This is a genomic window from Nostoc sp. T09 (assembly GCF_002154695.1).
In the GTDB taxonomy this organism is placed as follows: domain Bacteria; phylum Cyanobacteriota; class Cyanobacteriia; order Cyanobacteriales; family Nostocaceae; genus Aulosira.
The window spans coordinates 1-57,671 of the sequence record NZ_MTAV01000012.1; the positions used below are offsets into that span (position 1 = coordinate 1).

At 40.7% G+C, this 57,671-nt stretch carries 46 protein-coding genes, 2 tRNA genes and 2 pseudogenes (1 of these 50 running past the window's edge); 23 read left to right on the forward strand and 27 right to left on the reverse strand.

Annotated elements, in window-relative coordinates; translation table 11 throughout:
- Positions 1-151 precede the first annotated feature (151 nt).
- Entirely contained in the window at positions 152-4,756 is a 4,605-nt protein-coding gene (locus BV372_RS03935) for a PAS domain-containing protein (protein WP_086683584.1), read from the reverse strand.
- 825 nt (positions 4,757-5,581) lie between these two features.
- Here BV372_RS03935 and BV372_RS03940 point away from each other — a divergent pair.
- Both BV372_RS03940 and BV372_RS03945 read left to right on the forward strand, forming a co-directional pair.
- On the forward strand, positions 5,582-6,943 hold the full coding sequence (locus BV372_RS03940) for a glycosyltransferase family 1 protein (RefSeq protein WP_086683587.1): 1,362 nt from the start codon (positions 5,582-5,584) through the stop codon (positions 6,941-6,943).
- Between the two features lie 252 nt (positions 6,944-7,195).
- On the forward strand, positions 7,196-8,923 hold the full coding sequence (locus BV372_RS03945; RefSeq protein ID WP_086683589.1) for an NFACT family protein: 1,728 nt from the start codon (positions 7,196-7,198) through the stop codon (positions 8,921-8,923).
- Between the two features lie 937 nt (positions 8,924-9,860).
- Here BV372_RS03945 and BV372_RS03950 read toward each other — a convergent pair.
- Positions 9,861-11,495: an iron uptake porin gene (locus tag BV372_RS03950; protein WP_086683592.1), complete on the reverse strand. Its 1,635-nt coding sequence runs from the start codon at positions 11,493-11,495 to the stop codon at positions 9,861-9,863.
- Positions 11,496-11,778: 283 nt separating this feature from the next.
- Between BV372_RS03950 and BV372_RS03955 the strand changes: the two genes are divergently transcribed.
- The 4 genes from BV372_RS03955 to BV372_RS03970 all read left to right on the forward strand — a co-directional run bounded on the left by BV372_RS03955 (position 11,779) and on the right by BV372_RS03970 (position 14,819).
- Positions 11,779-12,762: a metal ABC transporter substrate-binding protein gene (locus BV372_RS03955; protein WP_256973080.1), complete on the forward strand. Its 984-nt coding sequence runs from the start codon at positions 11,779-11,781 to the stop codon at positions 12,760-12,762.
- Positions 12,763-12,856: 94 nt separating this feature from the next.
- Positions 12,857-13,636 (forward strand): metal ABC transporter ATP-binding protein, encoded by a 780-nt coding sequence (locus BV372_RS03960; protein WP_086683712.1) that lies wholly within the window; start codon positions 12,857-12,859, stop codon positions 13,634-13,636.
- 167 nt (positions 13,637-13,803) lie between these two features.
- Complete coding sequence (locus tag BV372_RS03965) at positions 13,804-14,670, forward strand: metal ABC transporter permease (RefSeq protein ID WP_086683598.1); 867 nt, start codon at positions 13,804-13,806, stop codon at positions 14,668-14,670.
- A gap of 76 nt (positions 14,671-14,746) precedes the next feature.
- Positions 14,747-14,819, forward strand: a tRNA-Phe gene (locus tag BV372_RS03970).
- 1,177 nt (positions 14,820-15,996) lie between these two features.
- Here the strand turns inward: BV372_RS03970 and arsS are convergent.
- From arsS to BV372_RS03990, 4 genes are all read right to left on the reverse strand, one after another.
- Entirely contained in the window at positions 15,997-17,004 is a 1,008-nt protein-coding gene (gene arsS / locus BV372_RS03975) for an arsenosugar biosynthesis radical SAM (seleno)protein ArsS (protein WP_086683601.1), read from the reverse strand.
- A gap of 155 nt (positions 17,005-17,159) precedes the next feature.
- Positions 17,160-18,128, reverse strand: coding sequence for an arsenosugar biosynthesis arsenite methyltransferase ArsM (gene arsM, locus BV372_RS03980; RefSeq protein WP_086683604.1), 969 nt, complete (start codon positions 18,126-18,128; stop codon positions 17,160-17,162).
- Between the two features lie 212 nt (positions 18,129-18,340).
- Complete coding sequence (locus BV372_RS03985) at positions 18,341-19,015, reverse strand: response regulator transcription factor (protein ID WP_086683606.1); 675 nt, start codon at positions 19,013-19,015, stop codon at positions 18,341-18,343.
- Positions 19,016-19,204: 189 nt separating this feature from the next.
- Entirely contained in the window at positions 19,205-19,492 is a 288-nt protein-coding gene (locus tag BV372_RS03990; RefSeq protein ID WP_086683609.1) for a Mo-dependent nitrogenase C-terminal domain-containing protein, read from the reverse strand.
- Positions 19,493-20,036: 544 nt separating this feature from the next.
- Between BV372_RS03990 and BV372_RS03995 the strand changes: the two genes are divergently transcribed.
- Positions 20,037-20,657, forward strand: coding sequence for a class I SAM-dependent methyltransferase (locus BV372_RS03995; RefSeq protein WP_086683612.1), 621 nt, complete (start codon positions 20,037-20,039; stop codon positions 20,655-20,657).
- Positions 20,658-20,669: 12 nt separating this feature from the next.
- Here the strand turns inward: BV372_RS03995 and BV372_RS04000 are convergent, their stop codons facing one another.
- A complete protein-coding gene (locus tag BV372_RS04000; RefSeq protein ID WP_086683616.1) occupies positions 20,670-21,176 on the reverse strand; it encodes a GNAT family N-acetyltransferase in 507 nt (168 codons plus the stop codon).
- A gap of 306 nt (positions 21,177-21,482) precedes the next feature.
- On the opposite strand from BV372_RS04000, the gene BV372_RS04005 reads away from it, so the two are divergent.
- The 5 genes from BV372_RS04005 (at position 21,483) to BV372_RS04025 (ending at position 26,567) form a co-directional block, all read left to right on the forward strand.
- On the forward strand, positions 21,483-21,683 hold the full coding sequence (locus BV372_RS04005; protein WP_086683618.1) for a hypothetical protein: 201 nt from the start codon (positions 21,483-21,485) through the stop codon (positions 21,681-21,683).
- Between the two features lie 368 nt (positions 21,684-22,051).
- Positions 22,052-24,217, forward strand: a complete 2,166-nt coding sequence (locus BV372_RS04010; protein WP_086683621.1) for a CHASE3 domain-containing protein — start codon at positions 22,052-22,054, stop codon at positions 24,215-24,217.
- A 45-nt stretch (positions 24,218-24,262) separates the two neighbouring features.
- A complete protein-coding gene (locus BV372_RS04015) occupies positions 24,263-24,709 on the forward strand; it encodes a response regulator (protein WP_086683624.1) in 447 nt (148 codons plus the stop codon).
- Positions 24,710-24,926: 217 nt separating this feature from the next.
- Complete coding sequence (locus tag BV372_RS04020; RefSeq protein ID WP_086683627.1) at positions 24,927-26,120, forward strand: hybrid sensor histidine kinase/response regulator; 1,194 nt, start codon at positions 24,927-24,929, stop codon at positions 26,118-26,120.
- Positions 26,121-26,150: 30 nt separating this feature from the next.
- The gene (locus tag BV372_RS04025) at positions 26,151-26,567 is read left to right on the forward strand and encodes a hypothetical protein (RefSeq protein ID WP_086683630.1); all 417 of its coding nucleotides are present in this window, start codon (positions 26,151-26,153) and stop codon (positions 26,565-26,567) included.
- Between the two features lie 122 nt (positions 26,568-26,689).
- On the opposite strand, the gene BV372_RS04030 is transcribed toward BV372_RS04025, so the two are convergent.
- From BV372_RS04030 to BV372_RS04040, 4 genes and pseudogenes are all read right to left on the reverse strand, one after another.
- The gene (locus BV372_RS04030) at positions 26,690-28,399 is read right to left on the reverse strand and encodes a bifunctional diguanylate cyclase/phosphodiesterase (RefSeq protein ID WP_086683633.1); all 1,710 of its coding nucleotides are present in this window, start codon (positions 28,397-28,399) and stop codon (positions 26,690-26,692) included.
- 487 nt (positions 28,400-28,886) lie between these two features.
- A pseudogene (locus tag BV372_RS38300) lies at positions 28,887-29,087 on the reverse strand (ATP-binding protein); the annotation flags it as partial.
- A gap of 102 nt (positions 29,088-29,189) precedes the next feature.
- A complete protein-coding gene (locus BV372_RS38305) occupies positions 29,190-29,345 on the reverse strand; it encodes a hypothetical protein (RefSeq protein ID WP_373270741.1) in 156 nt (51 codons plus the stop codon).
- An 88-nt stretch (positions 29,346-29,433) separates the two neighbouring features.
- Positions 29,434-29,892, reverse strand: a complete 459-nt coding sequence (locus BV372_RS04040) for a DM13 domain-containing protein (protein ID WP_086683635.1) — start codon at positions 29,890-29,892, stop codon at positions 29,434-29,436.
- 206 nt (positions 29,893-30,098) lie between these two features.
- Between BV372_RS04040 and BV372_RS37385 the strand changes: the two are divergent.
- Positions 30,099-30,227 (forward strand): annotated as a pseudogene (locus BV372_RS37385) (Rid family hydrolase); the annotation flags it as partial.
- A gap of 126 nt (positions 30,228-30,353) precedes the next feature.
- Here the strand turns inward: BV372_RS37385 and BV372_RS04050 are convergent.
- The 12 genes from BV372_RS04050 to BV372_RS04105 form a co-directional block, all read right to left on the reverse strand.
- A complete protein-coding gene (locus BV372_RS04050) occupies positions 30,354-31,157 on the reverse strand; it encodes a GNAT family N-acetyltransferase (RefSeq protein ID WP_086683638.1) in 804 nt (267 codons plus the stop codon).
- 811 nt (positions 31,158-31,968) lie between these two features.
- Positions 31,969-32,889, reverse strand: coding sequence for an NAD(+) kinase (locus BV372_RS04055; RefSeq protein ID WP_086683641.1), 921 nt, complete (start codon positions 32,887-32,889; stop codon positions 31,969-31,971).
- A gap of 6 nt (positions 32,890-32,895) precedes the next feature.
- Positions 32,896-33,201 carry an NADH-quinone oxidoreductase subunit NuoK gene (gene nuoK / locus BV372_RS04060; protein ID WP_011319473.1) on the reverse strand — a complete coding sequence of 102 codons (306 nt, stop codon included), beginning with the start codon at positions 33,199-33,201 and terminating at the stop codon, positions 32,896-32,898.
- Between the two features lie 51 nt (positions 33,202-33,252).
- Positions 33,253-33,903 carry an NADH-quinone oxidoreductase subunit J gene (locus tag BV372_RS04065; RefSeq protein ID WP_086683644.1) on the reverse strand — a complete coding sequence of 217 codons (651 nt, stop codon included), beginning with the start codon at positions 33,901-33,903 and terminating at the stop codon, positions 33,253-33,255.
- A gap of 130 nt (positions 33,904-34,033) precedes the next feature.
- Positions 34,034-34,618 carry an NAD(P)H-quinone oxidoreductase subunit I gene (gene ndhI / locus BV372_RS04070; protein ID WP_086683647.1) on the reverse strand — a complete coding sequence of 195 codons (585 nt, stop codon included), beginning with the start codon at positions 34,616-34,618 and terminating at the stop codon, positions 34,034-34,036.
- Between the two features lie 39 nt (positions 34,619-34,657).
- Positions 34,658-34,834, reverse strand: a complete 177-nt coding sequence (locus BV372_RS35935) for a hypothetical protein (protein WP_179197972.1) — start codon at positions 34,832-34,834, stop codon at positions 34,658-34,660.
- Between the two features lie 215 nt (positions 34,835-35,049).
- On the reverse strand, positions 35,050-36,168 hold the full coding sequence (gene nuoH, locus BV372_RS04075; protein WP_086683650.1) for an NADH-quinone oxidoreductase subunit NuoH: 1,119 nt from the start codon (positions 36,166-36,168) through the stop codon (positions 35,050-35,052).
- A 459-nt stretch (positions 36,169-36,627) separates the two neighbouring features.
- A complete protein-coding gene (locus BV372_RS04080) occupies positions 36,628-37,764 on the reverse strand; it encodes a citrate synthase (RefSeq protein ID WP_086683653.1) in 1,137 nt (378 codons plus the stop codon).
- Positions 37,765-37,878: 114 nt separating this feature from the next.
- Entirely contained in the window at positions 37,879-38,373 is a 495-nt protein-coding gene (sixA, locus tag BV372_RS04085) for a phosphohistidine phosphatase SixA (protein ID WP_086683656.1), read from the reverse strand.
- 392 nt (positions 38,374-38,765) lie between these two features.
- A complete protein-coding gene (locus BV372_RS04095) occupies positions 38,766-39,077 on the reverse strand; it encodes a type II toxin-antitoxin system RelE/ParE family toxin (RefSeq protein WP_086683659.1) in 312 nt (103 codons plus the stop codon).
- 106 nt (positions 39,078-39,183) lie between these two features.
- Positions 39,184-40,470, reverse strand: a complete 1,287-nt coding sequence (locus BV372_RS04100) for a bifunctional oligoribonuclease/PAP phosphatase NrnA (RefSeq protein WP_086683662.1) — start codon at positions 40,468-40,470, stop codon at positions 39,184-39,186.
- Between the two features lie 826 nt (positions 40,471-41,296).
- Complete coding sequence (locus BV372_RS04105; RefSeq protein ID WP_086683665.1) at positions 41,297-41,794, reverse strand: HNH endonuclease; 498 nt, start codon at positions 41,792-41,794, stop codon at positions 41,297-41,299.
- Between the two features lie 453 nt (positions 41,795-42,247).
- On the opposite strand from BV372_RS04105, the gene alr reads away from it, so the two are divergent.
- The 9 genes from alr (at position 42,248) to BV372_RS04150 (ending at position 55,134) form a co-directional block, all read left to right on the forward strand.
- A complete protein-coding gene (alr, locus tag BV372_RS04110; protein WP_086683668.1) occupies positions 42,248-43,435 on the forward strand; it encodes an alanine racemase in 1,188 nt (395 codons plus the stop codon).
- 138 nt (positions 43,436-43,573) lie between these two features.
- A tRNA-Leu gene (locus tag BV372_RS04115) sits at positions 43,574-43,655 on the forward strand.
- A gap of 1,014 nt (positions 43,656-44,669) precedes the next feature.
- The gene (locus BV372_RS04120; RefSeq protein ID WP_086683671.1) at positions 44,670-45,743 is read left to right on the forward strand and encodes a response regulator; all 1,074 of its coding nucleotides are present in this window, start codon (positions 44,670-44,672) and stop codon (positions 45,741-45,743) included.
- 55 nt (positions 45,744-45,798) lie between these two features.
- On the forward strand, positions 45,799-46,176 hold the full coding sequence (locus BV372_RS04125) for a response regulator transcription factor (RefSeq protein WP_086683674.1): 378 nt from the start codon (positions 45,799-45,801) through the stop codon (positions 46,174-46,176).
- A 4-nt stretch (positions 46,177-46,180) separates the two neighbouring features.
- A complete protein-coding gene (locus BV372_RS04130; RefSeq protein ID WP_086683677.1) occupies positions 46,181-46,678 on the forward strand; it encodes a chemotaxis protein CheW in 498 nt (165 codons plus the stop codon).
- A 61-nt stretch (positions 46,679-46,739) separates the two neighbouring features.
- A complete protein-coding gene (locus tag BV372_RS04135; RefSeq protein WP_086683679.1) occupies positions 46,740-49,568 on the forward strand; it encodes a methyl-accepting chemotaxis protein in 2,829 nt (942 codons plus the stop codon).
- A gap of 97 nt (positions 49,569-49,665) precedes the next feature.
- Complete coding sequence (locus BV372_RS04140) at positions 49,666-52,701, forward strand: hybrid sensor histidine kinase/response regulator (protein WP_086683682.1); 3,036 nt, start codon at positions 49,666-49,668, stop codon at positions 52,699-52,701.
- A gap of 717 nt (positions 52,702-53,418) precedes the next feature.
- On the forward strand, positions 53,419-53,853 hold the full coding sequence (locus tag BV372_RS04145; RefSeq protein WP_086683685.1) for a molybdopterin-binding protein: 435 nt from the start codon (positions 53,419-53,421) through the stop codon (positions 53,851-53,853).
- 702 nt (positions 53,854-54,555) lie between these two features.
- A complete protein-coding gene (locus tag BV372_RS04150) occupies positions 54,556-55,134 on the forward strand; it encodes a Crp/Fnr family transcriptional regulator (RefSeq protein ID WP_086683688.1) in 579 nt (192 codons plus the stop codon).
- 236 nt (positions 55,135-55,370) lie between these two features.
- Here BV372_RS04150 and BV372_RS04155 read toward each other — a convergent pair whose 3' ends face one another.
- Entirely contained in the window at positions 55,371-55,655 is a 285-nt protein-coding gene (locus BV372_RS04155; RefSeq protein WP_086683690.1) for a DUF427 domain-containing protein, read from the reverse strand.
- Between the two features lie 425 nt (positions 55,656-56,080).
- The gene (locus BV372_RS04160) at positions 56,081-56,386 is read right to left on the reverse strand and encodes a DUF4090 family protein (RefSeq protein ID WP_086683693.1); all 306 of its coding nucleotides are present in this window, start codon (positions 56,384-56,386) and stop codon (positions 56,081-56,083) included.
- Positions 56,387-56,600: 214 nt separating this feature from the next.
- On the opposite strand from BV372_RS04160, the gene BV372_RS04165 reads away from it, so the two are divergent.
- Positions 56,601-56,990 (forward strand): hypothetical protein, encoded by a 390-nt coding sequence (locus BV372_RS04165; RefSeq protein ID WP_086683696.1) that lies wholly within the window; start codon positions 56,601-56,603, stop codon positions 56,988-56,990.
- Between the two features lie 56 nt (positions 56,991-57,046).
- Here the strand turns inward: BV372_RS04165 and BV372_RS04170 are convergent, their stop codons facing one another.
- Together BV372_RS04170 and ppc are read right to left on the reverse strand one after the other, a co-directional pair.
- The gene (locus BV372_RS04170) at positions 57,047-57,301 is read right to left on the reverse strand and encodes a hypothetical protein (RefSeq protein ID WP_086683699.1); all 255 of its coding nucleotides are present in this window, start codon (positions 57,299-57,301) and stop codon (positions 57,047-57,049) included.
- A 76-nt stretch (positions 57,302-57,377) separates the two neighbouring features.
- A protein-coding gene (gene ppc / locus BV372_RS04175) for a phosphoenolpyruvate carboxylase (RefSeq protein WP_086683702.1) crosses the window boundary here: on the reverse strand, positions 57,378-57,671 show its 3' end. 2,772 nt of this gene lie beyond the right edge of the window; only the last 294 of its 3,066 coding nucleotides appear in the window; its start codon lies off the right edge, out of view; it ends in the stop codon at positions 57,378-57,380.

Sequence of the window (57,671 nt, forward strand, 5' to 3'; positions counted from 1 at the left end):
AGGAGTTAGAATTCAGAATTCAGAAGTAAAACAGTCTTTATGCTTAGGTTTGAGGCTTAGAAGCTGTACTTCACTAACTTGAAATTTGCTGTAAATTTGGTTGGAAAAATTGCTGAAGAATTATTATGATAATTGGTAAATAACTTTACCATCAGTTTTCTACTATTGTAGGAATTGTAAAATAAAAAATACTACCTTCTCCTAAAACACTTTCTGCCCAAATTGCGCCACCATGCTGTTGAATAATGCCACGACAGATAGCTAGTCCTAAACCTGTTCCTCCTTTTTGCCGCGAATCGCTAGCATCAACCTGTTGAAACCGTCCAAAAATACTTTCTAACATTCCATTAGGTATCCCCCTCCCCTGGTCTTGCACTTTAAATAAAACGCGATCGCTCACATTTTCTACACTTACCGTCACTGTACTATTTGGTGTAGAAAACTTGATGGCATTACCGATTAAGTTGACTAGAGTTTGCATAATCCGATCGGAATCTACCCATATCTGCACAGAAGTGAGCAACATAACTAAAGAAATATTATTTTCTGTTGCTAGAACCTTCACTGCTTCTACAGATTGGCGTATGAGTGTAGCAGCATCACACCACTGCTTAACTAAAGTAAATTTGTTTGATTCTAAATGTTCTAAATCTAAAATATCATTGACCAAGCGCACTAAACGTTCCGTATCGCTGTAAGCAATATCTAACATCTGTTGAGCAGTTTCTGGCTGTGCTTGCAACACTCCAGCCGCCAGCAATCCTAAAGCACCACGAATAGAAGCTAAGGGAGTTCTTAATTCATGGCTGACAATCGAGATAAATTCATTCTTCATTTTCTCAATTGCCCGACTTTCAGTAATATCTTCGATTGTACCCACGTACCCCATTAGCTCATTTTTACCAGAGATAATCGGAACGATGATGATGCGACAAAAACGCAAGGTTGAATCAGGTGGAATGTAACGTACTTCAGAGGAGAATTCTTGGTTGGCTGTTGCTAGTGCCTGCCACTGTGGTAAAAATACTGCTAAATCATCTGGATGAATGAATTGCAGCCAACGATCGCCAAAAGACTCTTCAATGCTCAATCCGCAAATTGCTTGAAAGCGAGGATTAGTATAAATGTTTGTTCCTTGGGCATCACTTCTAAAAATGCCAATTGGCGCAGACTCGCTGAGAGTCCGAAACAAAGCTTCGCTTTCCCGCAGAGCTTCTTCAGCTCGTTTGCGATCGCTAATATCTAATGTCGTGCCTACAATCCGAATTAATTCTCTTTGGTTGCCCAAAATTGGCTCTCCACGAATTTCAACATAGCGAACTTCTCCATTAGGGCGTATGAGCCGTAGATCGGTTTCAAATGGTAAGCCTGCTTGTGCCGGCTCACTAATCCTCTGTTGATACAGTTCCCAATCATCGGAATGAACTCGTTGAGAAAATGTGTCTGGTTCTGGTGTGGGTTGGCTGGGGTCAATCCCGTGAATACGGAACAGTTCTTCGCTCCAAGTAAGTGTTTGGGTAGTAGCATCCCATTCCCAACTGCCAATATGACCAACTCGTTGAGCTTCCAGCAGGTTTCGTTCGCTACAACGTAATGCATCCTCCATCTGTTTGCGATCGCTAATATCGATGCTCACTCCTGTTACAATCCAGCAATCACTCGCTTTATCTCTATGGGAAGCGTAAGTCGCCGAAATCCAACGCAGAGAACCGTTTTTGTGATAAAACCGAAACTCAACAGTAGTAGTATGTTCAGCAAAAAATTCCTCAAACAGTGGATACATAACTGTATCTCGGTCTTCTGGAAATACCTGTGAAATCCACAGCATTTTGTCAGCAAGGATTTCCTCAGGAGAATAGCCGAAAATTACTTCGCTAGCAGTCGACTGATACTCATACTCCCAGTCGTAATTGGCAAAGACACGAAAACTCACAATAGAGGCGCTGGCTGTGGTAAGTATGCTGTTGAATCGAGTTTGTGAAGCTTGTAAAGCCAGTTCTAATTGTTTGCGATCGCTAATATCGAAAGCTAGTCCTTGAAGAATCTGAGTTTTGCCATCTGGCGCTAGCACAAGGCTGGATTGATCGCGAACCCAAATGATTCTACCGTCAGCAGTGAACATACGATATTCCGTAATTAAAGATTCTCCAGCCTGAATAGCTTTTTGAACACTTTCGGTAATGTAATCGCGATCGTCTGGATGTACATATTTAGCCCAAGTGTTTAAGTGACCAGCAGTCCATTCTTGGGCAGGAATGTTGAGAAACTGGTGAATTTGGGGACTAATGTAAGCGAATTCAGTATTAGCAGTAATGGGTGCGGTATAGAAAATTCCAGGGATTTGTTCAACCAAAGTTCTATATCGCAATTCCGCTTGTCTGAGCTTTTCTTCTGCTTGTTTGCGATCGCTAATTTCTATGCTGCTACCGACAAGCCGATAAATACGCGAATGTTCATTAAACAAAGGAGTCAAGTTGGTGATCCACCAAGTATCTTGTCCTTTAAATGGCAAACATTCTTCGTAGGTAATAGTTTCTCTTGCGGCTACACAAGCTTGATAATGGTGCCGAATTGACGATGCCATTTCTGGAGGAAACAGTTCTTCTAAAGTTTTGCCTTGGATATCCACAGAACGCATACCACAGAAGCGTTCAGCAACGGGATTCAGCCCTACAAGGTAAAATTCATCATCTTCGAGAATATCCACTACAAAAATACATTGTTCAACACCGTTATAAATACTGCGTAAAAACTTCTCTTTTTCTTGCAAAGCTTTCTGTGCTAAAAACCGTTCTGTAATATCCTGAGCAGTGCCATAGAGACGAATTACCTGCCCATCTGCATTAAATTCTGCATGTCCGATGGACTCAGTGTAGCGGGGAGAAGCATCTGGACTAGTATTTGGTCGAAGTATCAGCTTGTAGGATTCACCAGTGGTAATTGCGCGCTCAACTGCTTTGTACAATTTCTCTGCATCTTTAGGGTGATACATTTGTAGGTTTTCTTCATAAGTAGGTTCACTTAGTGCTGGATCTCGATTCAAAATGTGGAAAAGCTCTTCTGTCCAAGTGATTTTTTGGGTAGCTAAATCAAACTCCCAGTTGCCAATCTGAGCAATATGCTGTGCTTCTGTAAGTAAAGCTTTGCTCTTACGTAGAGTTGCTTCAGTATTTTTAAGGTCGGTAATGTCAAGCCGGATACCATCCCAACAAATTCTCCCATCATCCATGCGGCGGGGGGTTGAACAGAGGCGCACCCAACGGATCTCTCTCTCTGGGGAATACTCGCGTAGCTGAACATCAAATACTGACATCGTTTGTATAGACTCCTCCTGTTTCTGAAGGATATCAGGTATATCTTCTGCTACAACGTTGTTAAACAGCAGACTTGAATCAGCCAAGATTGCTTCAGCTTTTAATCCATTCGTTCGTTCAACGCCAGCACTGATGTAGTAAAAACGATTGCTACCATCTAATTCCCGAACCATCTGGTAGATATAGCCATTGGGAATGTGATCGCCAATTCCCCGCAGAAAAGCTTTTCGCTCTGTTAAAGCTTGTTCTGCTAATTTGCGCTCGTTGATATCTCGATGGATTCCGATCATCCGTAATGGCTGACCATTTTTATCCCTTGCTACAACTTTGCCGTGGTTAGCAATCCATATGCAATCACCCGATTTGGTTTGCATTCGGTATTTAAAAGTGTAGGGAACCGAACTATCCTTGAGATGAGACTGTAAAACATCCATTACCCACGGTTTATCCTCTGGATGAATCAATTGTGCCCAAGTACTCAACGCACTTGTCAGCTCACCAGCAGCATAGCCTAGCATTTCATACCAGCGAGGGCTAAGATAAACTTCTCCTGTAGGGATCTTCCAGTCCCACAGCCCATCTCCAGACGCTTCCAATGCTAACTGCAATCGTTCTTCACTTTCGCGTAAAGCTTCTTCTGTTTGTTTACGCTCTGTGATGTTGGTTTTTACACTCATTACCAGCCAAGATTGGGTCGTTTCCTCCCATCCTGCACTGAAGGTATCGCAAATCCAGCATATTGAGCCATTTTGATGCTGAAACCGATACTCAACGCTAACTGTTTGCTCAACAGCAATGGCAGCCTGAAGATGTTTAAAATACAAAGTCCTGTCTTCTGCTAAAAGCCGAGAACTCCAGAGGTTTTGATCTGCTATGAATTCATCTGGAGAGTAGCCTAAAATCTTTTGACAACTGGAAGAGATATATTCATACTCGAATTCTTGGTGTGATCGCAGTCTAATTCTGCTGACAATTGTGCTTGTATTGCGGAGAATTGTATCAACCTGAGCCTGAGACTTTTCTTGCGTTTGTGCAAGATGCTCGCAGCGATCCATTTCTTGTGACAATGCTTGCTGAATACTTTGAGGTGCGATCATACCTAATAGTTGTCCCTGCTCATCCAAAACTGGGAGATAGGAAATTTGACGCTGGCGTAGCAGGCGGGCAATACTAAACAAATCGCCTAACTCTGATTCTTTGATAGTAATGACGTTATCAGCCATTACATCTGATAGGGTAACAACACTCAAGTTTTTCCCTGAGGCGATCGCCTTTACTAAATCTCTTTCAGTAAAAATTCCCACTAACTTGTCTTGCTCTAAAACCAAGACATAGCCTGTTCCTAGCTGGCTCATCACTTGAACTGCAAACTCAACAGATATATCTGGCGATAGTGTTGTCTCGCACTTTTGCATGAGTTGAGTTTGGGATAATGGCAGCATAATACTTGAGGTATTTTGAGTACAGCTAAGTGTCGGTGCAAAACAGGATGAGGCTATTTGATCTCATCTCGACATTTAGGAAATTACAGAATAACTCAAGTAGAGAAGAACTAGGTCTCAAGGTAGTTAGTAATTCTCAGCTTTTTCTATATAGTTCTGGTAGCTAGTACAGTCAGGCAAAATCAAAAGAGTATTTTACATTTTGAATGCCACTCAGCACTTTTGGTATTTAATTCATTAGTAAATTCTATACATTGCATAAGACCTTTGTATTAACTTAACAATTAGCAAAGTAAACTATGTAACTTGATCGCTAAATATGAACTTTTATCAAGTTTGTATCTTAATATAACAAAAAACAATTTTAGATTTAAAGTATAAATAACTACAACGTATCGAATAGGGTTTGTAATAAAATTGACCGTTAATTTATTTAAATAAAGTTTTTTAGCCGCTAAATGCTCTCAGTGCTTAATAGCAGAGGTATTGCATATTACTTATATTTGGGATAAATACATAAGCATAGCAGGCGAATCTTTCTGAATATATATATCAATTAGCCTGCTGATTCTCAAACTATATATTCAATCAAAGTTTGTCTATCGGAAGCGTTAGATATAAATATATCAGCGTATATATAAAGTAATTAAATATAAATACGGAGTCAAAGAGTTTATTCCCCGCAGTAGATACATAAAAATATTTGACCTATTAAATTAAAGGAAAGTTTAATTAAAGCTCTTAAATGTTTCCGGTAAAAGTGCTAAGGCGCAAATTTGGATTTGCCGTGCCTGCGACTTTTTTTACAATCAGCAACAACAAACTATGAACGCTACCACTGAAAAACGCATCGCTTTGATTTCAGTTCACGGAGACCCGGCGATTGAAATTGGTAAAGAAGAAGCCGGAGGACAAAATGTTTACGTCCGACAAGTGGGTGAAGCACTAGGGCGATTGGGATGGCAAGTTGATATGTTTACCCGCAAAGTGAGTGCGGAGCAAGAAACGATTGTTCAGCATAGTGAGAATTGTCGAACCATCCGTTTCCAAGCAGGTTCTCTGGAGTTTGTACCGCGAGACAATCTTTTTGACTATTTACCAGAATTTATAGATAAGTTTTTAGAATTTCAACGAGAAAATGGCATTACCTATGAGTTGGTTCACACTAACTACTGGCTCTCTAGCTGGGTAGGAATGCAATTGAAGAAGATCCAAGGCATTAAACAGGTTCACACATACCACTCTCTAGGAGCAGTCAAGTACAACACGATAGAAACAATTCCTGTAATTGCCAGTAAGCGATTAGCAGTAGAAAAAGAAGTGTTGGAGACAGCAGAAACAATTGTGGCGACGAGTCCGCAAGAAAAGCAACATATGCGATCGCTCGTTTCTACTAAAGGTAATATTGATATCATTCCCTGCGGTACGGATATTCAGCAGTTTGGTTCTATTGATCGCCAAGCGGCACGGGCTAAGTTGGGTATCGATCCAGATGCTAAGGTGGTGTTGTACGTAGGACGTTTTGACCCACGCAAAGGTATAGAAACCGTGGTACGAGCCGTGGGAGCCTCAAAGTTGCGTGAGTCGCAAAAACTCCAGTTAATTATTGGTGGTGGTAGCACTCCAGGTAATAGCGACGGTATCGAGCGCGATCGCATCGAAGGCATTATTAATGAATTGGGCATGAACGAGATTACCACCTTAGCTGGTCGTCTCTGCCAGAAAATTCTGCCTACTTACTACGCCGCTGCTGATGTATGCGTTGTTCCTAGCCACTACGAACCCTTTGGACTAGTGGCAATTGAAGCAATGGCTAGTGGTACACCAGTAGTAGCAAGTGATGTTGGTGGACTTCAGTTTACTGTAGTTCCAGAAGAAACTGGTTTATTAGCACCACCACAAGATGTACCCGCTTTTACAGATGCCATTGACCGAATTTTGATGAATCAAGAATGGCGCGATAAATTGGGTAAAGCAGCTAGGGAGCGTGTGAGCGGCAAGTTTAGTTGGGATGGTGTGGCATCTCAGCTGAGTGAACTGTACACCCAACTATTAGAACAGCCTGTAGCAAAATCTTTAGTACAAACTTTGGAACAAACCCTAGAACAACCTGCGGTAAAACCTGTCGTAAAACCTGCGGTGAAACCTGCGGTAAAATCTGCCAAAGAGCCGGCTTTACTGAGCTAATTAACGAAACCCCTCTCCAAATCACTCCCGGTTTGCGCAAGAGGTTAGATAAACCTACGTTAATTAAGCTCTAACGATTTTCGAGCGTCAGTAGTCGTTAAAATCAAAAAGGAGAAGGTATTTCGCGCAAATCTGTGATTTTACCTTTTCCTTTTAATTTTTCATCCTTGGCCAACGAAGAGCATAAGATATTTGTCCATACATTTTGGCACTATACTTAGCATCGACGTTTGAAGCCAATGGCTAACTGTTGTGCAACCAGTTGACTTTACCACCCTAACAGCTGCTTGTAGCGAACTCCGCGCTCACTGGCTACCATCCCGGACAGAACAGGTTTTCCAGCGCGATCGCTATACTATTTCTGTAGCATTACGTACTTTAAAACAGCGGGGTTGGCTAGAGATTTCCTGGCATCCCCAAGCTGCACGCATTTGCATTGGCGATCCGCCACCGCGAACACCAGATACCTTTACTTTTAGCCAACAACTCATACACCAGTTAAATGGTTTGGCACTGATAGCAATTGAAGCGATCGCTCCTTGGGAGCGTGTTATTGATTTACAATTTGCTCGTCGTCCTGGAGAAAGCCCTCTTTACCATGTCTACGCGGAAATCATGGGCAAGTATAGCAATGTCATTCTCACCGATGCCAGCAATTTGATTATCACCGCAGCTCATCAAGTCAGCCAGCAACAATCTAGTGTCCGTCCGATTCAAACCGGACAACCCTATGAAACACCACCAAAACTGACTGGCCCGGTTCCTAGTTTGAGCGAATTTCAAGAGCGTTGGCAAGAACGAGTTAGTTTAGTACCAGGAGCGATTAAGCGTCAGTTGCTCAAAAGTTATAGCGGCTTAAGTGCTGCACTGGTAGAATTAATGGTGCGATCGGCAAACATTGCACCAGATACAACTACCGATAGTCTCACATCTGAGGATTGGCAACGATTATTTGAGCGATGGCAAGAATGGCTACAAGCTTTAAAAGATGAAAAATTTCACCCAGCTTGGAGTTCTGAAGGCTATACGGTAATGGGTTGGGGTGGAGTTAAACCAGCAAAAGATATTCAAGAGTTACTCAATCGTTACTATACCGATCAGCTAAATGAACAATTATTTTCCCAACTGCGCCATCAGCTGAGTCAAAAATTGAATAATATTTTGGCAAAATTACGGCTTAAGGCTAATACCTTTTCTGAACGCTTGCAGCAATCAGATCGAGCCGATGAATATCGCCAAAAAGCTGATTTGTTGATGGCTCACCTGCAAAACTGGGAAGCAGGGATGAAGGAAATTACCCTCCTGGATTTTGAGACTGGCTTACCAGTTGCGATCGCTCTGCAACCAGATAAAAACGCTGTACAAAATGCCCAAGGTCTTTATAAACAGCACCAAAAGCTCAAACGTGCTCGTGCTGCGGTAGAACCTTTACTGGCAGAAGTTAAGGCGGAAATTGAATATTTAGAACAAGTAGAAGCTGCGATCGCCCAAATAGACCAATACCAAATACCAGAGGATTTGCAAGCTCTCGAAGAAATCCGCGATGAACTAATTGGACAAGGCTATCTAGAAGATCCCGAATATCGCAACCGCAATAGCAATGAAGCTAGCTGCAACTTTCATCGTTACCGGACACCCAGTGGTTTTGAAGTATTAATCGGTCGCAATAATCGTCAGAATGACCAATTGACCTTTCGAGTCGCTGGAGATTATGACCTGTGGTTCCACGCGCAAGAAATTCCTGGTAGCCATGTGTTACTACGTTTGGAACCAGGCTCTGTCCCGGAAGAAACTGATTTACAATTTACTGCTAACCTGGCTTCTTACTACAGCCGTGCTCGGCAAAGTGAACAAGTGCCAGTAGTGTATACTCAGCCAAAGCACGTCTATAAACCCAAGGGAGCTAAACCGGGAATTGCTATTTATAAGCAAGAGCGTATTCTTTGGGGAAAACCACAATCAATGGTCAACAGTAAATAGTTATTCTCTGTCTGCTGTGTTCTTTATGTTGAGAGAAATATATTGAGTTCTTCTCAAAGATAGAGGTTATTAATCTCTGACACAATCTTTTTTTGGTAAATTTTTACGAAAAAACTGTGTTGACTGCTACAATATTGTTAAGAAAAGTTGCCCGTTGCATTTTGGGAACGCGCAACTCGGTTTTAACTCTATTGAGAAGACAACGCGGAAAATATTTTTTAGACCAGCTGTGGGAGGCTGGTCATTTTTTTGAGATTTATACCAACTGACTTCTTAGTTGCAATTTTCTTACTCTTCTCAATTGGTAGAGAGGTGACTAGCTACTTAAGTAAAAGTGCAGTTGTGATTGGTTGCTTTCAGGTATTCTTCCTGATATCTCTACAAAAACTAGCTCTATAACTGTTACATCACAAGGCAAAACTAAAATTTTTAGCTAGCTAGGAATACTAATCCGATTCCAAATTCCAGTAATTTCCACATGTTTTTTATTGCGTCTAAGTTAAATTCGCTATGGATTTTATGCCTTATTCTGCTTACAGACTCTAGTAATAGTAGATTTACTTAATAATCAGCCATGAATTTTGATTAATGATACATTTAGGCTTTTGTTTCTGGAGATAAATACTTAAAAATTTCTCAAAAAAATAGTTTTATACCTATTTATAAATAAGTGCTTGATTGCATCTTTAGACTCAGGCAAGATAAATCTTTTTTTTGTAAAAAAAATTGCTTTAATCTATACAGTCAGATCTTTTGTATGCGAAGGTATGGATAGGCAACATGCTAAATCAATCAAATCCCTACATTCTTTAAATGCAACAAAATTGGGACAAACATTAGGTAAGATAATTGCCTGAGATCCAAAGAGAAACAACGGTTATTTGGTGTAAAAGATTTAACCCAGCAGAAATGCTGGGTTTTCACTTTAATTAGCTAGTTAGAAACTGAATGTAGTTCTTAAAGCACCAATCACAATATCATCATTTTGCTCATTGTGATCTGGTGCTGTCAGCCAGATCACCCCAGGAGTAATAGTGATATTGTCGCTCACCTTGTACTGATAGAAAGCTTCAATGTGATAAGAAGTATCTTGGTCTCTGTCCAGCCCATTAATGTTGGAACTTGTAACTTGTGGTTCCATACCGAAGATGAAACCAGCTAAGTTACCTTTTTGACCAAGATCGGGTAATCCTAAAGTTACAGCCCAGTTCCAAATATCAACGCTGCCTCGGTTAATTGTATCTCCGGCTGTGGATAAGTTACGAGTATTGGTATATCCGACCCAACCACCAAGCACAAATTTTTCACTAATGGCGAAAGATGCTTCTAAACCGTAGGAATTACTAGAAGTAGGTACGGGAAAAGCTTCTTCACTTCCTGTTAAATTTTGAACTACCCCACCGAGAAACGAGCCGACGTTTGCCCGATTGCTACCAGTCGCTAATTCCTGATTGTAGGCATTAATGTAGGTGAAGCCAACTTTCAAGCGATCGCTTGGTTTAAAAGTGATCTGTGCTAAAGCGCCGTACCCACCATTAAATAAACCATTTCCAGGAGTAGGGTCATTAGCCGCACCAGTCAAATACCCTAAACTAAGTGCTAATTGCTCGCTAAAATCATAGTTTACTCCTAACCCTGCACCATTCATCTGATAATAAATTGGGTTGCGTGTACCAAAGCTAGACAAAGCGCCCAACCCACCATCTCCATCAAAAAGATTTATGGTATCGGTAATATCATCTGCGGCGGCGGCATTAGCAAGCGCGATCACTTGTAGTTTTTCACCAATCGGAAATTGGTAATATAGCGCATCAATAAAAGCATCATTCGTACCATCCCCAGCAAAGAATAAGTTACCCTCTGGTGTACCGATATTGGGGCTAAGAATATTGTTCATTTGAATTCTGGTAAAGAGTGTATCTTTACCCGTGAAGCTGGTGACCAATTCAACTCGTGCCCGTGCCCCAAGACTTGTATTCTGATCTATAATTTCTCCACCGTTGACTTGGCTACCAGATAAAACATCACTAACTACAGCAACAACTTCTCCTTGTAGTTTGGTAGTAGTAGAAAATTGATTCGCTTCTAACTCCGCAGTTTTAGCTTCCAACGCATCCACACGACCCCGTAATGTTGCCAGTTCTGCGGAAAACTCTTCTTGCAACCGTTGCAAGGTTGCCAAATCTTGTTTTGTTACCAAATCAGCTGTAGCTGTAGCAATCAATTCGTTAACTCGGTCCAAACAAGCATTTAAACCAGCGGCAAATTCGTAACGGGTTAAAGCACGGTTACCGCGATAGGTTCCATTGGGATAACCTGCGATACAGCCATAGCGCTCAACCAATGACTGCAATGCTTGGAAAGCCCAGTCAGTTGGTTGAACATCAGAAAATTGGGAAACCGATGTTACTTGAGACATTACCTGTTCTTGCGGGGAATTCTCAGCCTCTTGTTCTAAATCAGCTGCAACAAGCGGCTCACTAATTTCCCCCGCAACTGCCGCTGCACTCAAAAATAGCATTGCGCCGCCAACTGCTGAACTAACCAGCAGAGACTTGCATACTTTCCGCATTTTTTTCCTCACACCTATTGATAGTAAATGGCTACACTACCCTGCTTTGAAGTCGGGGTTATTAAAAACTATTCTCAACATATTATCAGGAGCCGAGATTTTTTTTGAATAAGATTCAGTCAGGAAATCATCATCGATTAAATAACAAAAATTTTGGTGTGATGACTTACACCCCAATTGCATGAGAATGAGAATTATTATAATATGGGATTTAGAATCAATCTCATTGTCAATAGGCATTTTAACGAAGACAGCGCCAGCTAGTTTTCGGAGGGGAAAAACTTTGGTTCGCACTCTTATAGAACCCAAAAAAGGCAGAACAACAAGCGCTATTCTGCCCCTAATTGTTTTGCTGATATTATCAATTGCTGGTTGCAACCAATCGCCTACAGATCGGAAAGCAGTTTCCCAAGAGTTACCATCTACGGGAAAAACCAAAATAGTAACAACATTTTTACCTATATATTGGTTTACTAAAGCAGTAGCTGGGGACACAGCAGAGGTAGAAATTTTAGTACCACCAGGTACGGAAGTACATGAGTATCAAGCAAAACCAGAAAATGTCAGAGCGATCGCTACTGCTAATGTGTTAGTAAAAAACGGTTTGGGTTTGGAAGAATTTCTCGAAGGAACTGTCAAAAATGCTCAAAATCCCAAATTAATTGAAATCGACACCAGTAAAGGGATTAAATCAATAGGTGCGATTTCACCCATTGTGAGCACTACTAAAGAGGAAAAAGACCACGACCACGAACATACTGAGGGTAATCCTCACATTTGGCTAGATCCTGTTTTAGCAAAACAACAGATAACAAATATTCGGGATGGGTTGATTGCAGCCGATCCTCGGAATAAAAGGACTTATGAAGCTAACGCAGCAGCTTATATTCAAGAATTAGAAAGTTTAAATAGTGAATTTCAGCAGACCTTACAGAAACATCCTAACTGCACCTTTGTCACGTTTCATGATGCCTATTCATATTTAGCCCAACGCTATAACCTTAAGCAAGTTGCAGTGGCAGAAATTCCTGAAGATCAACTCTCACCAGCAGATGTACAAAATGCAATTAACGCTGTGAAGCAATATAAAGTTAGAGCTTTGTTTAGCGAACCAGGGATAGATAACAAATTGCTGAGAAGCCTCTCCCAAGACTTGAAGTTAAATTTGCAAACGCTAGATTCTTTAGAAAATGGCGAGACAGATCCGCAGCATTATTTCAGAGCAATGAAAGCTAATTTACAAACTTTGGAAACATCTTGTAAATAGGTTAATTTAGTGCTAAAAGCAATAATGCATTTTTTAGCCTTGATTCTTAGGCATTTACGAATTCTAATTACTCATGAACAATGACCAACGGCAAATGGCATTACCTATTTTAAAAGTAGAAGGATTAACTGTATATCAAGGCAATTATCTAGCTCTGCGGGATGTTTCTTTTGAATTATTGCCAGGGACAGATACAGCCATAGTTGGGCCTAATGGTGCAGGTAAAAGTACATTAGTCAAAGCACTTTTAGATTTAATTCCCCACAATGCCGCGAGGATTGAAATATTTGGTCGCCCAATTAAAAATTTAGGGCATTCACGCCATTTATTGGGGTATATGCCGCAAAATTTCATTTTTGACCGCAGCTTTCCCATTTCTGTCAGCGAGTTAGTAGGACTGGGATGGGCGAGAATTCCTAGACAAAACCAGCCCAGAAGTTCATTCTGGAAAAGCTTGTGGAGACAAGATCAGGAAAAATCAGCAGCAATAGCGCAAGCTTTACAGCGAACTGATGCTTACCATTTGCGACATCAAGCTATTGGTACTCTCAGCGGTGGTCAACTCAAGCGGGTATTATTGGCTTACTGTTTGGTGACGCCTCGGAAACTTTTGATATTAGATGAAGCATTTGCGGGAGTTGATGTACAAGGTACAGCAGATTTTTATCTGTTGCTCAACGAGTTAAAGCGTGAGGAAGGTTGGACAATATTACAAGTTTCCCATGATATTGATATGGTTAACCGTCATTGCGATCGCGTGCTTTGCCTTAACCAAACCGTTGTTTGTACTGGTAAACCAGAAATTGCCCTTTCACCACAAAACCTATTAGCAACTTATGGTCCTGGGTTTAGTCGCTACCAGCATCACCACTAAAGAATTCAAAATTTAAAATAAATTACTTCATCTTTTTCCTTTAGCTGTTTAGCTTTAGTCAATAAAAGTAGTTACAGAAGAACTCAGTAAACTTTAATTAGTAATTTATAGAAAATTAGCGATTAATCTGTGATAAATAAAAAGCTAATCAGTTAAAAAGCTTACAAATGAATTTATTCGCTGATTGCCAGATTTGGCTAGGTATCACCAATAGTCAGGATTTGGTGAGTTTATTGCAATTCCCTTTTATGCAGCGTGCGATCGCGGGTGCTATTTTGATGGGAATACTTGGCGGTTTGTTAGGTTGTTTTGTCACCTTACGCCAGTTATCTTTTTTTAGCCATGCTGTCGGTCATGCAGCATTAGTAGGTGTGGCCTTAGGTGTAATACTACAGTTAAATCCTACGGGGATGTTGCTGCCATTTACCTTAATTTTTGGTGTGATTGTCCTCTACTTTATCGATAAAACCGATTTAGCGAGCGATAGCGTACTCAGCATAGTTCTTTCAGGCGCATTGGCGATCGGCGTAATTCTTACTAGCCTGATCAAAGGATATCGCGGCAACTTAATGGGAGTGCTGTTTGGGGATATTCTCGCTATTGATGCCACAGATTTAATATTGACACTGCTTGTATTGCTAGGCAGCAGTATATTCTTGCTCTCAACCCTCAGACAGCAAATTTTGTTGACCCTCAACGCAGATGTAGCCCAGGTACAAGGTATTCCAATCCAGTTGTATCGCTATGGATTTGTGATCTTGCTGTCATTAGCTGTGGCTGTGGCTATTAAGGCTGTTGGTGTTTTATTGGTCAACGCCTTTTTGGTGATTCCTGCTTCTACTGCCAAATTAATGAGTCACCATTTTACCCGTTTCCTAATCCTATCAGTTATTATCGGTTCTAGCAGCAGTGTTGTAGGCATGATGGTTTCGGGTATTTTTAACTTAGCTTCTGGACCTAGTATCGTTCTGGTTCAATTCCTTGTATTCGTTGCTGTATTTGTTTGGATCAAGTTGACCATAAAAGCAGCCTAAAACTTTTTTTGCTCATCTACTTGCATAATCATTTTATCTTTGCTACATTAATTAATCGTGACACAAACAAGTCCCCGCCGGGATAGCTCAGTCGGTAGAGCAGAGGACTGAAAATCCTCGTGTCACCAGTTCAAGTCTGGTTCCTGGCATGTTCAAAAAACCCTTGAAATTGTTGAATTTCAAGGGTTTTCTAGTTTCTAAGTACTGGCTGACGAAGAATAAGGTTCTAAATTTGAAGTGAATTTTGGACTGGCAATGATAGATTTGTATTTGCCAATTTGGGTGAAAGCATTGATATCAATAGAATATTGGGAACGATTAAAAGTCTTGCTACCACCAAAAATAGTCTGAATGGATGAGGTTTAGCTGATAATTGTGGTTGGGATCGCCTTATAGTTCAAGAAGCGATCGCAAACTAAGATCATGGTAAAATTTTATTTCTAACGAAAAATAATTAGTAACCGTACCCAAATAAAGGAAAAGACCGTGGAACAAAGAGTTCCACGGCTTTTTGTGTAGTGTGAGGAGCTTAACTACATCTCATGATAAAGTAGCTGACCAGTCACAATACGCTCGTAACAATTTTGGTAACAGAATATTTACTGATAACACCACCGTTAACTCACCAGCCTAGTCATAAATTCCAACTTGAAAAGGTAAGAATCTAAACGCTGCAAGTATTATGGCTACTGAGTGCAGATCGTTAAGTCGAACGAGAACCCGAACCCCCACTTTACAGGAAGGATAGTCGGTGGCGGAGGATGCAATGCGGAAGTATTTTACGTTTGGAAAAATATATCTAGCCTTGGCGAGAATCCGCGGCTATAATAGCAAACTTTGCATCCAGCACTAGGAGAGATTTAGTCCCCTCCAGGCGATTAGTATTGGCGTTAGTGAGTGTTTTCCCAACGGAAATGCCAAAGGCTAACGAGCGTTAGTTGGAGTAATTTCTTGAGTATAGTCAGGATATCTCATTGCCAAGTATTGTTACTGCCTTTGTCGTAATCTGATGGGATGTCATAGAAGCAATTAAGTTTCGCTCTCAGCAATATGGATATTTATTTCAAGATTTTAAATTTAAAGTAGAAGTGAATTGTAACTATTCAAATGCTTAATCAATGTCTAATTTTATCTCTAATAAAAAATAAAAGCCGTGGAAAGTAACAGGATTCCGCGGCTTTTTGGTGTGAGGAGACTTAACTAAATGCCATCATAAACCCATCTGACTATAAGTGATGCAAGCTTAACAGGTTTGTAACAAAACTTTCCTTTGATAACATACAGGTATTGTCTTTCCTTCAATCCAAAATAAAATATTAATTAAGTTTAGACTAAAGCACCACTGCAACTAGAACCACATCCAGCCGTACAACCATAGCAATAGGCAGCAGTTTGGATCTCACTAATCAAATCTAAACTACCAGCTTCTAGTAATTTGGTAACGGTTAAAGTTTCACCATTGCGAGTTTTTGCAGGCAGATTCATCATCTGGTTAAAGTCGCAATCATAGACATTACCCAAATAATCAATTGATAGTTGATCGCGACACATTAAATGTTCAACGGTACTAGGATTAAAATGCAATTCTAAAAACTGTAAATAGCTACTATATAATTTTTTGCGTTCTAAATGCATTTTAGTTCTACCAACTGGTAGATTTGTAATCGTAAATAAGTTGTTGAACACAATTTCAAAGTGTTCTTGCAAGAAAACTTTGTAATCTTTTTCTAGGTTCGTCTGTTCGGGAGCTAAAGAAAATTTTTCTGAGGTTGGTAACAGTGGATTATATACTAAGTCTAAAATTAAATCTGGTTTTTTCCCATAGCCGAGACGGTTAAGCCATTGCAAAGCTTTGATGGAATTATCAAAAACACCAGTGCCGCGCATTTTATCTACATTATCTGCTAGGTAGCACGGCAGAGATGCAACTATTCTCAGTTTGTGTTTGGCAAAGTATTCAGGTAAATCAGCAAATCCATCTTCAAAATAAATTGTCAAATTAGAACGGACAATTACTTGCTTTCCCGTTTTCCTTGCTGCTTCTACTAATGGCTTAAATCCATAATTCATCTCTGGTGCACCACCAGTCAAATCAACAATTTTAATTTCGGGGAATTTGTAAATTAACTCAATCAGCTGTTCGCAAATTTCTGGAGAAAGTTCTTCTGTGCGTTTTGGGCCTGCTTCGACATGGCAGTGTGTACAGGCGAGGTTGCAACGTTTACCAAGATTAATTTGTAATATAGATATCCCTTGTTTTGTCAAGGTATCGCTGAGTTTCTGTTTGAATGGAGTTACTTTTATATTTAGTGAATTTCGTGATTGAGTCTGCATTAATTATCTTTCTCCTAGAAGATAGAAAAAATCTTTACCGCTAAGCCATATCCGGTCACCTTAGTTGTAAAAATTTAAGTTATAGAAAATAGACATTCTCTAAGAATGGCAGCGATCGCTGAGTAGGCGATCGCTTAGTTAACTGTGTTTAAAACTTAACAGCAACCACCACCGTTATAGTGCCATGTAGAATCGGTAATCATGATTTCTGTTGGTTTTAAAGCCGCGAGTTTAGCAGCAGTTTTATCACAGACTGCTGCGGGAATACCACGCTGTAATAGATGACCTGCTGAGTCATCAAACCAGGATTCTGCACCAGCATAAATTGCTGTTTTGCCAGTAAAAATACAAGCGCCATCTTCTGGTATGCCAACTTTGAAAGAGACAGAATCAAGACTTTCTAGCAGTAAATTCTCTTCCAAGTTATAAGTCAGTGTATCTAACAGGCGGTAAGGACGTCGGGCACGAATTTCGACTTGACCAAAGCCAGCATTAACGATTAATTGAGTATATTCTTGATATGTGAGTGCGCCTGATAAGCACATGGCACGTAGCCTTTCATCTTGTTGTAAATGCGCTGGAATGGAACGAGTCGCAATCGGATCGCTCATCTGTAAACGTCCGCCGGGTTTCAAGACGCGAAATGCTTCTTTTAAAGCACGAGTTAAATCTTCTGGTTCAAATATATTGAAGAGACAGTTTTGTGCAACCACATCTACAGAAGCATCAGCGACGGGTAAGTTGAAAGCGTCACCTTCGCAGATTTCCACAAAACTGGGATCAAACCAGGGATTTTCTTGAGCAGCAATTTCTAAATTGCGTGTGGCGGCTTCTCGCATCGCTGCAACTGGTTCAACAGCAATTACAGCACCCACATGGCGGGAAAAGTAAGCGAATTGTAAGGCTTCTAAGCCACCACCAACACCAACATACAAAACTTTAGGTTGGTTAACTAGTTCATTGGGGTGAACGGTAGTCCCACAACCATAATTCATTTCCTGCATTGCTAGAGGAACTTTCAGCCCAGGTAGTTGCAGGGGTGTACTTTGGACACAACAAAGTCCAACTTGCGGTGTTTCTGCAACTTCGCGGTAGAATTGCGCCGCTGTTTCTAAATAGGTCATTGCGATTTTGATATTGAGTATCGTTCTCTAGAGCCAACTTTGTGCATCCTAATATAATTAAATCTCAATTGCATGAGCTTTAGGTAAGAGCACAAGATCCGCAAAACACCTATAAAATAGAGGTGTTTAATTGTCTGAATTTTGCTTAAAAGTAGAAGATCCCCTAAACAGCCGTAAAACAGGGAAGTTTAGGGGATCTGTGCGAGTCAGAATTAAGCATTTAAAACGTAGCCGATACCATGCACGGTTTGAAGGAGAGGCTTTTCGTTATTGGCTTCGAGCTTTTGGCGTAAATAGCGAATATAAATTTCAATTATTTTAGAATCGCCTATAAAGTCATTACTCCAGACTTCTTCTAGAATCCGATCGCTTGTGATTACCTGTTGTGGATGAATAAGTAAATATTCCAGTAAATCAAATTCTTGGTCGGTTAAATCAATTAACCGTTGACCCCGGTAAACTTTCCTTGTACGACGATTCAATCTCAGATCTTCAAATTCTAAGATATCTGCAACGTCTGTTTGCTGGATTCTTCGCAAATGGGTACGGACTCTATCGACTAACTCTTCGGCACAAAAGGGTTTAGGTAGATAATCATCAGCACCAGCGTCTAGGGCTGCCATGCGATCGCTTGCTTCATCTTTGGCAGTTAATAAAATTATCGGGACTTGATCGCCAGTACTTCGCAGGCGGCGACAAGTTTCCAACCCCGATAAACCGGGTAACATCGATTCTAAAATTACTAAATCAGGATGCAACTTCTGCGCTGCGGCAATGGCAGTTAATCCATCATAAGCAACACTGACTTGATAACCCTCATAATTCAGTTCCAATTCTACAAATCGAGCTAGTTTGACTTCATCTTCAACCAGTAAGATGTGCGTCATAGATGATGTTGATATATTTCAGCAGGATATGGTTACAGAGATACAAAATTAGGCAAGTTTTAGAGAGGTACTAACTACTAAATAGTTAGACATCTAATTAGTACTCCGTCAGCTTAGTATAGTTCTGAGTACGTAACAACCGTAAATCTGCGGTTCCCTATGACTGCTACATCACAAAAGCATGGCTATTTAGCAGTAGACTGCGACATCTTCACCACACTCATCCGCAAGATAACAGAGAGCTTTAAAACGCAAAGTTACTACTTGTTCGTAAAGAGGATTTAACTTACACATCGGTGGAATGTGAACTAACTTCCGACCAAAGATTTTGATGTCTCGTTCAAACGGGCATTGGGCAGGAATGGCTTTACATAAGAAATGAGCTAGTTTAGGATTATGAATTTCTACTTTTTCTAACCATTCACGTACTGGATAAAGTAGGTCGTGATGTAACAGAATTTGTGTAAGGCATGTCATAATTTTTTTCCTAATAATTTATAATTGCAAAGTTCGCTTACTTGTTGGGATTTTCATCCCTATAAATTTATACGCTAGATAATTGAGTTTTATGCAAGTCATTATGACTTTTTACTTAGTTCTCTTGTGAGTGCATTTCTCTTTTTGGCACAATTCTGACTACACAATCAATTTTCTGCATTCCGGATGATTTGCTGCGCTGCCTGTGTTAGTTGTTTTTGGATCTAGCTCAGTGCTCTGTTCCCTTGTAGGTAGGTATTTTTAATTGTGCGATCGCTATCCTATCGTCTTAAGATAAATTTGCCACGCTAAATTAGCGGTTTTTAGGTAGGCTTATCCGAACTTGATTGGGCGTTTATGCCTAGATGCAGAAGTGCTAGCTTTAGGCTAGAGTACAGGATAAGGAAGACAAGGAAGGAATTACTAATTAAGCCTTGACTGTTGCTAGTTTTTCAGTGCTAACTCCTTGTCCTTTGTTCATTGTTGGAGGCGCAGCTTAAACTTTTCCACTGACGCTGTAAATATAAAAAAGCTGCGAAAACAGATGACTCGTGACTTTATCAGTAACAAAAAGCAAGTTTTTGACCTCTGGGCACCAAGCTACGACTGGCTTTTACCATCAGTGTTTTACCAAAGCATCCACAAACGGTTGCTGGAATACGTTGATTTACCACCTCAACCTCATGTACTAGATCTGGGTTGTGGTACTGGACGCTTGTTGGATCGCCTCGCTACTAAATTTCCTGATTTGCGCGGTACTGGATTGGATTTATCTCCGGAAATGGTGCGAGTAGCCAGACAAAGTAACCGCCATCGTCCGCGTTTGATTTATGTTGAAGGTAAGGCTGAGTCTCTTCCCTTTGCTGACGGTCAGTTTGACGCTGTTTTTAACACTATAAGTTTCTTACATTATTTAGAACCCAAACAGATTTTGCACGAAGTAGCGCGGGTGCTATCTCCTGGTGGACGCTTCTATTTAGTTGACACCACTTTTAAAAGTAAGGCAGAACTGCATCTGACGTTGGGTTCGCTTGGCAGAGTTAGCCTTTACAGCCCTCATCAACGGGAACTGATGGGTGCGTCTGCTGGATTAGCTTGTGTCGGTCACTACTATTTATTAGGACCTGTCTTGCTGACAATTTTCGCTAAACCAGTCTTGAATTAATAGCTGTTGAACTTAGATTTCTTCTGTTCGCGGGAGTTTGGTGAGATTCCCCGCTTCTGTTTGTTGATAGTGCATGAATACTACAGGAACTCGAATCAGCTTTTTAGCTAACTCCGACAATCGAAACTTAGGCTTGAGCGATCGCGGTAAATCTTCAAAAGCAACGGGTACAAAGCCAAAGCGACTGTAAAACTGTGCTAATCGCTGACCTAGACATTCCAAATATAATGGCTGAGTGGTTGTAGAGATCAAATGCTGTGTCAGAAAACTCCCCAAACCACGACCTCGCCAAGTCGGTGCAACAACCAAACTACCTAGTTCTTGAGTATCTAAAAAGTTACGTAACTGTCCGCAAGCTGCTAACTTGCGATCGCATTCAATTACCCAAAATTGCTGCCAACGTAATTGAGTCGGGTCGAGTTTAGCAGATAATACCAACAATCGAATCGGCCAATTATCCTCAGACGTTGCCTTGCGAAGGACACATTCAGAAGGTAACACTAAATTGCTCTGTTGCATTAATTCTACTTATATAATTTATCTTGCAGAAATTACACTTTAATACTTACCCAAAGGCACTCAGAATTTACTTATAAATAGTAGTTATATCTCAATCAATGCTCTCAGAATATCGAGTAAATGATTGCCTATAATCTGCTTTGCCGTTACTTCTTAGCTACTGAAAGCGGTTTCGATTTACCAAAAGATAGCACTAAACATTACTTCCGATAGAGGGATGAAGCAGACACAACTATATTCTAGATAGATAAATTTTCATTTCTGTTGTTCTTAAAATATTAACAACAAATCACAGGAGCTTTAAATATGTCTGAAGAACAAAAGCAAAAATCTAATAGTGAAAATACTACACCTTCAGCTTCTGGTGGCTATCAAACACCCCTTGAAGATAGTATTCGTAAAACTGGCGACGCTGAACAAAGTGATGCTAGACAAACTGCTACGCCAGAAGCACCTGGTGAAGATAATGTAGCAGGTAGCCCCAATCAAGGCACTGAATCTCGTTAATTAGCCTCAAACGGTAAAACTGACCTAGCCAAATAAGGCATTTTTCTGTTTATCCCAATTCAGCAAAACCCGAGTGGAAATTGTCGATGAGAGCGCAATTTTCCACTCATTTTCATTGCATAGAAAAGCTTGACTGAAATTTATTTTGTTTTGCTGGATGAGATGCGATCGCCCTTGCTACCCCATCATCAATTAATCTAGCTTACGTGCGATCGCCATCTCAAAATCCAGTACAGCCTCCATAATTGACATAATTCAATACATTCTTGGAACCTTCTCGTTGTACCATCGTATACAGGATGTTATTAACAGCTTGCCATTGAGACTAAATCTGATCAAGTGCTCGGCAACACTCCTGTGAATATGCGATGAACAAATTAACAGAAAAATTTATTGCAGGTGGTTTTAGTTTGGCACTACTACTGTTATGTAGTGTAGGTGCCGCTTCCTACTGGAGTGTGCAAAAGTTGAATGAAGATCAGCAATGGGTAATTCATACCAATCAAATCTTAAATATCCTTGATGATTTAAATCATGGATTTCTGAGTACCGAAAGTGGAAAACGGGGTTATATTCTGACTGGCAAGGCTGATTACCTAAAAAGTTATGGGATAAAAAAGCAAGAAGTTTATCAGGCATTTCAAGCGTTGCAACAGTTAACCAGGGATAACCCAAATCAACAACGCCGATTAGATGCGCTTAAACCACTGATTGAGAGAAGATTTAATTTACTTGAGGAGTCAATCAAGCTTGCAAAGCAAAATACCTCAGATCGGACCAATCAAATCATTATTACAGATGAAGTTAATGCAGTCAGCAAACAATTCCAGACAATTAGGCAAGCAATGGAAGATGAAGAGAATAATTTATTGCAAAGGCGGATAGCATTAACGAATTATAGAGTTAATCAAATTATTCTTATAATCAGTGTTGGATATGGATTGAGTTTGGTTCTACTTATAGTAGTTTACTTACTACTGCAAAAACAAATCCAGCTTAACAAAGCATTATTAGAAGAAGCTATTTATCTAGAAAAACAAGCTGCAAAAGCAAAATTAGCAAATATTTTAGAAACAGTTTCAGATGCTTTTATTGCCCTTGATCGCAATTGGTGTTACACCTACGTTAATGAAAGAGCAGGACAAGTTTTTAACCGTTGCCCTACAGAATTAATTGGCAAAAACATTTGGGAGGAATTTCCCGAAAGTGTGGGACAAAAGTTTTATCATGCCTACTACCAGGCTGTAGCCGAACAGCAAGTCATTGAAATCGAAGAATATTTTCCACCTTGGAATCGCTGGTTTGAAAATCGCATCTATCCTTCAGGGGAAGGACTATCAATTTTTTTTCAAGATATCACCCGTCGCAAACTTGCAGAAATAGCGATAGAAAAGAGTGAAAAACGTTATCGCTCACTGGTAATTGCCACTGCTCAAGCTGTTTGGATAGCTGATGCTCAAGGCTTACCAAAAGAATTTTCCTCTTGGATAAATTTGACTGGGCAAAGTGAAGAAGAAGTCAAGGGATGGGGTTGGCTGGATGCAATTCATCCCGAAGATCGACAATTCACAGAGTGTTTGTGGAATCAAGCACTGGCAGAGAAAAGCCTTTATAACCTAGAACATCGCGTGCGGTTGGCTGATGGTAGCTATCGATTTTTTGCTGTACGTGCGATTCCTGTATTAGATGGAAATGAGCAGATTATTGAGTGGGTAGGTACTCACACCGATATTACCCAGAGAAAACTCACTGATGAGGCTCTGCAACAGGCAAAAGCAGAGTTAGAAATCAAAGTTGCGGAACGAACAGCAGAATTATATAAGCTGAATGAGGATCTCAAACGCTCTAACCAAGAATTAGAGCAGTTTGCTTATGTGGCTTCTCACGATTTACAAGAACCATTACGCGCCGTGGGTGGCTATAGCCAATTGCTAGCACAAGAATATCAAGAGCATCTAGACGAGTCGGCGCAGGAATACTTGGCTTACATTGTGGATGGAGCAACAAGGATGCGGCAGTTAATTCAAGACTTGCTCGCTTATTCTCGTGTTGGAACTCGCGGTCAAGCATTTATCTCCATTGACTGCAATATTGTACTCAATCAAGCACTAAGTAATTTACAAGTAGCGATCGCTGAAAGCAAAGCTATCATCACCTATGACCCCTTGCCTACTGTACTTGCTGACAAAACCCAACTGGTGCAATTATTTCAAAATCTCATCGGTAACGCCATCAAGTTTCGCCAAGGTGAGTCACCCCAAATTCACATCGGTGCAGTTAAGGGAGCGGAAAACCTTGAAGCTAAATCTGAATGGCTTTTTTGTATCCAAGATAATGGCATCGGTATTAAGCCTCAATATCTTGAACGTATTTTTGAAGTCTTTCGACGCCTGCATACCCGTCGGGAATTTGCCGGTACAGGTATCGGTCTAGCTATCTGTAAAAAAATTGTTGAGCGACACGGTGGTCGCATTTGGGCAGAGTCTCAGCTTGGAGCAGGAACAACATTTTATTTTACCCTCAATGAAAAATAACTGTACTGTATAAAGTATTTGCCATATTTATAATTAATACTTAGAATGATTAACAACCAAGCATTGCGATGCATTGAAATTTTGCTAGTTGAAGACTCTCCTAGCGATGCTAACCTAACCATCAAAGGCTTCCAGAATGCCAAAATTGCCAACAATTTGCACTGGGTTGAAGATGGCGAAACGGCGATGAACTATTTGCGGCAGCAAGGTGAATTTGCCAATGCTCCTCGCCCTGATTTAATCTTGCTCGATCTGAATCTGCCTGGTATGGATGGACGCGAAGTCCTAACAGAAGTCAAATCAGACCCACATCTCAAATCCATTCCCGTTGTTATCCTCACAACCTCCACAGACGACCAGGATATTCTTCGCTCTTATAATCTCAGTGCTAATTGCTACGTAACCAAACCTCTTGATGTTTACCAATTTATCCAGGTGGTGCAATTGATTAAAGACTTTTGGTTAGCAGCAGTGGCTTTACCACGAGAGTAGTGGGTTTGAAAATTTCTTTTCTGGCAGGTAAAGCACACAATTACAGCCATTTGTCCCCAGAAATAATATAACGAAATATTAAGAAATCAGAGATAAATACATATAAACATTAATAAACACAGATAAGTCTGTATTTAATCTTAACGAGCAGCCGTAAATGCTTAGTGACAGATGGGAAACAAGGAGATTATCTACCAAATCGAGCAAACCCTACCCTATGGAAAAGAACATAATTCACATCCTACTGGTAGAAGATAGCCCTACTGATGCCATGTTGCTCCGTCAGGTTTTGTCGCGTGCAAATCCGGGAGAATGGCAGATGACCCATGTTGAGCGGTTATCTGAGGCAATAGATATTAGTAGAGAAAATACTAGACAAATTTCAGATGATTCTCAACAGGAAAGTTTCAAGCAACACAAATTCGATGTAGTTTTGTTAGACCTCCATCTCCCCGACTCTACTGGGCTGGACACGGTAAAAGAATATCGAGCAGCAATACCTGATATTTGCGTTGTCGTATTAACTGGGCTTGATGATGAAGATTTGGCACTCCAAGCGATGTCAGAAGGTGCACAAGACTATCTTGTTAAAGACCAAATTACTATCCAACGGTTATTACGTGCAATTCGTTACGCTATTGAACGTGGCGAAATTCTCAACAAGCTGCGGGAGAGTGAAGAACGTAGCCGTCAAGCGTTAACAAAGGAGCAGGAACTCAACGAGTTAAAGTCAAACTTTGTAGCAATGGTTTCCCACGAGTTCCGTACTCCCATGACTACGATTCGCACAGCAATAGAAATCCTGGAATATAATAACCATAAACTCACTGATGAGCGCCGCGCTAAATACTTTGTTCGCATTCAAAAAGCTATTAACCAGACGCTTCAACTTTTAGATGAGATATTATTCTTGAGCAGAACTGAAGCATCTAAACTAGACCTGTATCCTACACCTTTAAATTTAGAAAGTTTTTGTAGCGAACTTACAGAAATTTTCCAACTCAGTACAGGTAGCCAGCACAATATTATTTTCACTTCTCAAGGCGAATCTACCCAAGCTGAAATGGATGAAGAATTACTCAATAGTATCTTCACCAATTTACTTTCTAATGCCATCAAGTATTCTCCTCAACAGAGCAATATTTTGTTTGATTTGACCTTTGAAGATGATATTGCAACTTTTCGAGTTCAAGATCAAGGTAGGGGAATTCCCCTCAAGGATCAACCGCATCTATTTCAAACTTTTTATCGTGCCAGTAATGTGGGGACAGCTCAAGGTACAGGGCTGGGTCTTGCTATTGTCAAAAAGTGCGTAGATCTACATAGGGGGCAGATTCAAATAGAAAGTCAGCAGGATGTAGGTACAACAGTAACAGTAACTCTGCCCTTACGCTCTGCTGCCTTATCTTAAAACACTGATTCACTCATCAAATAGTAGTTGATGCTTAATTTTTACACTAGTTTAAATCAATATTTAGCAGCAACGCTCGCAAGTGTTATAGGAGCCGCATTATTGATTTCTGTAGGCATATTTCTTAGTTCTATCTTTGAAAATGCCACCGGAAAACATGGTTTAGAACATTTATTCTTTCGTGCTGCGGGAATGTTTGGTGGTTGGTGGGTTGGAGCAATAGGCGGTTGTTGGTTAATGTTATGGAAAAGACCATTATCTAATGCGGTACTGACAACCACTTTGTTAGCAGTGCTGACTCCTCTAGGTATGTGGTGGTTCATGTACTTTATTAAGCGCACAGACCTGTCAATAGACAAGTTAGGTTTTTGGTCGTTGATCGGGTTGATTATTGTTGTGTTATCACTGCTAGCCCAGTTACTCACAAATATGCTCCTCAGTTTGTAAATAGGTAAAAGCTCTTTGAGCATAAAGTGCAAGCATTTTTAGCCTGAATAATTCAAACAGGACATGAAGATACTTTAGCTATCTTCATGTTGTGAACTCGTCTGAGATACTTCACCTAGCTATTATGCCGCCTCCTTAATTTGCTGAAAATTTTGCTTCAGCAGTTCAGTTATTCTGTCAGCGGGAGCAGGGATACCAAAGTAGAATCCCTGACCTTCTTGACACCCGTGCTCTTGTAAATAGTCTAGCTGTTGTTGAGTTTCTACTCCTTCAGCTGTAATGTTCAACTGGAGACTTTTAGCTAGAGCAATAATGGCATTGGTGACGGCGGCACTATCAGCATTAGATGTTACGTCTTGCACAAATGACCGATCAATTTTGAGCATGTTTACAGGAAATCGCTTCAGATAGTTCAAAGAAGAATAACCAGTGCCGAAGTCATCTAAAGCTAGCCATACCCCTAATTCTCGTAATTGTTTAAGGGTATTAACGGAATGTTGAATATCACTTACTAAAAAGCTTTCCGTCACTTCCAATTCTAGGTAAGATGCTTGTAATTCTGTTTCTTTAAGAACTTGTCTGGCAACCTCGACTAAATTTGGTTGTTCAAACTGTCTAGCTGAAAGGTTCACTGACATACGAATCGGCCGCAGTCCTGATCTCTGCCAAGCGCGATTTTGGGCGCAGGCGGTTCGCAAAACCCATTCACCAATGGGTACGATTAAACCGTTATCTTCAGCAATGGGAATAAACTTTCCAGGAGGAACCAAACCTCTGGTTGGATGCTGCCAGCGTACTAGTGCTTCCAGTGCTGTTATTTGTCTGGTGTGCAAATCTACTAAGGGTTGGTAATAAACTACCATTTCACCGCGCTCTAACGCCCCACGTAATTCGTTTTCTAATGTCAATCGCTCTTGCAACTGTGCGTTAATTTCAGGTGAATAAAACTGATATTGACTGCGCCCTTGCTGTTTCGCTTGATATAGTGCTATGTGAGCCTGTTGCAGTAGTTGATCTACACTATTGCGTTCGCCTAGTTCATTGATGGCAATCCCAATGCTAGCTGTAATATGAATTTGTTGACCTTCTATCAAGAAGGGTTTGGATAGTGTACTCAGTAGTAACTGCGATAACTTAATTACACTTTCAAACGAAAGTATATCTGTGCAAGCGATCGCAAACTCATCTTGATTTAAATGGGCCAGGATTTCTGTTTTAGCAAGACAACTCGTCAATCGCTGGGAAACTGTTCTTAATAAACAATTGCCTGTTTCATGTCCTAAGGCATGACTCATACTAGTAAAGTCATCAATGCCCAGCAAAAGCACAGCTACAAGCTGCTGAGAATTCTGAGATTGCGACACATTTTGGTAGAGGCGATCGCGGAATAAATCTCGATTAGGCAAGCCAGTGAGATTATCATAATTAGTGATCTGGTGAATCAACTCATCTAATTTATAGAGAGTTTGTGAGGTATTTGCCATTAATGTGCCTGCCTCATCTGCAAATTCTGTCGGCAGTTCGGGTAATTTTTTGGTATGCAGATAGTCTTGCAATGCAGCAGATGTTAAAATCACGGGGGCAAGGAGGTAATGGAGTACATAGATAGTCGCTGCTGCACCTGTGAGTGTAGCCAACAGAGCAATCAGCAACACTCGCATCGTTATATCCCAAGAATAGGAGTTAGAAGTAACAAAACTGATTATTAAAGTTAACAGAGGTACGTGAGTGCCGATAAACGCCACTAACATAATTTTGGCGATATAACTTTTTTTGATTAATCCAAATTTAGCCAAAGACGAGTATAGATAAAGTTTTCGATTTATCTGCATACAATGTTATTCAAGAGTTGAGCCTCAACTAATGTTCTACTAAGCTTCTCTGAAATCATGAAAATATTGACTACTATTCCATGAAATCAAAGTCCAAAATAGTAGACTAATATAGCTTTATGTACGTTGCTTCTGTGAATTATCTAATTCTGAGTTTTATTTACCCAAATATTACTTCTTGCCAAGCAGTATTAATTCTTTCCTGAGCAAGAATTTTATAGATTTTTCTACCAGCTTGTAAAATACTAATATTGCCTATTTTTTAATAAAAAGCTTGAAAATTAGCTTGACAAAATACCTCTTATAGTTTTATTTGATTACATTGATTATTAAAATTAATATACTTAATATTTCTTCATATTCGTCAGAATTTTATTAATTTTTTATATTTTATAACCAGTATCATCTCAGATATATAAGTAGTATAATATTGAGTTTTTGGAAAAATTTTAATCAAAAATTCCGATGTTTATTACCCCATTCCCCGTTACTTGTTTCCTGTGCCCTCTTTTAGAGATGGTGAAGCGGGTAAACTAATTGTAAATACACTGCCTTCAGCTAGGCGCGATCGCACGCTCACGCTACCACCCATACTTTCTACCAGCGTCTTGACAATTGACAAACCTAAACCAGAACCTCCAGTAGAACGGTTACGGGTTTCATCTACGCGATAAAATCGCTCAAAAATCTAGGTTTGAGCTAATTCTTTAACTTCGCTAGGTGCTTTATCAATAGATAATTGTGCTTCTAGTAAATCGGCTCAGGAAATGACCTCTGTCATTTGGCTAAGCTAACGCAGCGGCTTAAGAGAACGCTGGATATAAAGTGCGATCGCTACGGAAATTATAATAATTACTAAACTACTGGCAATTCCTAAACTTTGTACCAATGAATTATGGGTAATCAGTGAGTAGTGAAGAGTAAACACACTGAATAATATTGCCACCCAACCAGTAGCCGCTTGGCTGTAAAAACCTTTTATTCCTTTGCTTTAACGCTTTTTTGTAGAAACTATTTACTTATTGAATCTTCTTTTAACTACTCCCTAAAGGAGCATAGCCAAAAGTAGCATTGAATTTGCGACACCATATGGCTACAGACTTAAATTCTCCTAGTTTCACTTTTGCAGGTAAAGCATAGCGTTGAGTTCCGCTGGGTTTTTGTAAGCGAGCAATGCTCAGATAATCTTTCTCTTTAATACCAGATTGTGGTGGAGCATCAGAACGATACAAAATCACATATAAATCTGGACCTTGATTAGTTTTAAAATTTTGATCGAACTCTAGGTAACGTTTTCCTTTTTCAGTGACAACTTTTACTTTTCCCTGAGTAGGCTGTTCTCCTGCTTTAAACGCTCCAACTCCTGCACCTGAACTGGCTACTGTTGTTTTAGGCGTTGTTTGAGTATCTGTTTGATTTGAGGTTCTCTCGTTTGCACAACCTATGGTTATGACAGCAACAATACTCAAAATGGCTAAATGCTTGAACTTCATAGTGCTTATATTTTCATTTCCTTTCTAAGAATAATGTAAGGCTTTGCTCTGTTAAAAAAATTAATTTAAGCTGAGAATTTATTAAAAAATTGGCATGTCAATTCTGGAATTGCGCCATTGATGCAGCAGGTGACATCTTTGCTCCTGACGATGCTTATGCACAAGCAAAACGCTGTTTTGAAATTATCTAACAAGCTTTACAAGACTTAGGTGCAGATCTAAGCAATGTAGTCAGAACTCGGATGTTCGTTACGGATATTAGTCGTTGGGCTGAATTTGGAAAAGCATATCAAGAATTTTTAGGAGAAAATACACCAGTTGCAACTATGCTATAAATGAAATCATTAATTGAGCCAACAATGTTAATTGAAATTGAAGTGGATGCTATTGTCAGCGGTCTAGCTAACTAGCTTAAAAATACTTCGGACATAAAATGAGAGTCAGAAATTTTTTAAAGCAATCTACTTTGTTACAAAACTTTGGGAGTGCCATTTAGCAAACTCTTCGATATTCGATATTGTTAAAAAATCAATTGTTTTGAACTGTCGATCAATGGCTGGAAGGCTACATATTTTTGCGCCAATATTTAAGTATGCTTGCACTATATTAGGAATAGTAACATTACATACATCTGGGCCTTGTTGAGTAACTTCTAGAGAATATTGGGCATTAGGATAAACCAAAATACTGGGATGCATCAAATTATTCTGTTGAAAATAATGATAAGCACAAGCAGCTTGACAAGGATTTTGTGTTAGTAATGATGCACACCCAAAAAAATATTTTCTTCTACTTTGGATAAGATAATTTCCTAATCCTTCCCATAGTAATAAGAGTGCTTGACTATTGCGATATTCCTTAGCTATACATGCACGCCCAACTTCCACAGACATTTGAAGTACAGCATCAGGAATATCATTGAGATTAAAGATGTCAGCAGCATCAAAACCTAGTCCTTGTGAAGCCATTGTATAGGTTTGCATCCGATAGGTGCCAATTGTTTTACCAGTCAATTTAGAAATAAGCAGCAAATGATGGCACACTATATCAAACCTATCTCGATCCATTTGGGTAAGGTTAGAAGTAGAAAAACCCAGACCTAGTTCAAGATTAAAGACTTCAAAGCGTAAACGGAAGATTGATTCTAATTCTTCTTCAGTCGTAGCTAGTTTTAATATATACTTTTTGCTTTGAAGTATAGGAAAATCTATTAGTTGTGAAGCAGGACTCAGTGGTTTATCAGTGTTGCGACAAGAAATTTCCATCTGTCTTCCTACTGGGAATGGGAAAATATGGTATTAAAATTTAGACACTGCGTAAATAACTATATTGTGGGATGGCACTTAATTAAAAGAAAGTTTTTGCCAGATCCCCGACTTCTTAAAGAAGTCGGGGATTTAAATGTAGCTTGTTTCAGTGACTCTATTAATTAGAGGGGTGAGGAAAGGAGTGTTAGTATTATCAACATAATTGCCGAAAAAATCTGTCAATAAGATACAGAATTTTTTGTTGATCTATTTTATCTGTCTATTTAGATTATGTAACAGAGCCTTATAATCCTTTCGCAGAACAACGTAATTCCGCCAGGGAAAGGAAATAATTATTTTAAAACTGGTACACCCCAAATTTTCATTGAACTATAACGACCCAGATTAGTACCACTATATTACTAGTGCTAGTATTCCCACTACACAGCTATCAATTACTCTCTGCTCAGGAGGAATGCGGTGTGAGTATTATGAACATAGTTACCGAAAAAATATAGCAATAAAATACAGAATTTTTCCCTCATGGCATTTTATCTGTCTATCGATCGCGGTTTAATTGCGCTCGCCAAATATATAAATTGATTTGATTTTGTAGTGCGGGCATCTTGCCCGCTTGGGGAATCAAGTAGGGAGCAAGATGCTCCCACTACGAACTTTTTTGCTTGCATTGGGATGCTCCCTCGCAATATAGCCAACAAGCCCACGGTTTTATCCGTAGGCTTGTAGAATTTTTACACCAATTATCGATTGAGATGACTCTTTGTACTGGAGAGAAGAGCAAGAAGCTAAAAAAGCGATAAACTTACCATCAATTGCGGTGATTATTACTGTAGCGAACCCTAGTACCAGCCCAAAGCAATTTCTCTCGTAGGGTCTGATAATATGAATTGTTCTCCCGCAAAATAATAAACTTTGCGCGACTATCGGCCATCCGCACATCAACGCGGTGTCCTGGCCAAATCGAAGTAGCTAAAACTCCGTCTGTCCATAGCTTAGTACTCAAATCGTAATCCCCCAAAGGCCAGACACTGACCACAGAACCAGGGGGTAAGACCAGGGGGCGACTAGAAAGGCTCATGGGACAGATGGGAGTGATAGTAACCGCTTCCATGCCATCGTGCATAATTGGACCGTTGGCGGAAACGGTATAACCTGTGGAACCAGTGGGAGTAGAAACAATTAACCCGTCTCCAACATATTGATCGACGATCTCACCATCAATTTCCATTTCTAAAATTGAGGTAATCATGCGATCGGCAGAGGCGGGTTTAACACAGAATTCATTCAAAGCTAGATAGCGATCGCTTACTGGTTCTAAATTCGATCCATAGCCTTCAAACACTGCTGCTTGTAACATCATCCGCCGTTGAACAGCATAGCGATCCTCAAACAGCCTGTCCCAAACTTTTTCCGTATCTTGAAATTCTTCAACTGACTCAGTTAAGAACCCCAGATGACCTCCCACATTCACTCCCAGAATGGGGATGCCAGCTGGAGCTAAATGTCGGGCACCAGTCAAGACAGTACCGTCACCACCAAGTACCAATGCCAGATCGATTGGTTGACCTACTGAAGCCAAAAACACTGGGTAAGGGTTATCTTTTGGTCCGCTAGGTCCTATCAATACCTGACACTGGCGATTTTCTAGTTGTTTGGCACAGATTTCTGCCCAGCGTTTACTCTGGGCATCTCGCGCCTTATAAGCAATGATTACCTGCTTGAGTTGCACGCAAAATTACCACTTGAGGAGATTAAACTGCTCCATATCGACGGTATCACGGTTGCGATAAATGGCAAGCACGATCGCTAAACCTACCGCCGCTTCGGCTGCGGCCACGGTAATCACAAATACGGTGAAAACCTGACCCTTAATTAATGTTGAGTCCAAATAGTTGGAAAATGCCATTAAATTCAAATTAACAGCATTGAGCAGCAACTCAATTGACATCAGCACCCGCACGGCGTTGCGGCTGGTAATTAAACCGTAGATGCCGATACAGAACAAAGCGGCTGCAAGTAATAAAAAGTACTGGAGTTGCATGAATCTTTTGAGTTTTTATTCAGATATCAGTTGTTAGTTGTGGGCTTTTGATCATTCGCGACGAGAACCGCCACGATAAACGGGAGAATCACCAGATTCATTGCTAATGCTACCTATTGCTGCCATTTCTCTGGGGCGTTCTGGTAAAGTTAAAACACTTTGTGGCAGTTCTGAAGAAGTCGTTGGTTCTGGTAAGTATTCGCGACGTGCCAAAATAATTGCTCCCACCATTGCCATCAGCAACAAAACCGAAGCCAATTCAAAAGGTAGTAGAAAGTCACTGAAGAAATGCTCGCCAATCAAAACTATTGAACTTTCAGCCACTGGAGTAGTTGAGTAAGCCCAAGGGGTTGCCAAGATCATCGTGCTCAAAAGAGCAAACAATCCTAGACTGACCACAGCCGTTAGTATTTTCCGTACCCAAGCACTAGGAAATGGTGCAAAATTCTGCCGCTTGTTGACCAACATAATCGCAAACAAGATCAGCACGTTAACTGCTCCAACATAAATCAGTACTTGTGCTGCTGCTACGAAGTCACCATTCAGCAACAGGTACATCCCAGCAATGCTGATGAATACGCCACCAAGCAAAAAGGCAGAATAGACGATACTAGAAGACAACACCACGCCAAGCGCTGCCCCAATCATCATTACAGCCAGTACACCAAAGGAAACAACCTGTACTCCTTCTGCTAGATTCACTGTTTTTGTCCTCAATTCGGTTGTCATTGGTCATTAGTCATTGGTCATTGGTCATTAGTCATTAGCAAAGGACAAATGACATAGACGCTTTAGCGGCTTCCCGCAAGGTAGGACTAATGACTAACTAAATTTATTTTTCTGCTTGTTCTACCAAGTCTTGTGGAACCGCGCCAGGAAGTGGAGCATCGGCGGGTAGATCGTGGGGTTCCATGACGCCTTTGGGCAGGTAAACTAATTCGCGTAGTGGTGTCACCATTGGGTCATTTGTTACCTTGTATGGCAAACGTCCCAATGCTACGCTGTCATAGTTCAACTCATGGCGATCGTAAGCGGACAGCTCATAATCCTCTGTCATTGACAGACAGTTAGTTGGGCAATATTCCACACAGTTACCGCAAAAGATACAAACTCCAAAGTCAATGCTGTAGTGATTAAGCTTTTTCTTCTTGCTGGCTTTGTCAAATTCCCAATCGACTACAGGCAGGTTGATTGGACAAACGCGAACACAAACTTCGCAGGCGATACACTTATCGAACTCAAAGTGAATTCTGCCACGAAATCGTTCGCCAGGAATTAATTTCTCGTAAGGGTACTGCACAGTAATTGGCCGCCGTCGCATATGGTCGAAGGTGACAGATAGCCCTTCACCAATGTAACGACCGGCTTGCACTGCTTCCTTGGCATAATCGCCAACTTGTTTCAAGAACTTTAGCATCGTGTTTTACTTTCTCTTGTGTCAGTTGCCAATTGTGAGTCAGTGCGGTGTTGGGGAGCCACTGCGTTGCGGTGAATCCAGCGCTCTTGGTAGGGTTTCCAACGCCACTTGCTTCAAGTCGGCAGAGCCGCCCAATGCAGTGGCTCCTCCGCAGGCGACTGGCGTTAGCACAGCGTAAAGCCTACGGCATAGCTTCTCTGCGAGAGGCTGCGCCAACGCTTAGAGCGACGTACTCCTACGGAGAAGCAAGCTACGCGTAGCGTCTCCCTTTGGGAGAAGGAGCGTCACTCGAAGGGAGGTTCCCTCCGTTGTAGCAACTGGCGTGGTTCCCCCATGAGCAACTGACGTTCCTGTAGGGGTTCTCGCAGAGTACCCGAAGGGTCAGTTGTCATTAGTCATTTGTCAGATAACTAATAACTTATGACTCATGACTAACCACCGAAGGCGACGGGAAAAGCTAGTTTCAGGGCTGCGGTTAATAGGAGATTAACCAAACCAACTGGTAGCAGAAACTTCCATCCTAAATCTAACAATTGGTCAATCCGCACCCGTGGTACTGTCCAGCGCAATAGGATGGCGACAAATACTAGTAAGTAGGCTTTGAGTACGGTCATAATAATACCCAAAGAGGCAGTTACTACCTGCAATACGGGATTTGCTTCACTGATTCCCAGCCAATTAGCGATCGCATTGATGGGAATAGGAAAATCCCAACCGCCTAGGTATAAGATTGCCACCAGTAGGCTAGAAAGGATCAAGTTGACATAGGAACCCAGGTAGAATAAACCGAATTTCATCCCGGCATATTCGGTTTGATAACCTGCTACTAGTTCTTCTTCTGCTTCGGGTAAGTCAAAGGGCAAGCGTTCACACTCAGCAAGGGCTGCTATCCAAAAGATTAGGAAACCGGCTGGTTGTCGCCAAATGTTCCAGCCCAAGATACCGTAGCCAGATTGCTGATTAACGATATCAACGGTGCTGAGGCTGTTAGACATCATAGCGATCGCTAGCACGCTCAGCGCCAAGGGAATTTCATAACTAATTGACTGCGCTGCTGCCCGCAAGCCCCCTAAGAGTGAGTATTTGTTATTGGATGCATAACCAGCCATTAACAAGCCAATTGGCTGAATGCTAGACAGGGCAATCCACAAAAAGACTCCCATCCCTACATTTGTAATTACAATATTCTGTCCAAAGGGAACAATCAGAAAAGACAGAAACACTGGAATTACAACAATAATTGGACCGAGAGTAAACAGCCAAGGGTCAGACTTGGCTGGTACTATATCTTCTTTAAATACAAGCTTCAGTCCATCCGCGACTGGAACCAGCAACCCAAAAGGACCCATGTATTCTGGACCAATCCGCTGCTGAGCTGCGGCGGAAATTTTCCGCTCCAGCCAAGTCGCAACTAGTACCCCCACTGTTGCCCCAATCAGCATCAGTATCATTGGCAGAGGCATCCAAATAGCTTTGGCTGCGTCTGGTGGTAGTCCTAAATCCGTAAGGGATTTAATAAAAGTTCCTTGGAGGTCAATTCCTGAGTTCATGTTTCCGCTCTTTAAGTCATCGAGTCAGGGTGAGTTACAACTATTAGTTAAATTAATACCTGTAATTTCACCCATTAATATCTCTACTGAAACGACGCCTGATTGAATATTGATTGCTAATTCCCATGCCTAGTATATCGTTCGATGGTTTTAGCCCCCCTCACAGAAATCAGAAGTTTTACTGATGGAAAGGATTGAGATTCACGCATCAAAACCCTTAATTGCCTTCAGATATAGTATTTAACATCTGAGGGCGCAGAAGGTTTAAGAAAGACAAGGAAAGGATGTAAATCAGGGAGAATTTTCTTCCATCCTACTGCTACTTGCCCTTATCTTCCTTATCCTTTCACTCAGGCTACACAAAGTTCCCGCCGCCATTTTGGCAACGGTTTCCGCTTTATCCAACACTCGTGATGCCCCCAACTTGGGAGCTTGTATAAGTGGCAGTCGGGCTGCCCATTAGCGTTGGTCAATGGCGATATAAGGAACTTCGTGGCGACCGTTGTAAATTTGAGTAGGACGGAAAATCCGGTTTTCTTCTAGTTGTTCTTTCCAGTGAGCTAGCCAACCGGCAACACGGGCGATCGCAAAGATTGGTGTAAACAAGTCGGTGGGAATGCCCATTTTTCTATACACCAAACCTGAATAAAAGTCAACATTAGGATAAATCCCTTTGTGTCCCAGTTTTTCTGCTACCACCCGTTCCATCTCTTGGGCAATTTCATAATACTTGTCGTCCCCAAATTTACAAAACAACTGCTCTGCTAATTCTTGCAAAATCGTGGCTCTAGGGTCTTTTACCTTATAAACACGATGCCCAAAACCCATAATTTTAGCTTTGCGTTGGAGAAGATCTTCTACGTAGGGACGTACATTTGCTACCGAGCCAATCTCTTCGAGCATTTGAATGACTTCTTCATTAGCTCCCCCATGCAGCGGCCCTCCCAAGGTTCCCACTGCGCTAGCAACTACAGCATAGGGATCTGTTAGGGTAGAAGCCGTCACCCTAGCACTAAAGGTGGAAGCATTCATCGTATGCTCGACATGAAGTATCAAGCAGACATCAAAAATTCGCGCTGCCAACGGATCGGGTTCTTTCTCGTTGAGCATGTACAGAAAGTTGCCGGAGTAGTCTAAGTCATCGCGCGGCCGCACAGGATCGTTACCCTTGCGCATCAACTGAAACGCCGCCACCATTGTGGGAATAGTTGCTATTAAGCGAACTACCGCATCTCGAATATATACAGGATTATGTAAATCCCGGCGGGAGTAAAACAAGCCTAATGCCGCAGCCGAGGCTTGTAGAGCATCCATTGGGTGACCACTTTCTGGAAAGCATTTCATCATGTCTCGGATGCGATATTTAATCCGCCTGTGGTGGCGGACTTCATCCTCAAATGCTTCCAATTCTTCTTTGCTTGGCAGTTCACCCCAGATTAAAAGATAAGCAGTTTCCAAAAATGTACTCTTTGCTGCTAGTTCTTCAATCCGGATACCGCGATATTCTAGTAATCCCTTTTGCCCGTCAACATAGCTGATACTGGATTGGGCAGCAGGAATGCCTTCCAAACCGGGCTTGTATTCGCACACCGACATGGCAACACCATCTGCTTTGTGAAAGATTTGCTCAGGCTAACTTACCAGAAATCGTTATCGCAATAACAGTGACAGTTACAACCTAAGTTCTTTCATAACTGTTATAAAAAACCGTTATAGCAAGTACTTGGGTGGTGTCAACCAAAACATCTGACTACGACCCAGAGGCGAGCCTATTTCTGGTAGTTTTATCCCGATCATACCTGCTTTTTTCAAGACTAAGCTTGCTTTGGCTTCTCCCCAAAGAAGAATTTCTGCCCACTGGCTCAAATCGGGTTCATGTCCCACCAGTGCAATTTGAGTATTTTGGGCATAATTTCTCGGTTCTAGCCAGTTTTTCAACCAAATCTTAATATTACCACCAGGAGCAAGGTAGTGGCATTCCTCCATCTGAGAACTTAGCCCAGCTTCTACAAGAATTTCTGCTGTTTGACGTGCCCGTACTAGGGGACTTGTGACTATCAAATCAAAGTGTAGATCTAGCTGAACTAGTCGTTGAGCAACTTTCTTAGTTTTTTGTCTTCCTTCTTTGGTGAGAACTCGCTCTTCATCTTTGATTTCAGCAGCTCTCTCTTCGGCTATACCATGTCGAATTAAATACAGTTCCATCGCACATGTTAGGCTTTTTCAGCATTACGTATATGGCAATAAGTTTAAACCTTGAATAAACCTGTAATCTCATTGATTTTTTGTGATGAAAGGGTAGTTCTAAACTATTGCTGTAGCTGCAATCAGACTATCGGGAATCAACAAACCATGACTGAGCCGATAAGACCGCAATAAATCAACTGCTTTATCTGATACAGCCTGGTCAATTTTAATGATATGAAACTTAGAAATCAGCCAACCTAGGGCAATGAAATCTTACTATACTGATTTTGCCATACCTTACAGTTAAGAGCGATCGCTCTCATCTTTTGAAATAACTTGTTCAACTTGAGATTCCGCTTCATATATCAATAGACATTGTTTAAGGTCGATAGCAAAAGAATCTAGACCTTTCATGCTAATGAGCTATATAACATTTCCAGACGGTTGCGATTAACTATATCAACAATAGTTATTTGCTCAGGTTTAAATTCAAAAATAATCCTATATATCCCAGAACGCGCAATGAAATAGTTTGGAATAGATTTCAGTTGGTTAATTTTAACTAACGAACTATTTGGAAATTCTTCTAAGCAATTTATGACATGCATCACTTTTGCTTGTTCGTCATTTTGTAAAGCATCAAGTGCGATTCGCGCTTTATCAAGAAAGACTACTTTGTTTTTATTTAATTGCTGGTTACTAGAGTCAATACCTAAATTCATAACATATACGATTTCTATTTGATTTTGGGAATACACTTAAGAACAGTATTATCCACCAAATCTAGGATATGGTGGATACTGTCCTAATTACACTTTAATTCCAGATTTACTCTGACTGAATCGGGTTGTCTTTGGGATTAACCAACTTCAACAGCTTTTGCTTGATTTGAGTATCGAATACTTCCCATTTCATTTTTGCATAGGCTGAATTTTCGTTACCGCCAGATAAGAAACCCATCGGAATCTCAAAGCCGCCTGCACCTGTCCTTCCTCCACCAAAAAAGCGCCCGTTATTATCTTGACCAAAGGCTTCTTTGATGAATTCATCAGGATCGAGAGTGAGTTTGGTGGTTCTTAGAGAGCCGATAACTACCTCTAATTCGTCATCTTCATCGTGAACAATACCGTAAACTACAGCGGTGTGAACGTTTTCTTCGGTTACTAAGAAATCTGCCGCTTGCGGGATGGCATCTCGGTCATCGTAGCGGATGTAACCAACACCAGCAATAGAAAAGTTATTTTGGACGATGCGGTTTTTGAGCGCGCGCTCAATCACATCCATCACCCGCTTAGAACGATTTGCCTGTAAAATTGCGTTCAGCAATTGGGCATCATAAAATCGGCTGAGATAGGCAGCAGCCATAAAATCTTCTTCTTGTGCTTGCATCAGCCTATTTGTATCTGATCGCAAGCCATGCATCAAGGCAGTAGCACATTTAACATGCTGGTTGATGCTGCTATCTAAGGTCAGTAAACCCATCTGTAAGTACTGAGTGAAAATCGTTGCTGTTGCTCGCACATAAGGACGGACATCAACGAATTCTGGCTTTAGATCCGCCTGTACGCTGTGATGATCGATAACTGCAACTAGTGGAATACCTGCCTGCTGTACCGTTGACAATAGCTGACTTGTGGTTCCCTGGTTATCAATTAATACAAAACCTTGGTAAGATGACAAATCTTTACCTTTAAGGGTTTGCAGTGTCCAGCGCTGGGCAGGTAAATTAGTGAGCTTGACTAGGGCAATATTTTCTTGGTGGCTCAAGGTCCCAGCATAAATAATTTCACATTTGATATCGTATTGCTGGGCAATTAATTGGTACGTCCAAGCACAAGAGAGGGCATCAGGGTCAGGAAAATCTTGCAGAAGTATTAGCTGACGTTCGTGTCGGTGTGCTAGAAGGGTCTTTTGCAGCTCTTCTGACTTCTGAGACACCAAGGAATTACCACGCTGAACTAGATACATACCTCCTTCACTAGTCGATGGCGGGATGGAGGTTTTGCTAAGTGGGACTTCAACGACGGGAACTGCGTCTATTTCAGCATCCTCTTGGTTAGGCTCTGTGGTCAATGGCAAACTCTCAAACTGCATCAAAGAAGAATTCAATTGCATATGGAATGTTTTTGTAAGCGTGAGGCTCCATTTATTAGTTAAGAAATATTACAATCAGTGTTACGCTGATTTCGCCACACATTACGATCATCGCAAAAATATAGAAGCGTGGCACTATATATCTTGGTCTATTTTTTATCAGGAAAAATAGTTAGCATTGACCAAATTCGGTCAGCATATTTAGATAGGTTCTAAAAAATAGCATACTTAGTATTTACCAATACATTTTAATGTAAAATAATTTTTTCATCTTCTTGAATTTTCTTTTTTAAAGAAAAATAGACAGAGCTTTTGTTCTCATCGTTGGGCTAATAGCTGACCTTTAAAGGCACAAAAATTGTGGTTATAAAGGCTTGCTTTCATAGAGCTTTCTTTACCCAATTATGCCGCCAATTGGATATTTTTACAGATTTTTTTCCATTTTTTAAATTTATTCAGTTTAATAAGCTTTTAACTTCATATTTCACAGGTAATCATCAATTAAGGTGATTTTGCAGTTCATAGTTTTATCCTGTTGATTCATAGGCAATTAAGAATTATTTTTATTGTTAACAAAAATTGTCTTTTTATCACCTACTTTAATAATGATGCGAATTTAGCACGTATCCCAGAGTTCTTACCCTGCTTAATGGTATAGGAATAGACTGACAAATAATTACGTTACTAGCTAATACTCTGATATGCTGTAGGCAAAACGAATTTTAAAGCATACTGATTCTTCCTGATGAAGCTTTGCCATTCACACATCAGAGTCATGTCCTGAAACATAGCAAACATGAACAGCGACTAGGTGCTGCTAGAAATTTTGATGGTTGAGATAGTAGCTTTAAAGACCTATTACATATTTTTGCCACTCTTGGTGTAATCCACTCTTAAGGTGTTTACTAACCTCAAAATAAAGGCTGCTGTAAGGTTGGCGGGGGGGATGACGTAAAAGCATATGGGCTTCATGGGGTGTGCGACTGCCTTTCTTGACATTGCAACGCACACAAGCTGTAACAATGTTTTCCCAACTATCTCCGCCGCCACGCGATCGCGGGATTACATGATCCAACGTTAACTCATCCCCGGTGTAACCGCAGTATTGACAAGTGTGACTATCGCGGTGCAATATATTTCGGCGAGTCAGAGGGATTTCTTTATAAGGAACGCGCACGTAATGACGCAACCGGATTACAGTTGGCAATGGAAAATCCGAGTACAGGAATTTACCGTTGTGTTCAACGCGTTCTGCCTTGCCTTTTATTAACAAAACCGCAGCGCGACGCCAGCTCGTGATATTGAGCGGTTCGTAAGAGGCGTTTAGGACTAAAACCTTCCCCATTGGTAAGCGCTCAAGGTATTAGTTTTACATATATTAACACAAATCTACTCTAGTTGAGAGATGAGAATAAATGATACTTCCGGCATAATTCTCAAACCAAAAAATCAGTGTTAGGTAATAAATTTACCTAACCTCTACAGGGGTAAATTAACTTCAGTATTTCACTTTTGAGGATAGTTAGGATATTCGCCCTTAAAGTTGTTAAGGCTCAGTTGCCAAAATGACTGGCACCTGATGTGTAATGACGAGTCGGAAGCCTTCAAGCCCAAAAGTGGGATAAGAAAAAGATTTTCAGGAACATTGCCTGAGATTAAGCACAAATCCACTATGTAGCGGTCTTGTGACAATTCCATAATCAAAGGTAAACTTCCAGATTAATCTGATTCCGTTTTTGAGAATGGAATAAATTGATCATCTGGAAGCCAAGTACTGGTGTGATAGGAGTGAGTGAAAATGTTAAGTAGCAAGCAAATTCCTGGTGTAGCTTCTGAGCAAGAATGTGATACGTATGCTTGGTTTTCCCAACGTGCTTGGGTAGAAATTGATTTAGCGGCTTTGTCCCACAATGTACGGCAGTTAGTCGGGTTTTTATCGCCGCGTACCCAACTCATGGCGGTGGTGAAAGCTGATGCCTATGGACATGGAGCCGTGACAGTCGCTCAAACAGCATTAGAGTCAGGAGCCAGTTGGCTAGGAGTGGCAACAGTTCCAGAAGGCATTCAACTGCGAGAAGGCGGAATTAAAGCTCCGATTTTAATTCTAGGAGCAACCCACACACCAGAACAAATTCATGCGATCGCTCACTGGAAACTACAACCTACTCTATGTAGCCCCAAACAAGCCTTGGTATTCTCAGATACTCTAGAAGCCATGAAGTATGGCTCTCCTTTACCTGTACATATCAAATTAGATACAGGCATGTCCAGGTTAGGAACTAACTGGCAACAAACAGGTGAGTTTGTGCAGTTAGTGCGGCGCTTGCCTCATCTTGCTATTGCCAGCATTTACTCCCATTTGGCAACAGCAGATAGTCCTGATACCACAGTAATGAAAGAACAGCATAGACGATTTGAGGAAGCGATCGCCCAAATCAAAGCTATGGGTATAGAACCACCTTGCTTGCACTTAGCAAACTCAGCCGCTACTCTCACAGATTCAGCCTTACATTACGACATTGCCCGCGTGGGTTTGGCGGTGTATGGACTCTATCCATCTCCTCATCTCCAAAATAAGATTAACCTCCAGCCTGTTTTACAACTTAAAGCGCGTGTCACTCAGGTGAAAACAATTGCGCCTGGAACTGGCGTTAGCTACGGACACCAATTTATTGCCCCGCACGAACTACGCCTTGCAGTCGTGGGTATTGGTTATGCCGATGGTGTTCCACGCAATCTTTCCAACAAAATACAAGTATTAATTCGCGGTCAGCGTGTACCACAGATTGGCACAATTACAATGGATCAGTTGATGGTGGATGTGAGTACCATTCCCGATATCCAAGAAGGAGAAGTAGTTACCTTACTTGGGGTACAAGGCAAAGAAAAAATTTCCGCTGATGATTGGGCAGAAAAATTAAATACAATTTCTTGGGAAATTCTCTGCGGATTCAAGCATCGTCTCCCTAGGGTGGCTATGATGTAGCCCTAAATCCATAAGAAATCAAAAGGAAAAAGGTAAAAATCGGCTTTTTACCTTTTTGTTTCTCTATCGATCTCTCAAAATTTAGAGTTTTCTAGCTATTTGCATAAATAATTTGTTGTGTTATATTAGGAAGCTGATGCGGATGTGGCGGAATTGGCAGACGCGCTAGATTTAGGTTCTAGTTCCGAAAGGAGTGAAGGTTCAAGTCCTTTCATCCGCACTTTTAAGTAATTGCTGCCCCGAAAGTTAAGAAAATTTGAGTAATAGTCATTAATGACGACTATTGCTTTATTAGCCATGCTGGGAAAAATTAGCGTTGGAAATTCTCACTCAGCGCTTTTTTAGTGTGTCTATCAAAATGCAAAATCTGTATTACTTCTAATTTTTATTTGTGAACTTGCTTGAAAATAAGGCAGGAGGCAGAGGGCAGGAGGCAGAACGAAGGATTAATATTTTCATCTTTGGTTGTGCTAAAACCTGGCGTGAATGGCTTACTTGTAGAAGCAGGGAAGTCTTAACAGGAAACAAGGGAGGTAGAGGTAAGCTAATCTGCCTTTAAGTTGCATAATCGTTAGCCTCAAAAAGACGAAGGGATGCGGAGAACGGGAGACGCGGTGAGGCAGTCGCAGTACTGGCTGTTTCTGTTGGTTGCGTTAGCGCAGCGGTAGCGACGCAGGCGCGTCACTGCTGAACCCGAAGGGGAATGCAATTTGAATAGATTCCGCAATAGTGTAATTTAGGGAATCGTTATCAGCAGCGAAAAAACTACTTTGAGACCGCTGCTATTAAAAGTAAAAGTAATTTTTATCACTTTTAAGTAAAGATACTTATCATTCAAAAAGCAGTAAGCTGAGTTTTCGTACTAATTTTTTTTGGTGTAAATACGTAAAATATTAAGTAAATATTATTTAAAAGTCAGTATTATTACTTGAAATTTAAAAAAAATGTTACTTAAAAGCAAGCGACTTTATCTAGTCTTTAAATTTTATTTAATAATTGTCCAGACAACTCTGATAATCTCAGTATAAGTAAGTAAATTGACAATAACTTCATAATTGAATAAGACTTTATAATCTGAAAACAAAGCTACTGTTAAGTTTACTCAAAAATAGGACAAATATTTTTGTATGTTATGCTACAGGGCACCAATATTTTCTAGGTTGATTGGAATTGTATAAGAGCGTCTGTACAAGTTTAGCTTACACGTATTGAATTTAGCTGAAGTAAAAGCAAAATGAGCACAACTCCTATAAGTAGCTACAAGTTGTTCCAGAAATTACATCCGTTATCGCTGTTGGCACAACTCACCAGTAGGCGTGCTACAGGGTGCTTAAGGGTATATACAGAGACTACTTCTTGGTCTATCTATCTAGAGGACGGTAAACTGGCTTACGCCTCTTATTCAGATAAAGTGTTTGAAAGACTAGACAGTCACTTGCGGCGCTTGAGTCAGCAAATTCCGACTCTCAATAGCGCTACTAGGGTGCAAATGCGGCTGATGTTTGAAACAAATAATGAAAATCACTCAACATCAAATGCAGACTATCATGCTATCTGCTGGTTAGCTGCCCAGGATTATATTACTTCTCAGCAGGCAGCAACTCTGATAGATGAATTGGCTAAAGAAGTGCTGGAGTCATTTTTAGCTTTAAAAGAAGGAAGTTATGAATTTAATCCAGAAATTACCTTAGATGGCTTACCAAAATTTTGTAGCTTGGATTTGCGGTTAATAGTTGAACATTGCCAAAAGCAGCTAAGAAATCGGCAAATTACCCAGTCACCACTTCCTGCTGCTGGGGGTTCTCCAGTCGTGCATACAACAAAGCTACCTCAAACTCAATCGCCGTCTCAAACCAAGCTGGAACAACAATTACCTAAACAAAGTAATTTTGCTTTGGCTGAAGAGAGAAACTATACATTTAGTCAAAGACACTTTAGCAAAGGGCTTTATACCATTGCATGTATTGATGATAGCCAAACCGTTTTGAATTCTATTAAGCACTTTTTGGATGAGGAAACATTTTCTGTTGTCCTAATTAACGATCCAGTCAAAGCTTTAATGCAGATACTCAGGAGTAAACCCGATTTAATTTTACTAGACATTGAAATGCCCAATTTAGATGGTTATGAACTATGTTCTTTACTAAGAAGGCATTCACAGTTCAGGGATACTCCAATTATTATGGTGACTGGTAAAACAGGATTTATCGATAGAGCAAAGGCAAAGATGGTCAGATCTTCCGGCTATTTAACAAAACCATTTACACAACCGGATTTGCTAAAAATGGTGTTTAAACACCTCGGTTAATTATTAATAAATAGATAGTTAGTAAGACCAATAGCATTTTTTAGGAGATTTAGTAGTGAATCTTACTTTGATTGGCACAATTCTGATTGTTGAAGATTCTCCTAGTGAATTAGAACTAATGAGTTATTATCTCACAGAAAGTGGTTATAACGTAATCCCAGCTACTGGTGCAAAAGAAGCATTAGAAAAAGCTTTATTACAACAGCCTGATGTCATTGTCACTGATGTAGTCATGCCAGGGATAAGTGGATTTGAGTTATGTCGTTATCTCAAAAAAAATCCGCTTACACAGAAAGTTCCGATTGTAATTTGTAGTTCTAAAAATCAAGAGATTGACCGATTATGGGCAATGAAACAAGGTGCTGATGCTTACCTGACTAAACCATATACTCGGGAACAACTTTTACGAGCTATTAAATCAGTAGCAAATTGAATCTATGAATAGTCCAAAAAATCCCCTCCCCACTAAACCTACCACCAATAATTTAGGAGATGGCTATATTAAGTTTCAGCTAAATCAACAGACTGCGGCGATTTTAGCAATGAGGCACACGCAAGAAGCGATTATCATGCCTGTTGAGTCTGTTACCTCAATGCCAAATATGCCCGCCTGCATCCTCGGATTAATGAATTGGCGAAGTCGCATAATTTGGGTAGTAGATCTGCCAAGAATGCTCAATTTAGAATTTTTAGATAATCGGCTGCGGCAGTACAATGTGATTATTGTGCGGGTGGAATCAATGCTTTTGGGTTTAGTTGTACAAGAGATAAAAGGTACAGCTAAGTTCTTGGCTGATGAAATTTGTTCTCCTATAGGACAAGTAGCATCCAGTTTAGTACCGTATCTCTCTGGATGTGTTGGGCAACAGCAAGAGATATTGCTGGTATTAGATGCACAAGCTATTGTCCATTCTTCTATTCTCCGCAGTGATTAGGGTGTACTACTAAAAAAAGGATTTTTAGTGTTCTCATTCACATACCTAGCAGAATTAATTAATGTTTAATAAGACTGACACGGCTAAGAGTAGTGATCCTCAAAATCACTCATCATTAATTTCGTCCCAAAAACTTCTTAATACTCCAATCAAGCAACCAAATAATCTCACTAATGAAACTGCAAATACTTCTGTGTTGAGAAAAGCAGTTACTTATTTTAATAGGCTCAGCTTAGGTACAAAAGCTACAGTATTAGCGATCGCGATTGGAACTCTACCGACATTGGGCATTGGCGCGATCGCTTATAGTTTTGCCAATAACTCGATTAATAAGCAAATTACTCAAGCTCAAGAAGCAGAAGCAATTGGATTAATCGACAAAGTCAACCGTTACATGTTGGGACGATACGGAGATATTCAAGTACTCTCTAATCTGCCATTTTTGACAAATACCCAAGTCAGAGAAAGCATAAATCCGCAAGAGAAGCAAGCAGTTTTAGATCGCATTGTCAAGGCTTACAAAGCTTATGACAGTATTGCTGTCTTCGATCTAGAAGGTAACGTAATTGTCCAATCTACAGGCGAACCCTTAGAAAACCACAAAGACCGCCAGTATTTTCAGGATACTCTTAAACAAGATACTCCCGTTATTAGTCAGCCAGAAAAATCAAAAAGTACTGGTCTTGTGAGTATTCACATAGCTGCACCTGTTAAAGATACAGTCACAGGTCAAAATATTGGCGTGGTGAGAGCGCGTATGCCCGCCAAATCTCTAGAAGAAACTATTAAAAACTATGCAGGTAAAGGGCATGAATACCATTTGCTAGACAAATCAGGCAAGATTTTCCTGGCAACCCAAAATAATCAAGAAGGTAGAGAGGCTAAAGCTGATTTTACGGGTTTAACTAAACTCCAAGGACAAAACAAGGTCAATAGTTTTATTACAGTTAACAAACTGGATAAAAAACAGCAACTTGTAAGCTATATACCCTCTAAAAAAATTGAAGGTTTACCAGATTTAAAATGGGATGCTCTGATTGCGACTGATACAGCAATTACATTTGCACCGCAAAGAGAATTATTATGGACTATAGCAATTGGCACCGCATTAACCGCATTCATCGTAGCAGCGATCGCTGCTTGGTTAGCTAAACGTGCGACAAAACCAATTTTGAGTGCAACTGAGGCAGTCAGCAAACTTGGTGAAGGTCAACTCAATACTCGTCTAGAGGTGCAAAGAGCAGACGAATTAGGGATCTTGGGTTTCAATATTAACCGAATGGCCGAGCAATTGCAGGTATTGCTACGAGAACAAGAGCGGGAAACTGAAAGAGTCAAATTTATTGCAGATGTTACCTTGCGAATTCGGAAAAATCTCGAAACTGAAGATATTTACACAACAGCAGTTAACGAAGTTCGCCTAGCACTAAAAACAGACCGAGTAATCATCTATAAGCTGAATCCAGAGAACTGGGATGGTGTGGTTGTTGCTGAATCTGTGACTGATGATTGGCCGAAAATGATGGGAGTGCGAATTGACGACCCCTGCTTTCGGGAACGCCATGTAGACCTTTATCGAGATGGACGAGTCAGGGCGATCGCTAACATTTATCAAGAGCCGAACCTTGCTGATGCCAATTGTTACATTGAAATTTTGGAAAAATTTGCTGTTCAAGGCAATTTGATCGCACCAATTATTACTCAAGATCAACTCTTGGGTTTATTGATTGCCCATCATTGTGAAAGTCCGCGGATTTGGCAACAGCCAGAAATTGATTTGTTGAAACAAACAGCGATTCAAATTGGCTATGCCTTAGAACAAGCTAGGTTAATAGAAGAATTAGAACAAGCAAAAGCTGCTGCTCAACAAGATACTCAAGAAGAACGGCAACAAAAAGAAGCGCTGCAAACGCAACTTTTAGAATTGCTGAGTAACGTAGAAGGTGCAGCAAGCGGAGACCTCACCGTGCGTGCTGACGTGACAGCCGGGGAAATTGGCACTGTTGCTGACTTTTTTAACTCGATCGTTGAAAGTCTCCGGGATATTGTCACTCAAGTTAAACAAGCTGCTACTCAAGTAAATACGGCGATCGGCTCTAACGAAGCAGCTATCCGCCAGCTAGCAGAAGAAGCACTCACCCAAGCTGCCGAAATTACCCGCACCTTGGATGCTGTTGACCACATGACTCATTCAATTCAAGCTGTAGCCGAAAATGCCCAGCAAGCTGCGGTAATTGCTAACCATGCTGCCCACACTGCAACCAAAAGTGGACAAGCAATGGATTTAACAGTGCAAAACATTCTTTCTTTACGGGAAACTGTTGGTGAAACTGCCAAGAAAGTAAAGCGGTTAGGAGAATCTTCCCAACAAATTTCTCGTGTGGTGTCTTTAATTAACCAAATCGCCATCCAAACTAACTTACTAGCGATCAACGCTGGTATTGAAGCTGCACGTGCGGGTGAAGAAGGTCAAGGTTTTGCCGTAGTTGCCGAAGAAGTAGGCGAATTAGCAGTCAGAAGTGCAGCCGCAACTCAAGAAATTGAACAAATTGTCGAGAACATCCAAAGGGAAACCAGCGACGTAGTGCAGGCGATGGAGGTGGGGACGACCCAGGTTGTCGAAGGCACCCGCATAGTTGAAGATGCTAAGCATAGTCTCAATGAGATTTTGGATGTGTCGCGTCAAATTGATCAGCTAGTGCAGTCGATTTCTCTGGCGACTGCATCCCAGGTAGAAACCTCGCAAACTGTCAGCAATTTGATGAAAGCAATTGTTGCTGTGTCACAGCGTACCAGCGATTCTTCTCGTTTAGTTTCCGAATCTTTACAACAAACTGTGGAGATTTCCCAAGAGTTGCAGGAGACTGTTGGCACATTTAAGGTCAGTTAGTTCTCTAGTCATTGGTCATTGCTGATTACAAGAACAACTGAATACCTATAACAAATCCTTTATTAGACGCGCATTAGCTTAACAACTCACGAAAACCATGTCACAGGACAAAGAACTGGAAATCCAGATGCAGTTTCTGGAAGAAGCCACTGATTATCTTAATACCCTAGAAGGGGTATTGCTGGAAATCGATATTAGTAATCGCATCGACTCAGATAAAATAAACGGGGCACTCCGAGCAGCTCATTCCATCAAAGGTGGTGCGGGAATGATGGGATTTCGCACCCTCAGTGATTTAGCGCACCGTTTGGAAGATTCTTTTAAAGTCTTAAAAACTCGGAAAAACTCTTTAGAAATTGATACTCAGTTACAAAGTTTACTACTATCTGGTGTTGATTGGTTACGTCAAATAGTGGAATTGCTCTCAGAAGGAAATGTTATAGAAGAGCAATGGCTAGAAACCTTTTGTTACCCAGTTTTTGACGAGCTGCATGAGCGTTTGGGCGACCCTGTGCCAGAAGACGCTACAACCATGCTTTCACCAGAAGATGGGCAAGATATTATCCCCTTGCTGTTTGAAACAGAAGTGGAAGGCTGTTTGCAGCGCCTAGAATCTGTGTTAGCAGATCGAGAACAGCCTTGTTTGCAGGAAGAAGTAGCAATCATGGCGGCTGAATTGGGCGGTTTAGGGGAAATGCTGCAATTGACAGCTTTTACCCAGCTCTGCGAGTCAATAACACATCACTTAGAAACTGCTAACCCTCACCAAGTTCCTGAAATTGCGCAGTTAGCATTGCAAGCATGGCGGCGATCGCAAGCTTTAGTGCTGACACATCAACTAGATAGTCTACCGACAGAGCTTAAATTAGACGAGCTAGCCAATACCCAAGCTAGCAATATCTCACCTAAACAAGCAGCGATTGCGGAGTTTCTCGCCACAGATACATCAGAAATTCTCGCCAGCGATTTCTTGCAATCAGAAGAAACTGAGGAAACCTGGAGCCAAGAAGATGCGATCGTTCCTGCCAATTTTGAAACATTAGATGTAGAGTTTGCTGAGAACATTGCAGAGCCAGTCAATTTCCTAGATCCAAGGATAGTAGCCGCTCGCGAAATTTCCCCAGCAGATTACAAACTCATCGAACGCAAAGCCGAGCCAGTTAGTAATGGCAAAGACCGTGAAATTCATGAAAATACAGTCCGAGTTCCCAGTAAGCAACTTGAGCAAATCAATGATTTATTTGGTGAACTGATTATTCAGCGAAATGGGCTGAACTTACAATTAGAAAGATTACGCAAACTCGTCCGCAATCTCAGCCAGCGTGTCCAAAGTCTCGATCGCGAAAATCAAGAACTACGAGCAGCCTACGATAAAATTGCTACTCAACCTGTAGGCACATCTACTGTACTATCATTGGCAGATGATCGGCATCATCCCCAAGATGTAAACGCTAACTTTGATGTCTTAGAACTGGATCGCTATAACGAATTAAACCTGCTGTCGCAGGAAGTTATGGAAACCATTGTTCAAGTACAAGAAGTCACAACTGATGTTCAACTCAGCGTTGATGATACAGATCATATAGCTCGCAAGTTGAATAAAACATCAAAACAGTTGCAGACCAAGCTGACACAAGTCAGGATGCGCCCCCTATCAGATTTGGTTGAGCGTTTTCCACGAGCCTTACGCGATTTGAATGTGGAATATGGCAAAAATGTCCAGTTAAAAATTGAAGGTGGCAACACCTTAATTGAACGTAGCATCTTAGAGGCTTTGAATGAGCCTTTAATGCACCTGTTAAGGAATGCCTTCGATCATGGTATTGAAGATCCAGTCACCCGCAGCAACTTAGGTAAACCAGAACAAGGCTTGATTGAAATTAAAGCTACTCACCGTCGCGATCGCACAATTATTAGTATCCGTGATGATGGTTGGGGAATTTCTCTAGAGAAAATTCGCGATCGCGCACTTGCGATGGGGTTAGATGCTTCTCTATTAGCTAGTGCTAGTGATGATGAACTGTTATCACTCATCTTTGAACCAGGGTTTACCACCTCCGACCAAGTTACAGCTCTATCTGGTCGTGGTGTTGGCATGGATGTAGTGCGTAACAACCTCAAACAGGTGCGGGGAGATATTAAAGTTGATACTGAGCCAGGAGTTGGAACTACCTTTACTCTAGCAGTACCATTTACACTTTCAGTCGCTCGAGTGCTGTTAGTGGAAAGCAGTAGGATGCTATTGGCATTTCCTACAGATGTCGTTTCAGAAATATTTTTACTCCAAAACGAACAGGTTTTTGCGATCGCAGACAACGAATTTATCAATTGGCAAGGAACTATGCTGCCATTAATTCGCCTTAGTAGCTACCTGGAGTTTAATGGACCCCGCTACGATAACCCAGAGTTGGAAACTCCCCCAGCTATTAATGCTAGCAGTGTATTAATAGTGAAAAGCAATAATCAATCGGTAGCTATACAAATAGACCGTTGTTGGGGCGAGCAAGAAGTGGCTATTCGGCAAGTAGAAGGCAATATACCTCTACCGGAAGGCTTCGGCAACTGTACTATTCTCGGTGATGGTCGGGTAGTAGCACTAGTCAATACCAATGAGTTACTGTATGGATTTACTACTAATCAGCGCACTTCTAGAAACAATCAATTACCATCAGCTCGGTTAAAAACAGCGTTCCTGTTCCCCCATGATGATAAACAACTAGTGCCTGCTGCCAACAAGAAAAGCACTATTTTGATCGTGGATGACTCAATTAATGTGCGGCGTTTTTTAGCCTTAACTCTTGAAAAAGGAGGGTATCAAGTAGAACAAGCAAAAGATGGTCAAGATGCTTTAGAAAAGCTTCAGAGTGGATTACAAGTCCAGGCTGTAATCTGCGATATTGAAATGCCTCGTCTTGATGGTTATGGCTTTTTAGGTCGTGTCAAATCCAGTGATGAGATGAAAAATATCCCAATTGCTATGTTAACCTCTCGCAGTAGTGATAAACATCGTCAATTGGCAATTCAATTAGGTGCACGCGCCTACTTCTCTAAACCTTACAATGAACAAGAGTTACTCCGAACACTACAGGACATAATTATTTCCGCAGATGGAACAGTAGCATCTCATAATTAAATTGAGAATTTAGCCATGAGTAAAGATGACTGTCAGTTGTAAGCTAATTTTTGGTTGACAATTTACAACTGACAAATTATCCATTTGTTAAGTTATTTTGCTAAAACCTTGCTAAATTCTATTTAAGAAATGCAAGTATTTTTTTGCTACTTAGTTTTTGCTGGGTAAACTACAGCAGAATTCAGGAGTTAGAATTCAGAATTCAGAAGTAAAACAGTCTTTATGCTTGGGTTTGAAGCCTAGGATCTGTACTTCACTAACTTTAAATTTGCTGTATTCGGTGACACTCCACCCTGAAAATTATTTCTCTTTTAATTTTATTTTATGAATATAAGTCTCTTTTTATACTATTAAAACCAAAATTCTATAGTCTCAAAATGTTCAATATGACATTTTAGAAGTTAGAAACGAGGGGAAAAGGGAATATCCCAGTTACTAGTTATTGACAAAGGTAACAACAGATCGAATAAATGTTGAAGTTTGGTTTATTTTGTTCTTATGGAGACTCAGTTTCTTCTCGGTTCTGTTCCTAGCTAGGAAGAGACAAGAGATTCAAAGTCGGTACATGAGTTGCTATTAGATGCCATGCCAAGTTAAATAAGAAACTGTTATTTGTTTGTAAGAAAACTGCACTTAGATTGATTTGGTTTCAGAGGATTCACCCTTGGTAGGATCATAGCAAGATCAAAAGTATATACCAACTAAATTGGTAAATTTATGCCAAGAAAAGAACAAGGATGGGTAACATTTCAAACTTCAGAAGAAGAGCGCAAAATACTGGAAGAGTTCTGTAACCAGTCTCAGCGTACTAAAACTGAAATTTTACGAGAATTGGTACGTGGTTTAAGCCAACACTCTTCATCAGCATTGCCACTAACTAAACAGGATACGAAAAAAGATGTTTACACTGCTGAGGTAGAAATTAGTAGTCAAAAGAAACCATTAAAAGTTAGCTCGCGTAATATTCTCAAGGGAGTTGTCAAACGGGTAATTACAGGATCTGTTAATACTGAAGTGACTCTAGAGATTGTTCACAAAGTTGAACTAACCTCTATGATCACTAGAGTTTCAGCAGAGGAGTTGGGTCTGTCTGAGGGAACTGAAGCTTACGCAGTAATTAAGTCCAACGATATTGTGATTGCTAGGGAATAATTACCAAATTTTCAGAAGTTCCTGCTGTTGAAAACAAGAACAGCCTTTTTGCGCTGAGGATGCTAAGGCAATGCTCATTAGTATCAATTAAGAAGAAATCCAATCATAGTATAGTTTTCTGGCTTTACTAGTTTTACTCTCAATATTCTTTGTGCCACATAGGGATATAAAAAGCTCCACACAGGATGCAGAAAAAGAGCAGAGAAAGGATTTGATGTTGAGTGTCACTTAGGATTGGAGCTTCAATCGATACTAGTGGGCTAGGCTTCTGTTGAAGTATTGAAATAATACATAAAACTACATTAATTAATAATATTTAGTTTTTTACCTAGGGGCGTTAGCGTAGCTCCTTTCTAAGCAGGCTCGCGTTCACAAATAGGGCATGAAAATCTTTTCTAGCCCCAGTTCTCTGAAATTCCAGTGCCAGTTTGTTTACAGCCAAAGTTAATGTAAATAATTTTGTCAATCCGCCCCAATCTTCCTCAAGAGCTATAGTTATTTATTTACTTCTGTGTTAGAGATAACCGGAGAATAACTATGCTTGATTGGTAGTTTGATATTTACACATAGATAATATGTGTGCTAAATCTCCTTAGGCAGATGTCATTGCAAGTATTAATTATCCTAAGTCAATTCTTGCATCTAAGCTAATTCCGATAATTTCTAAAGCAACTCCACAATTTTCTCTACCAAAATATTTTTATGGTCTATTCTGCTAATGTGTCGTATAACTCTGCCATTAAAGAACAAATCCCCCATCGCTTATTTACCAGGCGGGAAATGATACCGCCACGCAACGATGTACTATGGCGAATCGAACGTGGTGCAGTTCGCACCTTAACCTGGAGTGAAGAGGGAACATTTATTACTTTGGGTTACTGGGGTACTGGAGATTTAATCGGTTCTCCTTTGTCTAAAGTCAAGCCCTACCAAATTGAGTGTCTAACCAATGTAGAAATTAGTATAGTGCCACCTCATCTTTGGTATCAAGATGTCACAGCTTTACTTTCTCACATTCAACAGGCAGAGGAACTTTTAAGCATAGTGCATTGTAAACCTATGTCTGTGCGTTTGTGGCAATTTTTAGTCTGGTTAAGCCGGAAATTTGGTCGTGAGGTAGAACAGGGTAAATTGATTGACCTGAATGCTACTCATCAAGAAATGGCTGAGGTATTAAATACAACAAGAGTAACAGTAACGCGCCTTCTCCAGCAATTTGAAGAAGAAGGAACACTGTTACGTCAAAAACGCCAAATGATATTGCGTTTGCCAAATAAATGAATCAAAAATCTTTTCAAAATTCTGGTGGTTGATACAACTCAACCACCCAAAAATTGGTTAAATTATGACTGACTAGTACAGCATGGCGTAAATAAACAGACCATTAACAATGCTGCAAAAGGCCGGAATACAATTCTTTTGACTTTTGACTTTTGACTTCCAAGGCTGCGGTACTAGCTAGGGTAAACATCTTAGAAATTAAATGATTCCAAGAGTTAAGCACCAATTAATTTTCGCTAAGCCTCGACTTTAACACCTCGCCAAAAGGCAACATATCCTTCAATATTCTTAGCTTTTTCTTTAGCACTGGGATAGTACCAAGCAGCGTCTTGATTAACTTGCCCATTCACTTCAACACTGTAGTAACTAGCGACACCTTTCCAAGGGCAAGTAGTGTGAGTATTACTTTCTTTGAAATACTCTTTCTTAATAGCCTCAGGTGGAAAGTAATAATTACCTTCTACAACTATAGTATTATCGCTCTCGGCTAAAGTAGCGCCATTCCAAATTGCTTTCGGCATAAGTGACTTTCCCAATAAACTTTACACATAATATTATGATTCGTAACCTAGTCTTTTTGCAGCCCGTAAGCATTTGGGAGCGCTATTGCGATCGCGAACGAGTAAGGATAAATATTTCCCGTAATTCAACTAAATGGTGATGTCATTTTGCTAATTTTATGCTAAAAAATCTTAACTCATTTGGCTTGTACGCAAAAAAATACCCTTCCTTGTCACTTAGGTGACTAACAGAGAAAGGGGTATATGAGCAACTATGATTTAGTTGACTTATAAAAATATAGAACTCCTATTTGATTTTTGAACAAATTCGGTACACTTCAATTTCCCCTCTCTGCTGTTCCCCGTTCCCTGTTCCCTGTTCCCTCCCTCAACGAGTGATTTCTCCGAATCAAATCGGATTGCTATAGTTTATTGACCAATCTTTGCTATTTACCGCCGTAGAAAAAGGCAATTTCTTTTTCTTTCAAAGGCGCAAAACCAGCATCTACTAGCAATGTATCGAGTTCTGCTTGGGGAATGTGTTTTGCACCAATTCGGACAATGCGCGATCGCATAGTATTCGATACGCCGCTACGCTGTCTATTTGCCTCTAGTGCCATGACTTTGTTATACAGTTCCAGCTTAGCCGTTGGAATGGGAGAACCGTCAAAATCAATTCCCTGTGCGATCGCTTCGTCAATAGCATCAGCACCTGTGGTTGTTTGATTTACTTGATTAGTTTCAGCAGTCATGAAAATTTGCTCATTAGGCTAAGAACATATTTTACCAGCCATGCTGACGCCAAATAACTGCTTTTGCTACTATCGATATCCCACTTAGTGATACTACCTTGCTTGCTGCTGCAAGATAAATTTCATGACTGTGGCTTTGAAGGTGACTGTACTCTTGTCACTTTTCAAGATTTTGGTTTAATCTCAAACCATCGGTGTAGCTATAGGTGATGCTATGTCTGACGCCCAAACTCCCCAAAACCAGGACCGTACTCTTGAACAAGCTCTGACAAACAAAATCATAGATGATTATTTTGACAACTCTGAAAGCTGGCTCAGAGCTATTCTGCGGATGTGTATCTTCTCTTTGGCTCACCTGGATCAAAAACCGGTGTTCGTCGTCGAGTGTCCAAATCAAGCAGTAGCCAAGCGACTCAGCCGTAAAACTTATCCTTTTCGAGGAATTGTCTATTACTTAACTGATTATCTTGATGGACACGATCGCACTCTATTTTGCTACCAAGAAGTTAAAAGCGGAAAATGGCACTGTTATGATAGCAGTACGCAATCGTGGAAAACCCTGAGCCATTTGCAAGCACCTACTGCCTCAACGGATAGTCAATAGGCAATCGTCAAGGCTCAGCAGTTTTAAGCCATTTACTCTGGACTTTGGACTTTTGACTAATTACGAGTTTGGTGTGTTGCTAAACCGGCAACAAATGCTCCCAAAACTGTGCCCATCCATAGCCCTGTCGTGCTACCTTGCCACATTGCTCCTGGTATCACCCAGGTGTTGCACATTTCCTTTAAGGCCCAAGGCTGATTTTGACACTTCTGACTATGCCGCATTAAGGTGATGTGTCCGCAGATGTAACCACCAAAAAAGCCTGATGATAATGCCACTAAGGTACAAATTAAAATTCTATTTTTAATCATTAGTTAATTGTCAGCAGTTAGAGTGGCTGGTTGTATGTGTTTTACCACTGGCCGCTGACCACTGACTATTAACTTTTCAACCTGTATTTCTCATACCTGCCGCAATACCGTTAATAGTTAACAATGCTCCTCGCAGTAACTCGCCTTTACTGTAACGAGAGTGGATCACACCAGATGGAGCAGCATTGCGTGACTGTCGCAGGCGCTTGAGTAGGGAAACTTGGATAAACCCTAAAGGTACAATTGTGCCATTGCGTAACTGTACTGAACGCTGCAATACAGGATCGCCATCTAGAAGTCGATTATGTCCGGTAATTTTTAAAACTAAATCTTTGGTGCGATAGTATTCGCTAGCAATTTGCTCAAAAAC

Bases quoted from the DNA above. Each gene is read 5' to 3' on its own strand.
- BV372_RS03935 (WP_086683584.1), bottom strand. From the start codon at position 4,756: ATGCTGCCATTATCCCAAACTCAACTCATGCAAAAGTGCGAGACAACA.
- BV372_RS03940 (WP_086683587.1), top strand. From the start codon at position 5,582: ATGAACGCTACCACTGAAAAACGCATCGCTTTGATTTCAGTTCACGGA.
- BV372_RS03950 (WP_086683592.1), bottom strand. From the start codon at position 11,495: ATGCGGAAAGTATGCAAGTCTCTGCTGGTTAGTTCAGCAGTTGGCGGC.
- BV372_RS03960 (WP_086683712.1), top strand. From the start codon at position 12,857: ATGGCATTACCTATTTTAAAAGTAGAAGGATTAACTGTATATCAAGGC.
- BV372_RS03965 (WP_086683598.1), top strand. From the start codon at position 13,804: ATGAATTTATTCGCTGATTGCCAGATTTGGCTAGGTATCACCAATAGT.
- arsS (WP_086683601.1), bottom strand. From the start codon at position 17,004: ATGCAGACTCAATCACGAAATTCACTAAATATAAAAGTAACTCCATTC.
- arsM (WP_086683604.1), bottom strand. From the start codon at position 18,128: ATGACCTATTTAGAAACAGCGGCGCAATTCTACCGCGAAGTTGCAGAA.
- BV372_RS03985 (WP_086683606.1), bottom strand. From the start codon at position 19,015: ATGACGCACATCTTACTGGTTGAAGATGAAGTCAAACTAGCTCGATTT.
- BV372_RS03990 (WP_086683609.1), bottom strand. From the start codon at position 19,492: ATGACATGCCTTACACAAATTCTGTTACATCACGACCTACTTTATCCA.
- BV372_RS03995 (WP_086683612.1), top strand. From the start codon at position 20,037: ATGACTCGTGACTTTATCAGTAACAAAAAGCAAGTTTTTGACCTCTGG.
- BV372_RS04000 (WP_086683616.1), bottom strand. From the start codon at position 21,176: ATGCAACAGAGCAATTTAGTGTTACCTTCTGAATGTGTCCTTCGCAAG.
- BV372_RS04005 (WP_086683618.1), top strand. From the start codon at position 21,483: ATGTCTGAAGAACAAAAGCAAAAATCTAATAGTGAAAATACTACACCT.
- BV372_RS04010 (WP_086683621.1), top strand. From the start codon at position 22,052: ATGAACAAATTAACAGAAAAATTTATTGCAGGTGGTTTTAGTTTGGCA.
- BV372_RS04015 (WP_086683624.1), top strand. From the start codon at position 24,263: ATGATTAACAACCAAGCATTGCGATGCATTGAAATTTTGCTAGTTGAA.
- BV372_RS04020 (WP_086683627.1), top strand. From the start codon at position 24,927: ATGGAAAAGAACATAATTCACATCCTACTGGTAGAAGATAGCCCTACT.
- BV372_RS04025 (WP_086683630.1), top strand. From the start codon at position 26,151: ATGCTTAATTTTTACACTAGTTTAAATCAATATTTAGCAGCAACGCTC.
- BV372_RS04030 (WP_086683633.1), bottom strand. From the start codon at position 28,399: ATGCAGATAAATCGAAAACTTTATCTATACTCGTCTTTGGCTAAATTT.
- BV372_RS04040 (WP_086683635.1), bottom strand. From the start codon at position 29,892: ATGAAGTTCAAGCATTTAGCCATTTTGAGTATTGTTGCTGTCATAACC.
- BV372_RS04050 (WP_086683638.1), bottom strand. From the start codon at position 31,157: ATGGAAATTTCTTGTCGCAACACTGATAAACCACTGAGTCCTGCTTCA.
- nuoK (WP_011319473.1), bottom strand. From the start codon at position 33,201: ATGCAACTCCAGTACTTTTTATTACTTGCAGCCGCTTTGTTCTGTATC.
- ndhI (WP_086683647.1), bottom strand. From the start codon at position 34,618: ATGCTAAAGTTCTTGAAACAAGTTGGCGATTATGCCAAGGAAGCAGTG.
- nuoH (WP_086683650.1), bottom strand. From the start codon at position 36,168: ATGAACTCAGGAATTGACCTCCAAGGAACTTTTATTAAATCCCTTACG.
- BV372_RS04080 (WP_086683653.1), bottom strand. From the start codon at position 37,764: ATGTCGGTGTGCGAATACAAGCCCGGTTTGGAAGGCATTCCTGCTGCC.
- sixA (WP_086683656.1), bottom strand. From the start codon at position 38,373: ATGGAACTGTATTTAATTCGACATGGTATAGCCGAAGAGAGAGCTGCT.
- BV372_RS04095 (WP_086683659.1), bottom strand. From the start codon at position 39,077: ATGAATTTAGGTATTGACTCTAGTAACCAGCAATTAAATAAAAACAAA.
- BV372_RS04100 (WP_086683662.1), bottom strand. From the start codon at position 40,470: ATGCAATTGAATTCTTCTTTGATGCAGTTTGAGAGTTTGCCATTGACC.
- BV372_RS04105 (WP_086683665.1), bottom strand. From the start codon at position 41,794: ATGGGGAAGGTTTTAGTCCTAAACGCCTCTTACGAACCGCTCAATATC.
- alr (WP_086683668.1), top strand. From the start codon at position 42,248: ATGTTAAGTAGCAAGCAAATTCCTGGTGTAGCTTCTGAGCAAGAATGT.
- BV372_RS04120 (WP_086683671.1), top strand. From the start codon at position 44,670: ATGAGCACAACTCCTATAAGTAGCTACAAGTTGTTCCAGAAATTACAT.
- BV372_RS04130 (WP_086683677.1), top strand. From the start codon at position 46,181: ATGAATAGTCCAAAAAATCCCCTCCCCACTAAACCTACCACCAATAAT.
- BV372_RS04135 (WP_086683679.1), top strand. From the start codon at position 46,740: ATGTTTAATAAGACTGACACGGCTAAGAGTAGTGATCCTCAAAATCAC.
- BV372_RS04140 (WP_086683682.1), top strand. From the start codon at position 49,666: ATGTCACAGGACAAAGAACTGGAAATCCAGATGCAGTTTCTGGAAGAA.
- BV372_RS04145 (WP_086683685.1), top strand. From the start codon at position 53,419: ATGCCAAGAAAAGAACAAGGATGGGTAACATTTCAAACTTCAGAAGAA.
- BV372_RS04150 (WP_086683688.1), top strand. From the start codon at position 54,556: ATGGTCTATTCTGCTAATGTGTCGTATAACTCTGCCATTAAAGAACAA.
- BV372_RS04155 (WP_086683690.1), bottom strand. From the start codon at position 55,655: ATGCCGAAAGCAATTTGGAATGGCGCTACTTTAGCCGAGAGCGATAAT.
- BV372_RS04160 (WP_086683693.1), bottom strand. From the start codon at position 56,386: ATGACTGCTGAAACTAATCAAGTAAATCAAACAACCACAGGTGCTGAT.
- BV372_RS04165 (WP_086683696.1), top strand. From the start codon at position 56,601: ATGTCTGACGCCCAAACTCCCCAAAACCAGGACCGTACTCTTGAACAA.
- BV372_RS04170 (WP_086683699.1), bottom strand. From the start codon at position 57,301: ATGATTAAAAATAGAATTTTAATTTGTACCTTAGTGGCATTATCATCA.